The 55633-nt window shown below is 63.1% G+C and carries 55 protein-coding genes (2 of these 55 running past the window's edge); 20 read left to right on the top strand and 35 right to left on the bottom strand.

What is annotated here, in order from left to right:
* The 15 genes from atpA to rpmH all read right to left on the bottom strand — a co-directional run.
* Positions 1-1479, bottom strand: partial view of a F0F1 ATP synthase subunit alpha gene (gene atpA, locus ACZ0AV_RS14305; protein WP_465911686.1) — the 5' portion only. 66 nt of this gene lie to the left of the window's left edge; the window shows 1479 of its 1545 coding nt (coding positions 1-1479); its start codon is at positions 1477-1479; the stop codon falls past the left edge of the window.
* A 21-nt stretch (positions 1480-1500) separates the two neighbouring features.
* A complete protein-coding gene (locus tag ACZ0AV_RS14300) occupies positions 1501-2037 on the bottom strand; it encodes a F0F1 ATP synthase subunit delta (RefSeq protein ID WP_499151643.1) in 537 nt (178 codons plus the stop codon).
* Positions 2038-2051: 14 nt separating this feature from the next.
* A complete protein-coding gene (locus ACZ0AV_RS14295; protein ID WP_499151642.1) occupies positions 2052-2522 on the bottom strand; it encodes a F0F1 ATP synthase subunit B in 471 nt (156 codons plus the stop codon).
* 57 nt (positions 2523-2579) lie between these two features.
* Complete coding sequence (atpE, locus tag ACZ0AV_RS14290; RefSeq protein WP_003097235.1) at positions 2580-2837, bottom strand: F0F1 ATP synthase subunit C; 258 nt, start codon at positions 2835-2837, stop codon at positions 2580-2582.
* A 166-nt stretch (positions 2838-3003) separates the two neighbouring features.
* Complete coding sequence (gene atpB / locus ACZ0AV_RS14285) at positions 3004-3873, bottom strand: F0F1 ATP synthase subunit A (RefSeq protein ID WP_499151641.1); 870 nt, start codon at positions 3871-3873, stop codon at positions 3004-3006.
* Positions 3874-3904: 31 nt separating this feature from the next.
* Positions 3905-4297, bottom strand: a complete 393-nt coding sequence (locus ACZ0AV_RS14280; RefSeq protein ID WP_499151640.1) for a F0F1 ATP synthase subunit I — start codon at positions 4295-4297, stop codon at positions 3905-3907.
* Positions 4298-4454: 157 nt separating this feature from the next.
* Complete coding sequence (locus ACZ0AV_RS14275) at positions 4455-5327, bottom strand: ParB/RepB/Spo0J family partition protein (RefSeq protein ID WP_499151639.1); 873 nt, start codon at positions 5325-5327, stop codon at positions 4455-4457.
* Positions 5328-5338: 11 nt separating this feature from the next.
* Positions 5339-6127 carry a ParA family protein gene (locus tag ACZ0AV_RS14270; RefSeq protein ID WP_499151638.1) on the bottom strand — a complete coding sequence of 263 codons (789 nt, stop codon included), beginning with the start codon at positions 6125-6127 and terminating at the stop codon, positions 5339-5341.
* Positions 6128-6140: 13 nt separating this feature from the next.
* On the bottom strand, positions 6141-6788 hold the full coding sequence (gene rsmG / locus ACZ0AV_RS14265; protein WP_499151637.1) for a 16S rRNA (guanine(527)-N(7))-methyltransferase RsmG: 648 nt from the start codon (positions 6786-6788) through the stop codon (positions 6141-6143).
* On the bottom strand, positions 6788-8680 hold the full coding sequence (gene mnmG / locus ACZ0AV_RS14260) for a tRNA uridine-5-carboxymethylaminomethyl(34) synthesis enzyme MnmG (protein WP_499151636.1): 1893 nt from the start codon (positions 8678-8680) through the stop codon (positions 6788-6790). Before mnmG ends, rsmG begins: the two co-directional genes overlap by 1 nt.
* A gap of 912 nt (positions 8681-9592) precedes the next feature.
* Positions 9593-10960 carry a tRNA uridine-5-carboxymethylaminomethyl(34) synthesis GTPase MnmE gene (mnmE, locus tag ACZ0AV_RS14255; RefSeq protein ID WP_499151635.1) on the bottom strand — a complete coding sequence of 456 codons (1368 nt, stop codon included), beginning with the start codon at positions 10958-10960 and terminating at the stop codon, positions 9593-9595.
* A gap of 73 nt (positions 10961-11033) precedes the next feature.
* Entirely contained in the window at positions 11034-12776 is a 1743-nt protein-coding gene (gene yidC, locus ACZ0AV_RS14250) for a membrane protein insertase YidC (RefSeq protein ID WP_499151634.1), read from the bottom strand.
* A gap of 2 nt (positions 12777-12778) precedes the next feature.
* Positions 12779-13024, bottom strand: a complete 246-nt coding sequence (gene yidD / locus ACZ0AV_RS14245) for a membrane protein insertion efficiency factor YidD (RefSeq protein WP_083328700.1) — start codon at positions 13022-13024, stop codon at positions 12779-12781.
* Positions 13017-13418, bottom strand: coding sequence for a ribonuclease P protein component (gene rnpA / locus ACZ0AV_RS14240; RefSeq protein WP_499151633.1), 402 nt, complete (start codon positions 13416-13418; stop codon positions 13017-13019). Before rnpA ends, yidD begins: the two co-directional genes overlap by 8 nt.
* Positions 13419-13433: 15 nt before the next feature.
* Positions 13434-13568, bottom strand: a complete 135-nt coding sequence (gene rpmH, locus ACZ0AV_RS14235; protein ID WP_003213577.1) for a 50S ribosomal protein L34 — start codon at positions 13566-13568, stop codon at positions 13434-13436.
* 520 nt (positions 13569-14088) lie between these two features.
* Between rpmH and dnaA the strand changes: the two genes are divergently transcribed.
* The 4 genes from dnaA (at position 14089) to gyrB (ending at position 20378) form a co-directional block, all read left to right on the top strand.
* A complete protein-coding gene (dnaA, locus tag ACZ0AV_RS14230; RefSeq protein ID WP_499151632.1) occupies positions 14089-15576 on the top strand; it encodes a chromosomal replication initiator protein DnaA in 1488 nt (495 codons plus the stop codon).
* Between the two features lie 35 nt (positions 15577-15611).
* The gene (dnaN, locus tag ACZ0AV_RS14225) at positions 15612-16715 is read left to right on the top strand and encodes a DNA polymerase III subunit beta (RefSeq protein ID WP_499151631.1); all 1104 of its coding nucleotides are present in this window, start codon (positions 15612-15614) and stop codon (positions 16713-16715) included.
* A 139-nt stretch (positions 16716-16854) separates the two neighbouring features.
* Positions 16855-17964, top strand: a complete 1110-nt coding sequence (recF, locus tag ACZ0AV_RS14220) for a DNA replication/repair protein RecF (RefSeq protein WP_499151630.1) — start codon at positions 16855-16857, stop codon at positions 17962-17964.
* Complete coding sequence (gene gyrB, locus ACZ0AV_RS14215; protein ID WP_499151629.1) at positions 17961-20378, top strand: DNA topoisomerase (ATP-hydrolyzing) subunit B; 2418 nt, start codon at positions 17961-17963, stop codon at positions 20376-20378. Before recF ends, gyrB begins: the two co-directional genes overlap by 4 nt.
* A 74-nt stretch (positions 20379-20452) precedes the next feature.
* Here the strand turns inward: gyrB and ACZ0AV_RS14210 are convergent, their stop codons facing one another.
* The 10 genes from ACZ0AV_RS14210 to glyQ form a co-directional block, all read right to left on the bottom strand.
* Complete coding sequence (locus ACZ0AV_RS14210) at positions 20453-21385, bottom strand: phosphatidate cytidylyltransferase (protein ID WP_499151628.1); 933 nt, start codon at positions 21383-21385, stop codon at positions 20453-20455.
* Position 21386: 1 nt separating this feature from the next.
* Positions 21387-22007, bottom strand: coding sequence for a lysophospholipid acyltransferase family protein (locus tag ACZ0AV_RS14205; RefSeq protein ID WP_499151627.1), 621 nt, complete (start codon positions 22005-22007; stop codon positions 21387-21389).
* Between the two features lie 10 nt (positions 22008-22017).
* Positions 22018-22476, bottom strand: a complete 459-nt coding sequence (locus ACZ0AV_RS14200) for a hypothetical protein (protein ID WP_499151626.1) — start codon at positions 22474-22476, stop codon at positions 22018-22020.
* Entirely contained in the window at positions 22466-23815 is a 1350-nt protein-coding gene (locus tag ACZ0AV_RS14195) for a phosphatase PAP2/dual specificity phosphatase family protein (protein ID WP_499151625.1), read from the bottom strand. The genes ACZ0AV_RS14200 and ACZ0AV_RS14195 overlap by 11 nt, the downstream gene beginning before the upstream one ends.
* Positions 23815-25569: a bifunctional alpha/beta hydrolase/class I SAM-dependent methyltransferase gene (locus tag ACZ0AV_RS14190; RefSeq protein ID WP_499151624.1), complete on the bottom strand. Its 1755-nt coding sequence runs from the start codon at positions 25567-25569 to the stop codon at positions 23815-23817. The genes ACZ0AV_RS14195 and ACZ0AV_RS14190 overlap by 1 nt, the downstream gene beginning before the upstream one ends.
* Before the next feature lie 10 nt (positions 25570-25579).
* Positions 25580-26197, bottom strand: a complete 618-nt coding sequence (locus ACZ0AV_RS14185; protein ID WP_499151623.1) for a CDP-alcohol phosphatidyltransferase family protein — start codon at positions 26195-26197, stop codon at positions 25580-25582.
* 232 nt (positions 26198-26429) lie between these two features.
* Positions 26430-27206 carry a lysophospholipid acyltransferase family protein gene (locus ACZ0AV_RS14180; protein ID WP_499151622.1) on the bottom strand — a complete coding sequence of 259 codons (777 nt, stop codon included), beginning with the start codon at positions 27204-27206 and terminating at the stop codon, positions 26430-26432.
* A 35-nt stretch (positions 27207-27241) separates the two neighbouring features.
* On the bottom strand, positions 27242-27772 hold the full coding sequence (gene gmhB, locus ACZ0AV_RS14175) for a D-glycero-beta-D-manno-heptose 1,7-bisphosphate 7-phosphatase (RefSeq protein WP_499151621.1): 531 nt from the start codon (positions 27770-27772) through the stop codon (positions 27242-27244).
* A gap of 43 nt (positions 27773-27815) precedes the next feature.
* Positions 27816-29870: a glycine--tRNA ligase subunit beta gene (gene glyS / locus ACZ0AV_RS14170; protein ID WP_499151620.1), complete on the bottom strand. Its 2055-nt coding sequence runs from the start codon at positions 29868-29870 to the stop codon at positions 27816-27818.
* The gene (gene glyQ / locus ACZ0AV_RS14165) at positions 29867-30814 is read right to left on the bottom strand and encodes a glycine--tRNA ligase subunit alpha (protein ID WP_013789144.1); all 948 of its coding nucleotides are present in this window, start codon (positions 30812-30814) and stop codon (positions 29867-29869) included. The genes glyS and glyQ overlap by 4 nt, the downstream gene beginning before the upstream one ends.
* Positions 30815-31163: 349 nt before the next feature.
* Here glyQ and ACZ0AV_RS14160 point away from each other — a divergent pair, with 349 nt between their 5' ends.
* The 7 genes from ACZ0AV_RS14160 to ACZ0AV_RS14130 all read left to right on the top strand — a co-directional run bounded on the left by ACZ0AV_RS14160 (position 31164) and on the right by ACZ0AV_RS14130 (position 36644).
* On the top strand, positions 31164-32792 hold the full coding sequence (locus tag ACZ0AV_RS14160) for a PepSY-associated TM helix domain-containing protein (protein WP_499151619.1): 1629 nt from the start codon (positions 31164-31166) through the stop codon (positions 32790-32792).
* The gene (locus ACZ0AV_RS14155) at positions 32789-33085 is read left to right on the top strand and encodes a DUF3649 domain-containing protein (protein WP_499151618.1); all 297 of its coding nucleotides are present in this window, start codon (positions 32789-32791) and stop codon (positions 33083-33085) included. The genes ACZ0AV_RS14160 and ACZ0AV_RS14155 overlap by 4 nt, the downstream gene beginning before the upstream one ends.
* Complete coding sequence (locus ACZ0AV_RS14150; RefSeq protein WP_499151617.1) at positions 33082-33903, top strand: DUF3325 domain-containing protein; 822 nt, start codon at positions 33082-33084, stop codon at positions 33901-33903. The genes ACZ0AV_RS14155 and ACZ0AV_RS14150 overlap by 4 nt, the downstream gene beginning before the upstream one ends.
* A gap of 233 nt (positions 33904-34136) precedes the next feature.
* Positions 34137-34697 carry a DNA-3-methyladenine glycosylase I gene (locus tag ACZ0AV_RS14145; RefSeq protein ID WP_499151616.1) on the top strand — a complete coding sequence of 187 codons (561 nt, stop codon included), beginning with the start codon at positions 34137-34139 and terminating at the stop codon, positions 34695-34697.
* On the top strand, positions 34694-35308 hold the full coding sequence (locus ACZ0AV_RS14140; RefSeq protein ID WP_499151615.1) for a pyridoxamine 5'-phosphate oxidase family protein: 615 nt from the start codon (positions 34694-34696) through the stop codon (positions 35306-35308). The genes ACZ0AV_RS14145 and ACZ0AV_RS14140 overlap by 4 nt, the downstream gene beginning before the upstream one ends.
* Positions 35309-35395: 87 nt before the next feature.
* On the top strand, positions 35396-36283 hold the full coding sequence (locus ACZ0AV_RS14135; RefSeq protein WP_499151614.1) for a lysophospholipid acyltransferase: 888 nt from the start codon (positions 35396-35398) through the stop codon (positions 36281-36283).
* 94 nt (positions 36284-36377) lie between these two features.
* The gene (locus ACZ0AV_RS14130; RefSeq protein WP_499151613.1) at positions 36378-36644 is read left to right on the top strand and encodes a PilZ domain-containing protein; all 267 of its coding nucleotides are present in this window, start codon (positions 36378-36380) and stop codon (positions 36642-36644) included.
* Between the two features lie 45 nt (positions 36645-36689).
* On the opposite strand, the gene choX is transcribed toward ACZ0AV_RS14130, so the two are convergent.
* Positions 36690-37616 carry a choline ABC transporter substrate-binding protein gene (choX, locus tag ACZ0AV_RS14125; RefSeq protein WP_499151612.1) on the bottom strand — a complete coding sequence of 309 codons (927 nt, stop codon included), beginning with the start codon at positions 37614-37616 and terminating at the stop codon, positions 36690-36692.
* A 212-nt stretch (positions 37617-37828) separates the two neighbouring features.
* Here choX and ACZ0AV_RS14120 point away from each other — a divergent pair, with 212 nt between their 5' ends.
* Both ACZ0AV_RS14120 and ACZ0AV_RS14115 read left to right on the top strand, forming a co-directional pair.
* On the top strand, positions 37829-38395 hold the full coding sequence (locus ACZ0AV_RS14120; RefSeq protein ID WP_499151611.1) for a C40 family peptidase: 567 nt from the start codon (positions 37829-37831) through the stop codon (positions 38393-38395).
* Positions 38396-38745: 350 nt separating this feature from the next.
* Positions 38746-39396, top strand: a complete 651-nt coding sequence (locus ACZ0AV_RS14115; protein ID WP_499151610.1) for a 7-cyano-7-deazaguanine/7-aminomethyl-7-deazaguanine transporter — start codon at positions 38746-38748, stop codon at positions 39394-39396.
* Positions 39397-39466: 70 nt separating this feature from the next.
* Here the strand turns inward: ACZ0AV_RS14115 and ACZ0AV_RS14110 are convergent, their stop codons facing one another.
* Complete coding sequence (locus tag ACZ0AV_RS14110) at positions 39467-40735, bottom strand: MFS transporter (protein WP_499151609.1); 1269 nt, start codon at positions 40733-40735, stop codon at positions 39467-39469.
* A 175-nt stretch (positions 40736-40910) separates the two neighbouring features.
* Here ACZ0AV_RS14110 and ACZ0AV_RS14105 point away from each other — a divergent pair, with 175 nt between their 5' ends.
* Positions 40911-41810, top strand: a complete 900-nt coding sequence (locus ACZ0AV_RS14105) for a LysR family transcriptional regulator (RefSeq protein ID WP_499151608.1) — start codon at positions 40911-40913, stop codon at positions 41808-41810.
* Between the two features lie 139 nt (positions 41811-41949).
* On the opposite strand, the gene ACZ0AV_RS14100 is transcribed toward ACZ0AV_RS14105, so the two are convergent.
* The 5 genes from ACZ0AV_RS14100 to def all read right to left on the bottom strand — a co-directional run bounded on the left by ACZ0AV_RS14100 (position 41950) and on the right by def (position 46497).
* Positions 41950-42270, bottom strand: coding sequence for a tetratricopeptide repeat protein (locus tag ACZ0AV_RS14100; RefSeq protein ID WP_499151607.1), 321 nt, complete (start codon positions 42268-42270; stop codon positions 41950-41952).
* A gap of 12 nt (positions 42271-42282) precedes the next feature.
* Positions 42283-43656 (bottom strand): Trk system potassium transporter TrkA, encoded by a 1374-nt coding sequence (gene trkA / locus ACZ0AV_RS14095; protein WP_499151606.1) that lies wholly within the window; start codon positions 43654-43656, stop codon positions 42283-42285.
* On the bottom strand, positions 43653-44969 hold the full coding sequence (gene rsmB / locus ACZ0AV_RS14090; RefSeq protein ID WP_499151605.1) for a 16S rRNA (cytosine(967)-C(5))-methyltransferase RsmB: 1317 nt from the start codon (positions 44967-44969) through the stop codon (positions 43653-43655). The genes trkA and rsmB overlap by 4 nt, the downstream gene beginning before the upstream one ends.
* Positions 44966-45907, bottom strand: coding sequence for a methionyl-tRNA formyltransferase (gene fmt, locus ACZ0AV_RS14085; RefSeq protein WP_499151604.1), 942 nt, complete (start codon positions 45905-45907; stop codon positions 44966-44968). Before fmt ends, rsmB begins: the two co-directional genes overlap by 4 nt.
* An 83-nt stretch (positions 45908-45990) precedes the next feature.
* Positions 45991-46497 carry a peptide deformylase gene (gene def / locus ACZ0AV_RS14080; protein WP_499151603.1) on the bottom strand — a complete coding sequence of 169 codons (507 nt, stop codon included), beginning with the start codon at positions 46495-46497 and terminating at the stop codon, positions 45991-45993.
* Between the two features lie 151 nt (positions 46498-46648).
* Here def and ACZ0AV_RS14075 point away from each other — a divergent pair, with 151 nt between their 5' ends.
* From ACZ0AV_RS14075 to tsaC, 3 genes are all read left to right on the top strand, one after another.
* Entirely contained in the window at positions 46649-47689 is a 1041-nt protein-coding gene (locus ACZ0AV_RS14075; RefSeq protein WP_499151602.1) for a LysM peptidoglycan-binding domain-containing protein, read from the top strand.
* Positions 47690-47757: 68 nt separating this feature from the next.
* Positions 47758-48867: a DNA-processing protein DprA gene (gene dprA / locus ACZ0AV_RS14070; protein WP_499151601.1), complete on the top strand. Its 1110-nt coding sequence runs from the start codon at positions 47758-47760 to the stop codon at positions 48865-48867.
* Between the two features lie 41 nt (positions 48868-48908).
* Complete coding sequence (gene tsaC / locus ACZ0AV_RS14065; RefSeq protein WP_499151600.1) at positions 48909-49466, top strand: L-threonylcarbamoyladenylate synthase type 1 TsaC; 558 nt, start codon at positions 48909-48911, stop codon at positions 49464-49466.
* A 200-nt stretch (positions 49467-49666) separates the two neighbouring features.
* Here the strand turns inward: tsaC and ACZ0AV_RS14060 are convergent, their stop codons facing one another.
* A complete protein-coding gene (locus ACZ0AV_RS14060) occupies positions 49667-50644 on the bottom strand; it encodes an NADPH:quinone reductase (protein ID WP_499151599.1) in 978 nt (325 codons plus the stop codon).
* A 182-nt stretch (positions 50645-50826) separates the two neighbouring features.
* Between ACZ0AV_RS14060 and hemF the strand changes: the two genes are divergently transcribed.
* The 3 genes from hemF to ACZ0AV_RS14045 all read left to right on the top strand — a co-directional run bounded on the left by hemF (position 50827) and on the right by ACZ0AV_RS14045 (position 53784).
* Positions 50827-51750 (top strand): oxygen-dependent coproporphyrinogen oxidase, encoded by a 924-nt coding sequence (gene hemF, locus ACZ0AV_RS14055; protein WP_499151598.1) that lies wholly within the window; start codon positions 50827-50829, stop codon positions 51748-51750.
* Positions 51751-51807: 57 nt separating this feature from the next.
* Positions 51808-52629 (top strand): shikimate dehydrogenase, encoded by an 822-nt coding sequence (gene aroE, locus ACZ0AV_RS14050; protein WP_499151597.1) that lies wholly within the window; start codon positions 51808-51810, stop codon positions 52627-52629.
* 150 nt (positions 52630-52779) lie between these two features.
* Entirely contained in the window at positions 52780-53784 is a 1005-nt protein-coding gene (locus ACZ0AV_RS14045) for an Ldh family oxidoreductase (protein WP_499151596.1), read from the top strand.
* A gap of 18 nt (positions 53785-53802) precedes the next feature.
* On the opposite strand, the gene cobJ is transcribed toward ACZ0AV_RS14045, so the two are convergent.
* Both cobJ and ACZ0AV_RS14035 read right to left on the bottom strand, forming a co-directional pair.
* Positions 53803-55461, bottom strand: coding sequence for a precorrin-3B C(17)-methyltransferase (gene cobJ, locus ACZ0AV_RS14040; RefSeq protein ID WP_499151595.1), 1659 nt, complete (start codon positions 55459-55461; stop codon positions 53803-53805).
* Positions 55462-55498: 37 nt separating this feature from the next.
* Positions 55499-55633 carry the end of a precorrin-2 C(20)-methyltransferase gene (locus ACZ0AV_RS14035; protein ID WP_499153367.1) on the bottom strand. Its footprint extends 618 nt past the window's final position, so 135 of the gene's 753 nt are visible here — the last part of the coding sequence; the start codon falls outside the window, past its right edge; its stop codon occupies positions 55499-55501.

Below are 55633 nucleotides of genomic sequence, written 5' to 3'. Positions count from 1 at the left end.
GAAGTCACCCTTCTCGTTGATCTTCGCCATCAGATCGGCGTGATCACGGTTGAAGAAGGCGATCAGAGCCTGTTCGAAGCTGATGATCTTGGCGACTTCGATGTCGGTCAGGAAACCACGCTCAGCGGCATACAGCGACAGCGCCATGTCCGCGATGGACATCGGTGCGTACTGCTTCTGCTTCATCAGCTCGGTGACGCGCTGGCCGTGCTCAAGCTGCTTGCGGGTGGCTTCGTCCAGGTCAGAGGCGAACTGGGCGAATGCCGCCAGTTCACGGTACTGAGCCAGAGCGGTACGGATACCACCGGAGAGCTTCTTGATGATCTTGGTCTGCGCAGCACCACCCACACGGGATACCGAGATACCGGCGTTGACGGCCGGACGGATACCCGAGTTGAACATGGCCGATTCCAGGAAGATCTGACCATCGGTGATCGAAATCACGTTGGTCGGAACGAACGCGGAAACGTCGCCAGCCTGGGTTTCGATGATCGGCAGAGCGGTCAAAGAACCGGTCTTGCCCGTCACGGCGCCATTGGTGAACTTCTCGACGTACTCTTCGGAAACGCGCGATGCGCGCTCCAGCAGACGGCTGTGGAGATAGAACACGTCGCCCGGGTAGGCTTCACGGCCTGGCGGACGGCGCAGCAGCAGGGAAATCTGGCGGTAAGCCACTGCTTGCTTGGACAGATCGTCATAAACGATCAGCGCGTCTTCACCGCGGTCACGGAAGTATTCGCCCATGGTGCAGCCGGCGTAAGGAGCCAGGAACTGCAGCGCAGCGGATTCGGAAGCCGAGGCAGCCACCACGATGGTGTTGGCCAGGGCGCCGGACTCTTCCAGTTTGCGAACCACGTTGGCGATGGTCGACTGCTTTTGACCGATGGCAACGTAGACGCAGAAGATGCCGCTCTTCTTCTGGTTGATGATGGCGTCGACTGCCAGGGCAGTCTTACCGATCTGACGGTCACCGATGATCAGCTCACGCTGGCCACGGCCTACCGGGATCATGGCATCGACCGATTTGTAGCCGGTTTGCACCGGCTGGTCGACCGACTTACGCCAGATCACGCCCGGTGCGACTTTTTCCACTGCATCGGTAGCCTGAGCGTTGATCGGGCCTTTGCCATCGATCGGGTTGCCCAGTGCGTCGACGACGCGACCCAGCAGTTCCGGACCAACCGGGACTTCCAGGATGCGGCCGGTGCACTTGGCGCTCATGCCTTCGGCGAGGGTGGTATAGGCACCCAGCACAACGGCACCGACGGAGTCTTGCTCCAGGTTCAGTGCCATACCGTAGACGCCGCCCGGGAACTCGATCATTTCGCCGTACATGACGTCGGCGAGACCGTGAATGCGCACGATACCGTCAGACACGCTGACGACGGTGCCTTCGTTGCGGGCTTGGGAAGAGACGTCGAGTTTCTCGATACGTCCCTTGATGATTTCACTAATTTCGGAAGGATTGAGTTGCTGCATAGCTCTGCTGCCCCTTCAAACTCAAGATTTCAATGCTTCGGCCAGCTTCGCGATTTTGCCGCGAACTGAGCCATCGATAACCAGGTCGCCGGCGCGGATTACGACGCCACCAATCAAGGTGGAGTCCTCCGCAGCGTGCAGGCGCACTTCCCGGCCGAGCCGTGCACTGAGAACCTTGGCGAGTTTGTCTTGCTGTTCATCGCTCAATGCAAAGGCACTGGTAACGTCCACGTCGATCGACTTCTCCTGCTCGGCCTTGTACAGCTCGAACAGTTCGAAGATTTCCGGCAACAGGGCCAGACGATCATTCTCTGCGACTACGTGGATGAAATTGCGCACCTGGGCGTCGAACTTGTCACCACACACCTCGACGAAGGTGGTGGCCTTGTCTGTACTCGTCAAACGCGGGGCCTTGAACACGCGCTGCAGGGTGGCGTCCTGAGACACCGCCGCTGCCAGGCCGAGCATGGCTGACCAAGAGGCCAGCTGCTGGTGGGCCTGGGCGTATTCGAAAGCCGCCTTGGCATAAGGTCGGGCCAACGTGGTCAGTTCTGCCATGATCGCGCCCTCGCTTAAATTTCGGCGGCCAGTTTGGAAACCAGCTCCGCATGCGCGTTTTGGTCGATGGATGCGCCCAGGATCTTCTCGGCACCGCCGACGGCCAGAGCACCCACTTGGGCACGCAGGGCGTCTTTGACGCTGTTGATTTCCTGTTCGATCTCGGCCTGAGCCTGAGCCTTCACACGATCCGCTTCGACGCGAGCCTGATCTCGGGCTTCATCGACGATCTGGGTCGCGCGTTTCTTGGCTTGCTCAATGATCTCAGCAGCCTGTGTCTTGGCTTCGCGCAGTTGCTGACCCGCTTTCTCTTGGGCCAACTCCAAATCACGAGCCGCACGACTGGCAGCATCCAGACCTTCTGCAATCTTCTTCTGACGTTCCTGCAAAGCCGCAATGACCGGAGGCCACACGAACTTCATGCAGAACAGCACGAAGATGAAGAAGGCAACGGACTGGCCAATCAGGGTTGCATTAATGTTCACGCCAACACCTCGCTCGTTCGTTGTCCATCACACCAATCAACTCGACAATTCGAGTGATCAGCCAGCGATTTGACCAACGAAGGGGTTCGCGAAGGTGAAGAACAGTGCGATACCAACACCGATCATGGTCACGGCGTCGAGCAGGCCGGCGACGATGAACATTTTCACTTGCAGCATTGGGACCATTTCCGGCTGACGCGCAGCGCCTTCCAGGAACTTGCCGCCCAGCAGGCCGAAGCCAATGGCGGTACCCAGAGCGCCCAGGCCAATCAGCAGAGCAACAGCGATCGCGGTCAGACCAACTACAGTTTCCATCTTTCCTCCCGACTTTTTACGTCGTATTGGTTAAGGTTTTTCTAAGGGTAAAGCGGTAAAGCAAAACCGTTACTTCCAGTGCCCTTGCGGGCGTTCCAGCCGAGGCCGGAATCCACCGAAAACGCCGCGCATCCGACCAGCAAGGCAGAGGATGCGCGTCACGCCATCAGTGGCTGTCTTCGTGCGCCATCGACAGGTAGACGATGGTCAGCATCATGAAGATGAAGGCCTGCAGCGTGATGATGATCAGGTGGAACACTGCCCAGGCCCACTGCAGGACGCCTGCCAGTGCTGCCAACAGAATGCCGCCGCCGAACATGACCGCGATGAGGATGAAGATCAGCTCGCCGGCATACAGGTTGCCGAACAGACGCAGTGCCAGGGAAATCGGCTTGGCGATCAGGGTCACGAACTCCAGCAGGAGGTTGACCGGGATCAGCAGGATTTTCACGAAGATGTTCTTGGCGCTGAACGGGTGCAGGGTCAGCTCGCCCAGGAAGCCGCCGATGCCCTTGACCTTGATGCTGTAGAAAATGATCAGCGCGAACACCGACAGGGCCATACCCAGGGTCGCATTCGGGTCGGTGGTCGGCACGGCGCGGAAGAACAGGTGATCGTTGCCCGCAATCTTCGCGGCTGCGACCGGAATCCAGTCCACCGGCACCAGGTCCATCAGGTTCATCAGGAAGATCCAGACGAAGATGGTCAGGGCCAGCGGCGCAATCAGCGCGTTGCGGCCGTGGAAGGTGTCCTTGACGCTGCCGTCGACGAACTCGACCAGCACCTCGACGAAGTTCTGCAGGCCACCAGGCTGGCCCGAGGTAGCGCGGGTAGCGGCAGCCTTGAACAGCAGGATGAAGACCAGGCCCAGCACCACCGAGATACCCAGGGTATCGAGGTGGAACGCCCAGAAGCCCATTTCTTTGGCTTCTTCAGCGGAGTGAGCGAACCCCCAGCCATTCACCGGATGCTGACCATAGGTCAGGTTCTGCAAGTGATGCTGGATATAACCCGAAGCGGTTTCTGCAGCTGCCATAAATCCCTCAAACGCTCTAAGGCTTTAAAAGTTATCTCGTCATCAGCAAGGGTGCGAACCAGTTGACCAATTGGGTCAGCAGGAATACGCCAAACAACGCCAGCGCATCCAAAGGCTTCACACCTGCAAACACCAGCGCAAAAAGCACCGCTGTCAGAACCAGTTTCCCGGCTTCGCCGGCGTAGAACGACCGGACGATAGCCTGAGCCGCCCGCGCTCCGGAGAACCGGAATGCCTTGTGGGCGAAGTACACATTCGGCAGCCAGGCGATCAGCCCGCCATACAGACCCGAGTATCCGCCGACCGCTCCCCGCCAGTGCCAGCAGGCAGCGGCCAGTAGCAGTGCCACGGTCAGTTGCGCCACGAGAACGGGAAACACCGGCAGGCGATGGAACGGCAGGCGTTTTGGCGTGCGTAAATCCATCGTTTTTCCCGGTAAATCGTAACCAGACATCGTTACCAAGCTAATCAATAACTTGGCACATTTTGTGCCGCCGAAATGCGCGCAGAGTATAGGGGTGGTTCCCCCCCGTTCAACTGCCCCAAAGTCTTTTCGCACTAGTGCTGCGCGGGCAATTGTTTCAGCGGATGTGGGCGAGAACGCCCTGCAGTTCATCGAGGGAGTTGTAACGGATGACCAGTTGGCCTTTGCCCTTCTGACCATGCTTGATCTGTACCGGAGAGCCCAGACGCTCAGCCAGGCGCTGTTCGAGGCGACTGATGTCCGGATCGGTCTTCACCGGCATGACCGGCTTTTCCTGGGTGTTCAACCACTGCCGCACCAGGGCTTCGGTCTGACGGACGGTCAGGCCTCGTGCGACAACATGTCGCGCACCTTCGGTCTGCTGTTCGGCGGCCAGGCCCAGCAATGCGCGAGCGTGGCCCATCTCCAGGTCCCCATGGGAAAGCAGGGTTTTCACCTCTTCCGGCAGGGCAATCAGGCGTAGCAGGTTGGTGATGGTCACCCGCGACTTGCCAACGGCCTCGGCAACCTGTTGCTGGGTCAGCTGGAACTCCTGCTGCAGGCGCTGCAGGGCCATGGCTTCTTCGATCGGGTTGAGGTCTTCGCGCTGAATGTTCTCGATGAGCGCCATGGCAATGGCCGCTTCGTCCGGCAGTTCACGGACCAGCGCCGGAATACGTTCCAAACCGGCCTGCTGGGTCGCCCGCCAGCGACGCTCACCTGCGACGATTTCGAAGCGCCCTTCGCCTACCGGACGCACCACGATGGGCTGCATCACACCATGGGTCTTGATCGATTGGGCCAACTCTTCGAGGGCGGTGACATCCATGTCGCGGCGCGGCTGATACTTGCCCCGCTGGATCAGGTCCAGGGGCAGGTGCTGCAGCTCGCTGGTATCGGCCTTGACCGCTTCCTCTTCAAGGGCGTCGACACTCGAGCCTCCCAACAGGGCGTCCAGGCCTCGTCCCAGCCCACGTTTCTTGGCGGCCATGCACAGATTCCTTATACGGTTGCGGTGTGGGCGTTCGCACGCTGCCGGCGAACCAGTTCGCCAGCCAGCGCCAGGTAGGCGATCGCACCACGGGATTGCTTGTCGTAGACCAGCGCCGGCATGCCGAAACTCGGCGCTTCGGCCAGTCGCACGTTACGCGGAATCACGGTTTGATAGAGCGTGTCGGGGAAATGTTCCTTGAGCTGCGCCGATACATCGTTGGTCAGGCTGATGCGCGGGTCGTACATGGTGCGCAACAGCCCTTCGATCTTCAACGACGGATTGAGCAGCTTGCCGATGCGCTGGATGCTGTTGACCAGATCGCTCAGCCCCTCCAGCGCGTAGTACTCGCACTGCATGGGGATGATCACCCCATCGGCTGCGACCAAGGCGTTGACGGTGAGCATGGACAGCGCTGGCGGGCAGTCGATGAGGATGTAGTCGTAGTTCTCGCGGATCGGCGCCAGCGCGTACCGCAGGCGGCTTTCCTTCATCTTCATTTCCAGCAGCGACACTTCCGCGGCGGTCAGGTCGCGGTTGGCGGGCAGCAGCTGGTAGCCGCCGTGCTCGGAGAACTGCATGGCCTCGACCAGGTTGCACTCGCCGACCAGCACGTCGTAGATGGAGTGCTCCAGCGCCTGTTTGTCGACGCCGCTGCCGGTGGTGGCGTTGCCCTGCGGGTCGAGGTCGATGAGCAGCACACGGCGTTTGGTCGCAACCAGGGAAGCCGCCAGGTTGATGCAGGTCGTGGTCTTGCCCACGCCGCCTTTCTGGTTGGCGATTGCGAATACTTTAGCCATGTTGCCCTTCCCCCTAAACCGAGCGACGCAGTATCAACAGATGGCGTTGACCTTGGCAACCGGGAACCTTGAGCACGTGGGTGGCAGTGAGGCGGAAGTCCGCGGGCAACGCCTGCAGTTCGTCGTCCGGATGCACACCTTTCATCGCCAGCCACTGGGTCTGGGTATCGCCAAGGTGGCGCGTCCAGTTGGAAAAATCTTCGAGCGAGCTGAAAGCCCGAGAGCAGATACCGCTGAATGGCTGTTCAGGCGTGAAGGCTTCCACCCGACTGTGGATAACTTCCAGGTTGGCCAGCTTCAGCTCGAGTTTGACCTGCGTCAGAAAGCGGGTTTTCTTGCCGTTGGAATCGAGCAGCGTGAAGCGACGCTCCGGAAACAGAATGGCCAGCGGTATGCCAGGCATGCCACCGCCACTGCCAACGTCCAGCCAGTTATCCCCAGCCTCCTCGACATAGGGCACCACACTGAGGCTGTCGAGCAAGTGCCGCGAGACCATCTCGTCGGGGTCACGTACCGCCGTCAGGTTGTAGGCCTTGTTCCACTTGATCAGCAATGCCAGGTAGCCAAGCAGTTGCGCATGCTGCTGCTCGGTCACCCTGACGCCCAGTTCGCGGGCGCCCTGCTGCAGTTCTTCGCCGTGGCGAGTGGTCACGGCGGACATCAAGCGGTCTGCTCCAGCTGGCGACCGGCGCCGCGTTTCTTCAGGTGGATCAGCAACAGGGATATCGCTGCGGGTGTAACGCCCGGGATCCGCGAGGCCTGGCCGAGAGTCTGCGGCCTGGCGTTGCCGAGCTTGTGCTGGATCTCCTTGGACAGCCCGGAAATCGTCGCGTAGTCGATATCCACCGGCAGCGCGGTTTCCTCACTGGCACGCAGCCGAGCGATCTCGTCCTGCTGCCGCTCGATATAGCCGGCGTACTTGGTCTTGATTTCTACCTGCTCGGCAACCTGCGGGTCTTCGGCACCTGCACCGGTCACTTCGACCAGGCCGACGTAGTCGATCTCCGGTCGCGACAGCAGGTTGAGCAGATTGTATTCGTGGGTCAGCGGCGTGCCAAAACGTTCGACGATGGCATCGCCCTGCGGCGTGCTCGGGCGTACCCAGGTGCTTTTCAGGCGCTGCTCTTCCGTGGCGATGCTTTCGCGCTTGGCCTCGAATGCCGCCCAGCGAGCGTCGTCGACCAGGCCCAGCTCGCGGCCCTTCTCGGTCAGGCGCAGATCGGCGTTGTCTTCACGCAGGATCAGGCGGTACTCGGCCCGCGAGGTGAACATGCGGTACGGCTCCTGGGTACCCAGGGTGATCAGGTCGTCGACCAGCACGCCGATGTAGGCCTCGTCGCGCCGTGGGCACCAGCTGTCGCGGCCCTGGGCGCGCAATGCGGCATTTGCACCGGCCAGCAGGCCCTGGGCGCCGGCTTCTTCGTAACCGGTGGTGCCGTTGATCTGGCCGGCGAAGAACAGACCTGCGATGACCTTGGTTTCGAGGCTGTACTTCAGATCACGCGGATCGAAATAGTCGTACTCGATGGCGTAGCCGGGACGCACGATATGAGCGTTCTCCATGCCGCGGATGCTCTGCACGATCTGCAACTGCACGTCGAACGGCAGCGAGGTGGATATCCCGTTGGGGTACAGCTCATGAGTGGTCAGGCCTTCCGGCTCGATGAACACCTGGTGGCTGTCCTTGTCGGCGAAGCGGTGAATCTTGTCTTCGATCGACGGGCAGTAACGCGGCCCTACACCTTCGATGACCCCGGAATACATCGGCGAACGGTCGAGGTTGGCGGCGATGATTTCGTGGGTACGGGCGTTGGTGTGAGTGATCCAGCAGCTCACCTGACGTGGGTGCTGCTGCTTGTTGCCCATGAACGACATCACCGGAATGGGCGTATCGCCCGGCTGCTCGGTCATCACCGAGAAGTCCACCGAACGACCATCGATGCGTGGCGGCGTGCCGGTTTTCAAGCGTCCAACGCGCAGCGGCAATTCACGCATGCGTTTGGCGAGGGCATTCGAAGGTGGGTCGCCAGCACGGCCGCCGGAATAGTTTTGCAGGCCGATGTGGATAAGTCCGCCGAGGAAGGTGCCGGTGGTCAGCACCACCGAGTCGGCATGGAAACGCAGCCCCATTTGGGTGACCACGCCTTTGACTTCGTCCTGCTCGACGATCAGGTCGTCTGCAGCCTGCTGGAATATCCACAGGTTGGGCTGGTTTTCGAGAATTTCGCGTACCGCAGCTTTGTAGAGGATGCGATCAGCCTGGGCACGTGTCGCACGTACCGCTGGGCCCTTGCGGCTGTTGAGCACACGAAACTGGATGCCGCCCAGGTCGGTGGCAGTCGCCATGGCGCCACCGAGGGCATCGATTTCCTTGACCAGGTGGCTTTTGCCGATACCGCCGATGGCCGGGTTGCAGCTCATCTGCCCGAGGGTTTCCACGTTATGGGTCAGCAGCAGGGTTTTCACGCCCATGCGCGCCGCTGCAAGCGCGGCCTCGGTACCGGCATGGCCGCCGCCGATGACGATCACCTGAAAACGGGAAGGGAAATCCACCACGCACCTCGTGCCTGTTCAGAAAGGGAGCTTTTGATTGGAAAGCTTGAAAGGGCGGCAAGTATAGGGATTTAGGAGGGGTGAAAGAAGCCTTTTGCACAAAAAATAGCCAATCGCTCGTCAGTGCTTACCGGTCAGTCTTGCTGGGCAACTGCTCAGGTTCACGGCGCTCCTGACTGCTCAGCGAGACGGGAGATAAATAAAATAGAAAAGAATGATTTTTTTAAAAGGCTTGTTTTTATGTTTATAAATGGTCTCGGACATTTCTGTGGATACATTGCTACAGGCTAGTAAGGACGTGATCTACAGCGATGTATGAAAGCGCGATTATCCTGGGCGGAGGGTGTTAGATAGCGGTTGGCAGCCTGTGTGTAAAAGCACTTGTTATCCACAGGGTGGTTTATCCCTAGCTTTGTCACCGGGTTATGGGCATAGCTCAGAGGCGGTTGTCCACAGGCCTTATTTGGCTGTTGAAATCTCCGACCGGTAGGAAACAAGCCTGCGAGACGGGAGCGTGGTGGGCAAAAGACTGATCGCGTGCACACAGCATTGGCCGGGAATGACCGTTGGGAGTGAGCAACGCTGGAGAGTTGGGAGGGTTAAGGCCGATCTTTTTTACGGAAGATTGACTGGCCTGAATGGGCAAGCCACGACCTATGTAGGAACGTCACCCCAGCGTGATGCCAGTGTGGCCAGCGCGATGCGTCTCATGCCTATTCGCCGCGGGGTTGCGGCTTCTGCAGCTCAGCGAAGCCGCTGATACTTGCGAGCCAGGTGCTTGACTGAAAGGCATCAACACCGAGTCAGGCCGCTAGCTGGAACGCCTGTGTGTCCTGGGGATAACTGGAGGTCAGCCCGTGGCCAGGCGACCGAGCGGGAGCTTCGCGCCAGCTACAAAGCCCCCGAGAATGCTTATTTACCGATGCAGAAGCTCGAGAAGATGCGCCCCAGCAAGTCGTCGGAGCTGAAGGCACCGGTAATCTCGCCTAGCGCCTGCTGGGCCTGGCGCAGGTCTTCGGCTAGCAACTCGCCTGCGCCCGCCAGGGTCAACTGAGCGTGGCCATGGTCCAGATGACGCTGGGCCTGGTGCAGCGCATCCAGGTGGCGACGGCGAGCGCTGAAGCCGCTCTCCACAGTCTGTTGGAAGCCCATGCAGGCTTTCAGGTGTTCACGCAGCAGTTCCAGGCCTTCGCTGGACTTGGCCGACAGCACCAGCGTGGCATGGCCGTCATCGCTGATCTGTAGACCGACTGCTTCTGCCGACAGGTCTGCCTTGTTACGTATCAGCGTGACCCGGGCAGGGTCTGGCCGTTGCTCGAGAAACTCCGGCCACAGCGCAAACGGGTCGCTGGCCTCGGGTGCGGTGGAGTCGACCACCAACAGCACGCGGTCCGCTTCGCCAATTGCCTTCAACGCGCGCTCCACGCCAATCCGCTCGACCTGGTCGTCGGTATCGCGCAGCCCCGCGGTATCCACCACATGCAGCGGCATGCCGTCGATGTGGATATGTTCGCGCAGCACGTCCCGTGTGGTGCCGGCGACATCGGTGACGATGGCGGCCTCACGCCCGGCCAAGGCGTTGAGCAGGCTGGACTTGCCGGCATTCGGGCGACCAGCGATGACCACGTTCATTCCATCGCGTAGCAGCGCGCCTTGGCCAGCTTCGCGTAACACTGTGGATAACTTGTCACGTACGTAATCGAGCAGCCTCAGCACATGGCCATCGGCGAGAAAATCGATCTCTTCCTCGGGAAAGTCGATGGCGGCCTCCACGTAGATGCGCAGGCTGATCAACTGTTCGGTGAGCGTGTGCACACGCTTGGAGAATTCACCTTGCAGCGAGCGCACGGCGTTGCGCGCTGCCTGTGCGGAGCTCGCCTCGATCAGATCAGCGATCGCTTCTGCCTGTGCCAGGTCGAGTTTGTCGTTGAGGAATGCACGTTCGCTGAATTCGCCCGGCCGAGCCTGGCGGGCACCTAGCTCCAGACTGCGCTGCAACAGCATGTCCAGCACAACCGGACCGCCATGCCCCTGCAGCTCGAGCACGTCTTCACCGGTGAAGGAGTTGGGCCCGGGGAAGAACAGCAGCAGGCCTTCGTCGATCACCTCGCCGGAGTCGTCATGCCAGGCACCGTAGTGCGCATGCCGGGGCGTCGGCTCGATACCACTCAGGGTGATGGCGATCATCCGTGCGCGAGGCCCGGAGACCCGTACGATGCCCACGCCACCGCGACCCTGAGCGGTAGCGACGGCGGCGATGGTTTCACGGGGTATGGACATAAATCTCTCCAAACGCTGGATAGCAGAACGCCCCACGAGGGGGCGTTCTGTGTAGCTCGTAAAGCGTAGTGGATCAGGCTGCGGAAACCTTGGTCTGCGCTTCGATCTTGCGGGTAATGTACCACTGCTGGGCGATGGACAGGACGTTGTTGACCACCCAGTACAGCACCAGGCCCGCCGGGAACCACAGGAAGAAGAAGGTGAAAATGATCGGCATCATCTTCATCACGCGGGCCTGCATGGGGTCCGGCGGCGTCGGGTTCAGCTGCTGCTGGATGAACATGGTAGCGCCCATGATGATCGGCAGGATGAAGTACGGATCCTTGATCGACAGGTCGGTGATCCACAGGATCCACGGCGCCTGACGCATTTCGACGGATTCCAGCAGAGTCCAGTACAGGGCCAGGAACACGGGCATCTGCACCAGGATTGGCAGGCAGCCGCCGAGCGGATTGATCTTTTCCTTCTTGTACAGCTCCATCATCGCCTGGGACATCTTCTGGCGATCGTCACCGAATTGTTCTTTCAGCGCCTGCAGACGGGGCGAGACGGCACGCATGCGCGCCATGGAACGGTAGCTAGCAGCCGAAAGCGGGAAGAACGCCAGCTTGATGATCAGCGTCAGCACGATGATCGAGAAGCCCCAGTTACCGAGCAGGTTGTGGATATGTTCCAGCAACCAGAAGATCGGCTCGGCGAGGAACCACAGGATGCCGTAGTCGACGGTCTTGTCCAGGCCCGGCGACAGCGCGGCGAGGTCCTTCTGGATTTTCGGGCCGGCATACAGGGTGGTGCTGGCCTGAGCTTCGGCGCCGGCCGGGATGTTCAGGGCCGGGCCGGTATAGCCGATGATGTAGTTGCCCTGGCTGTCCTTGCGGGTCTGTACCAGGTTGGTGTCATCCTTCGAGGGAATCCAGGCAGTCACGAAGTAGTGCTGCAGCCAGGCGATCCAGCCGCCTTGCACGGTTTCCTTCAGGCCCTGCTTGTCGATGTCCTTCATCGACACTTTGGTGTACGGCTTCTCGGCGGTCCACAGTGCTGCACCCAGGTAGGTAGCAGTCCCGGTGGCGGTGCTGGAAGATGGGTCACCACTGTTGTCGCGCTTGAGCTGGGCGAACAGGTTACCGGTCCAGGCGTTCCCGCTCTGGTTGTCGATCAGGTAGGTCACACCGATCTGGTAGCCATTGCCGGTGATGCAACCGGCTTTCTTCTGCTCCACTTCTTTGGCCGAGCAACTGGTATCAAGACCACGGTTGAAGGTGAAACGCTTGATGTAGTTGACGCCGGCTTCGCTGAAGCTCAGGTCGACCACCAGTTGGTCCTGACCATCGGCCAGCTGGTAGACGCGCTGCTCACTGTTGTACAGCGGGCGGCCATTGGCGCGGGCATCCGGGCCGTTGGTGCCGGTCAGGCCACTCTGCGCCAGATACAGGTTCTCGCTGCCGTTGTCGAACAACTGGAAGGGAACATCAGGATGATCCTGGCGACGCGGGTAGTGCGGTAGCTTGAGGCTGACCACATCACCACCGCGCGGATCGATGGCCAGATCCAGAACGTCGGTTTTAACCTGGATCAGCGCATCGCTGACAGCGACGGCCTCCACCGGGCTTGGATCGGTGCCGTCGGCGTTGGCGGCCGTCGGGACATCGTCGTTGCTGGCAACGGAGGCGGTTTCCGGCAAGCCCGGTGCGGCTTTGCTGGTAGAAGCTGTCTGATTCGGCAGAGCGGCCTGGCCATAGTCCTGGTTCCATTGGAGAACCATCATGTAGGACACGACTGCCAGGGCGACGATCAGGATCGAGCGTTTGATATCCATGATTATTCGGCCATCGAAGAGGATCGGGAGTGTTTCGCGGGGGGCACCGGATCGTAGCCTCCGGGATGCCAGGGGTGACAGCGTCCCAGACGACGAACGGTCAGCCAGCCACCACGCAGGACGCCATGGCTTTCGATGGCTTCAAGCGCGTAGCAGGAACAAGTGGGGTAGAAACGACAATGACTGGCCATCATTGGACTGATGGCGTACTGGTAAAACCGGATTGGAGCTTGAACCAGTTTACGCATGGGGATTGTCGTTCACCCCGGTCTGGGCATCGGCCTGTTGGGCAGGTTTGCTGCGCGCCAGGCGCTTCCACAGCTTGCCGAACTGTTGCGACAGTTCGGCGTTCTGCAGGTCACCCAGGCCCTTGCGCGCGACCACCACGATGTCCCAGCCGACCAGGCTGTCCTGGTTGAGGCGGAACGATTCGCGGATCTGGCGCTTCAGGCGGTTGCGCTCAACGGAGAGCTTGACGCTCTTCTTGCCGATCACCAGACCTAGGCGTGAATGATCAAGCTCATTGTTGCGCGCAAGCAGCAGGACACTCTTGCCCGGCGCTTTGCCACTGGGAGAGTCGAAGACCGCCTTGAATTGCCGGGGAGTTAGCAGGCGCTTCTCCCGGCCGAAGCCTCGACTCACCACAAGACTGGAAAATCAGACTGCGAGGCGAGCACGGCCCTTGGCGCGACGACGCGACAGGACGGCACGGCCGTTCTTGGTGGCCATGCGAGCACGGAAACCGTGGGTACGAGCGCGTTTGATGGTGCTGGGTTGGAAAGTGCGTTTCATGATGCGGTTACCTGGTTGTCGACAACGGACCGGAATGGTCCCCGTTTTAAGAGACCGGCGATTCTAGAGAAAGCCGCAGGCCAGGTCAATTTCCAACCAGCTGTTTTGCGTATAGAGAAATATAAAGGAAAGAATCTTTTAAGAAAGGCTTGTTATGGTTTCTATAAATGCTGCACGCCTTTTCTGTTGATAAGTGCCTGAAGGCCTTGTGTGATTAGACCTGTAGCGGTTCGAAACCCTGTCAGAAAACGGTGTCGCGGTTGTGCGGAGGGTGGGCACAAGCTGGGGGCAACTGGGCTATTTACCCACAGGGTGGTTATCCACCGTGTTTTACCCTGGGTTGCGCACTGAGTTCAGTGGACTTTATCCACAGGGTTCAAAGTTGTTCAGCCGACGTATGGTGACCTGCATAACACATTGATTTGCCGTGGCCGTGGGGGTGATCCTATGTGGATAACTCGGGCCATCGAGGCTACAATAGCGGCTGTTTTTGCTCAGCGCTTTTGATCAGGGGATGTCCGTGTCCGTGGAACTTTGGCAGCAGTGCGTGGAACTTCTGCGCGACGAACTGCCTGCCCAGCAATTCAACACCTGGATCCGTCCGCTACAGGTAGAGGCCGAGGGCGATGAGCTGCGTGTCTACGCGCCCAATCGCTTCGTGCTCGACTGGGTCAATGAAAAGTACATGGGCCGTATGCTCGAGCTGCTCGGCGAACGTGCCAGCGGCCTGGTGCCTGCCATATCCCTGTTGATAGGCAGCCGCCGCAGCTCGGCGCCGCGCGCGGTGCTTACCCCCTCGCCATCCGTGTCCAGTTCCAGCTATAACAGCCCCGCCGCTGCTGCGCCGCCAGTCAGTGCGCCGCCGCCAAAACCACCGGTACAGGCCGAGCCCTCGCGGGCCAGTTTCGATTCGATGGCCGGTGCTGCAGCCAGCGTAGCGCCTTCGCGGGGTGAGCGTAACGTGCAGGTAGAAGGTGGCCTCAAGCACACCAGCTATCTCAACCGGACCTTCACTTTCGACAATTTCGTCGAGGGCAAATCGAACCAGTTGGCTCGCGCCGCAGCCTGGCAGGTCGCGGATAACCCCAAGCACGGGTACAACCCGCTCTTCCTTTATGGTGGAGTCGGCCTCGGCAAGACCCACCTCATGCACGCCGTCGGCAACCACCTGCTGGCCAAGAACCCGAATGCCAAGGTGGTTTACCTGCATTCGGAGCGGTTCGTGGCCGACATGGTCAAAGCATTGCAGCTCAATGCCATCAACGAATTCAAGCGCTTCTACCGTTCGGTGGATGCGCTGCTGATCGACGACATCCAGTTCTTCGCCAAGAAGGAACGCTCCCAGGAAGAGTTCTTCCACACCTTCAATGCCTTGCTCGAGGGCGGTCAGCAGGTGATCCTCACCAGCGACCGCTACCCCAAGGAGATCGAAGGCCTGGAAGAGCGTCTGAAGTCGCGCTTCGGCTGGGGCCTGACCGTAGCGGTCGAGCCGCCCGAGCTGGAAACCCGCGTGGCGATCCTGATGAAGAAGGCCGACCAGGCCAGGGTCGACTTGCCCCACGATGCCGCGTTCTTCATCGCCCAGCGCATTCGCTCCAACGTGCGTGAACTGGAAGGCGCATTGAAACGGGTGATCGCCCATTCGCACTTCATGGGCCGCGATATCACCATCGAGCTGATTCGCGAGTCGCTGAAGGATCTGCTGGCCCTGCAGGACAAGCTGGTCAGTATCGACAATATTCAGCGCACCACCGCCGAGTACTACAAGATCAAGATCTCCGATCTGTTGTCCAAACGTCGTTCGCGTTCAATCGCCAGGCCGCGTCAGGTGGCCATGGCGCTGTCCAAGGAATTGACCAACCACAGCCTGCCGGAAATCGGCGTGGCCTTCGGTGGGCGTGATCACACCACGGTGTTGCATGCCTGTCGTAAGATTGCTGAACTTAGGGAGTCCGACGCGGATATCCGCGAGGATTACAAGAACCTGCTGCGTACACTGACCACTTGATACGCAACTCCATGCACGAGGCAAGGGACTAGACCATGCACTTCACCATTCAACGCGAAGCCCTGTTGAAACCCCTGCAACTGGTCGCCGGCGTCGTGGAACGCCGCCAGACCTTGCCGGTTCTGTCCAACGTTCTGCTGGTCGTCGAAGGCCAGCAGCTGTCGCTGACCGGCACAGACCTCGAGGTCGAACTGGTGGGGCGCGTGGCACTGGAAGACGCTGCCGAACCGGGCGAGATCACCGTACCGGCGCGCAAGCTGATGGATATCTGCAAAAGCTTGCCCAGCGATGCGCTGATCGACATTCGCGTCGATGAGCAGAAGTTGCTGGTCAAGGCGGGTCGCAGCCGTTTCACCCTGTCCACGCTGCCTGCCAATGATTTCCCTACCGTCGAGGAAGGCCCCGGTTCGCTGACCTTCAGCCTGGTGCAGAGCAAGCTGCGCCGTCTGATCGAGCGTACCAGCTTCGCCATGGCCCAGCAGGACGTGCGTTACTACCTCAACGGCATGCTCCTGGAAGTGCAGACCGGCGTACTGCGCGCAGTCGCTACCGACGGCCATCGCCTGGCGATGTGCTCCATGGAAGCCAGCATCGAGCAGGTCGAACGTCATCAGGTGATCGTCCCCCGCAAGGGTATTCTGGAGCTGGCCCGCCTGCTCACCGAGCAGGACGGCAGCGTCAGCATCGTGCTGGGCCAACACCACATTCGCGCCACCACGGGTGAGTTCACCTTCACCTCGAAACTGGTGGATGGCAAGTTCCCGGATTACGAGCGCGTACTGCCCCGTGGCGGCGACAAGCTGGTGGTCGCCGACCGTCAGGGCCTGCGTGAGGCGTTCAGCCGCACCGCTATTCTCTCCAACGAGAAGTACCGCGGCATCCGCCTGCAACTGGCTGCCGGCCTGCTGAAAATTCAGGCCAACAACCCGGAACAGGAAGAAGCGGAAGAAGAGATCGCCGTCGACTACAACGGTGGTTCGCTGGAGATCGGTTTCAACGTCAGCTACCTGCTCGACGTGTTGGGCGTGATGACTACCGAGCAGGTTCGCCTGATTCTGTCCGACTCCAACAGCAGTGCGCTGGTGCAGGAAGCTGACAACGATGATTCCGCTTACGTGGTCATGCCGATGCGCCTGTAAGCTTCGCTGCCGTTAAGGCAAACCGGGCGTCATTGAAATCAGCTTTGGTATGTTCGGATCAGGTCCTGGTCCGCTACATCCAAAGCTGATTTCGTTTCTGCCGCTCTATTTTTTCGCCTCTCTTTCTACGGCCCGCTTCATGTCCCTGATTCGCATCAACCTGACTGCCGTGCGCAACCTAGAGCCAGCAACGCTGACACCCTCCCCGCGCATCAACATCCTGTATGGCGCCAATGGCAGTGGAAAGACCAGTGTGCTCGAAGGCATTCATCTGCTCGGTCTGGCGCGTTCGTTTCGCAGTGCAAGGCTGTTACCGGTGATTCAGTACGAGCAGCAGGTATGCACCCTGTTTGGTCAGGTCAGCCTGAGCGATGGTCGGCAAAGCAATCTGGGTGTTTCACGGGATCGCCAAGGCGATTTTCAGATTCGCATCGACGGGCAAAACGCGCGCAGCGCAGCGCAGCTTGCCGAGACGCTACCCCTGCAATTGATCAACCCGGACAGCTTTCGACTGCTCGAAGGCTCGCCGAAGATCCGCCGTCAGTTTCTCGATTGGGGAGTGTTCCACGTGGAACCTCGCTTTCTCCCCGCCTGGCAGCGCCTGCAGAAGGCCCTCAAGCAGCGGAACTCGTGGCTTCGCCGTGGTACACTTGATGCCGTTTCTCAAGCGGCCTGGGATCGCGAGTTGTGCCTGGCCAGCGATGAAATAGACGGTTATCGGCGATCCTACATACAGCAGTTGAAGCCCGTCTTCGAGCGCACCCTCAGTGAGTTGGTTGAATTGCAGGGGCTGACGCTGAGCTACTACCGGGGGTGGGATAAAGACCGTCCCTTGAATGAAGTGCTTACGTCATCCCTGCTGCGTGATCAGCAGATTGGGCATACCCAGTCCGGCCCACAAAGAGCAGATCTGAGGCTGCGGTTGGGCGCGCACAATGCAGCGGACATCTTGTCCCGCGGCCAGCAGAAACTGGTGGTGTGTGCCTTGAGGATCGCCCAGGGGCATTTGGTTGATCAGGCCAAGCGCGGCCAGTGCATCTATCTGGTGGATGACTTGCCGTCAGAACTGGATGAACAGCATCGTCGCGCCTTGTGCCGTTTATTGGAAGATTTGAACTGCCAGGTTTTCATCACCTGTGTAGACCATGAATTGTTGAGCGATGGCTGGCAAGCGGATACGCCGGTTTCCATGTTCCACGTGGAACATGGACGTATCACCCAGACTTCGACTACCGGGAGTGAAGCATGAGCGAAAACCAAACGTACGACTCCAATAACATTAAGGTCCTCAAGGGCCTGGATGCCGTACGCAAGCGGCCTGGTATGTACATCGGCGATACCGATGACGGCAGCGGTCTGCACCATATGGTCTTCGAGGTGGTCGATAACTCCATCGACGAAGCGTTGGCGGGGCATTGCAGCGAGATCACCATCACCATCCATCCGGATGAGTCGATCAGTGTGCGCGATAATGGCCGCGGCATTCCGGTTGATGTCCACAAGGAAGAAGGTGTCTCCGCGGCCGAGGTCATCATGACCGTGCTGCATGCCGGCGGTAAATTCGACGACAACAGCTACAAGGTTTCGGGTGGCCTGCACGGTGTAGGTGTTTCGGTCGTTAACGCCCTCTCCAAGGAGCTTGTGCTGACGATCCGCCGCAGCGGCAAGATCTGGGAACAGACCTACGTGCATGGCGTGCCGCAAGCGCCGATCGCAGCTGTTGGTGACAGCGATACCACAGGTACGCAGATCCATTTCAAACCGTCTGAAGACACCTTCGCCAACATTCATTTCAGCTGGGACATCCTGGCCAAGCGTCTGCGTGAGCTGTCGTTCCTGAACTCCGGCGTCGGCATCCTCCTGAAGGACGAGCGCACCGCCAAGGAAGAACTGTTCAAATACGAGGGCGGCCTGCGTGCATTCGTTGAATACCTGAACGTCAACAAGACGGCCGTGAACCAGGTGTTCCACTTCTCCGTACAGCGTGACGACGGCGTGGGTGTAGAGGTGGCGCTGCAGTGGAACGACAGCTTCAACGAGAACCTGCTGTGCTTCACCAACAACATTCCTCAGCGTGACGGTGGTACCCATTTGGCGGGTTTCCGTTCGGCGCTGACGCGTAACCTGAACAACTACATCGAGCAGGAAGGGCTGGCCAAGAAGCACAAGGTCGCGACCACCGGTGACGATGCTCGTGAAGGCTTGACCGCGATCATCTCGGTCAAGGTTCCAGACCCGAAATTCAGCTCGCAGACCAAGGACAAGCTGGTCTCCTCCGAGGTGAAAACCGCGGTCGAGCAGGAAATGGGCAAGTACTTCTCCGACTTCCTGCTGGAGAACCCCAACGAAGCGAAGGCTGTTGTCGGCAAGATGATCGACGCCGCCCGTGCCCGTGAAGCGGCGCGTAAAGCCCGTGAGATGACTCGCCGTAAAGGCGCACTGGATATCGCAGGCCTGCCGGGCAAACTGGCCGACTGCCAGGAGAAGGACCCTGCCCTCTCCGAACTGTACATCGTGGAGGGTGACTCCGCGGGCGGTTCTGCCAAGCAGGGCCGCAACCGCAAGACCCAGGCGATCCTGCCGCTCAAGGGCAAGATCCTCAACGTCGAGAAAGCGCGCTTCGACAAGATGATTTCCTCTCAGGAAGTCGGCACGCTGATCACCGCCCTGGGCTGTGGCATCGGCCGCGAGGAATACAACATCGACAAGCTGCGCTACCACAACATCATCATCATGACCGATGCCGACGTCGACGGTTCGCACATCCGTACCCTGCTACTGACCTTCTTCTTCCGTCAGCTGCCCGAGCTGGTCGAGCGTGGTTACATCTACATTGCCCAGCCGCCGCTGTACAAGGTCAAGAAAGGCAAGCAGGAGCAGTACATCAAGGACGACGAGGCCATGGAGGAATACATGACCCAGTCGGCCCTGGAAGACGCCAGCCTGCACGTCAACGAGAGTGCGCCGGGCCTCTCAGGCAGCTCTCTGGAGCGCCTGGTCAACGATTACCGCCTGGTGATGAAGACCCTCAAGCGTCTGTCGCGCCTGTACCCGATGGAGCTTACCGAGCATTTCGTCTACCTGCCGGGCGTGAGCAACGAGCAGATGGCCGACAAGGCCGCGATGGAAAGCTGGCTGGCCCTGTTCGACGCCCGCCTGAAAACCATGGAAAAGTCCGGCCTGGCCTACAAGACCAGCCTGCGTGAAGACCAGGAACGTCACCTGTGGCTGCCGGTGGTGGAGCTGATCTCCCATGGCAACTCCAGCTACATCACCTTCAACCGCGACTTTTTCACCAGCAACGATTACAAGACGGTCACCACCCTTGGCGATCAGTTGAACAGCCTGCTGGAAGAAGGTGCCTACGTGCAGCGCGGCGAGCGCAAGAAGCCGGTCAGCACCTTCAAGGAAGGCCTGACCTGGTTGATGACCGAAAGCACCAAGCGCCACAGTATCCAGCGATACAAGGGGCTGGGCGAAATGAACCCGGATCAGCTGTGGGAAACCACCATGGACCCTGAAGTACGCCGCATGCTCAAGGTGCGCATCGAAGATGCCATCGCCGCGGACCAAATCTTCAACACCCTGATGGGGGACGAAGTCGAGCCGCGCCGCGACTTCATCGAGACCAACGCCCTGGCGGTGTCCAACCTCGACGTTTGATAGCCTGTCGCAGTGCATGAAAAACCCGGCCAGGTGCCGGGTTTTTTATTGTCAATCAGATAGTTAGCGACCTATCAGGCCCACCAGTACCGCACCATGTGGAAGAACACCGGGGCGGCGAAGCACACCGAGTCGAGGCGGTCGAGCATGCCGCCGTGGCCTTCGATCATATGGCCCCAGTCCTTCACGCCGCGGTCGCGCTTGATGGCCGACATCACCAAGCCGCCGGCGAAGCCGAGCAAGCACACCAGCAAGGCGAACAGGCCGGCCTGCCAGAAGGCGAACGGGGTGATCCAGTACAGCGAGGCGCCGATCAGGGTGGCCAGGGCCACGCCACCAAAGAAGCCTTCGACGGTTTTCGAGGGCGACAGGTTGGGGGCGATCTTGTGCTTGCCGGCCAGCTTGCCGCACACGTACTGCAGCACGTCGGAGATCTGCACGACAATCACCAGCCAGGCGATCAGCAGCAGGTTGCGGCCCTCGTAGCCGGCGATATCCAGGGTCAGCAGTGCAGGCACCGTGGAGATGCAGTACACGGCGATCATCAGCCCCCACTGTACCTTTGACGTGCGCTCCAGGAAGCGTGTGGTATCGCCGCCCAGGGACGACAGGATCGGCAGCAGCAGGAACAGGTAAACCGGGATGAAAATCGCGAACAGGCCGTACCAGCCGATGCCGATCAGCAGGTACTGCATCGGCAGCGCGAAGTAGAACGCGGCGACCAGTGCCGGGTAGTCACTGCGCCGGGTTGGCGTAAGTGTCATGAATTCGCGCAGGGCGTAGAACGACACGCAGTAGAACAGCACCACCACGCCAATGTTGCCGAACAGGAAGGCGAAGCCGATCACCAGCACCATCACCCACCAGGCGTTGATGCGGGCGTTGAGGTTGTCGATGACCGAATGCTGGCCGGGGCCGGCGCGCAGTTTCAGCACCCAACCGATCAGGCTGGCGAGCAGCAGCAGGGCGCCAATGCCGGCGAATAACAGCAAGGTATTGCGATCCATCTCAAACCTCCTCGGGGGCCAGGGCCAGCAGGGCGTTGCGGGCGCGTTCGAGGAAGGCCTCTTTGCCCTCCTCCTCGCTCATGCCCAGGGGGGCGCCGAAATTCAGGGTGCACAGCAGCGGTAACGGCAGCGCTCGGCCCTTGGGCATCACCCGGTTGAGGTTGGCGATCCACACCGGGATCACCTCCACATCCGGGCGCGCCTTGGCCAGGTGATAGAGGCCTGCCTTGAACGGCAGCAGGCCGTCCTCGAGGTTGCGCGTGCCTTCCGGAAAGACGATCAGCGAGTCGCCCTCGCCCAGCGCATCGAGCATCGCCTGCAGCGGATTGGCGTTGGGGTCGCTGCGCTGGCGGTCGACCAGCACGCCGTTGAACACCCGCTGGATCAGAAAGCTGCGCAGCGTGCCCTTCATCCAGTAGTCAGAGCCGGCAACCGGGCGGGTTCGTTTGCGTAATTCGGCGGGCAGCGACGCCCACAGCAGCACGAAGTCGCCGTGGCTGCTGTGATTGGCGTAGTAGATGCGCTGCACCGGCTGTGCGGTGCTACCGAGCCACAGGGCTCGGGCGCCGGTGAGCAGGCGCGCACCGGAGGTGATGAGAAAGGCGACCAGTGATGCAAGCATGGACAACTCCTTATCCGAATCGAACTTGTGAAAGCCATGGCATCAGCACGATGGCTGCCAGGGCGCCGAGAAATTGCATGGCGAACCAGCACGCCTGGATGCGCAGCAGGCGCAGGGCGCCTCGGCTACGGTCGTGCCAGGAGCGCGGGCCCTTGGCGGTTTTACCCGCGATGGTGTGCAGCGCATCGTCGAGCTCGGCGGTGCGCCTGGCCAACTGATCGGGCGCGGCGGCCAGGCTGGCGAATAGCTCGGCATCCAGGGCCACGCGCAGGGCGTAATACTTTTGCAGCAGGCCGCACGTCAGCAAGGCGACGCACACCGCAGCGCCGGTGGTCAGCGCCATGAAACCGAGCAATGGGCCCAGGCCGATGACCAGCGTCAGCAGCGTCAACCCGCTGGACAGGCGATCCAGCGAGCGGCCGCGGCGCAGCAGCGCGGCGACCAGATGCAGCTGCATTTCAGTGGCCATGCTGAAGAAGTCCCGATGCGCGTGTGGAGTGGCTTAAAACGCCTTCCAGGGCCTGGAGATGAGCGTTTCCCAGCACGACCTGTGGGCGAGCCTGGCGCAGGCGGGAAATCGCCTCAGCGACGCTCGTGCAGCGGCCGCTGTGCAGCAGCCAGGCGGCGATGGCCGTGGCGCTGCGCGAATAGCCCAGTGCACAGCACACCAGCACCGGCCCGTGTTCGCGCAGGTCTTCGATGGCTATCGCTGCCTGCAGGCAATGCGCGGTGCTGGGAACGATCAGGTCGAGACAGGCCAGTTCGCGGTAGACCATGCCGTCTACCCGGCACGGTAGCTCGGCACTGAGGTCGGCAATTGCCGCAAAGCCCTGCCCTTCACCCTTGGCAGGAATGCGCCCGAGCCAGACACCGTCGGCCACTTCATCGGGCTGCGGGTTTTTGCGGGTCCAGGCCCGTGAATTGATCCAGGCAGCCAGCAGGTAGGGTGCCAACAGCCAACTGCTGGCGGCACTGAGGCGGCCGTCGGCACGTTTCTGGAAGCCTTTGGCATCGAACAATGCGTAATGCAGTGCCACCATCAACAACGACAGGCCTGGCCACAGCAACCACAGGGCGAAGCCGCCGAAATTGACGGCCAGCGCGCTGCACAATGCCGCACCGAGGCCATAGCGCAGGGCCAGCCGCCAGCGCTGCGGATCACGGGCCAGGCGCCAGCTCAGCAGCGGGCTGCGCCCCTCGCTGGGCCACAGCCACAGGCACAGAAACCCGGCGAGCATGCCGGTAGGCACGTCGATGAAATGATGCTGCCAGGTGGTCAGCACCGACAGGCCGATCAGGAAGAACCAGGCATGCACCACTACTCGCCACGCGCTGCTGGCGTGTTGGACGAAGCACGCCCAGAGCACCACCAGCAGGGTGATATGCAGCGACGGTGCCTGGTTGAAGGGTTTGTCGAAGCCCATCAGCACGTCGAACATCAGCCCGAACAGACCATCGAGTGGCGGGCGATCGAACGTGAAACGCAGCGGCCAGAGCAGAAAACAGCTGATGCAGATCACCTGGGCGGTCAGTAGCCGCAAGCCCAGCCTGTCCACCGCGCCACGCGTAGCCGGCAGCAGGAAGGCCAGGCCGTAGAGCAGGTCGATCGACCAGTAGGGAATGATCGTCCAGGGCCACAACGGGACATGCCGCTCCCAAGCGAACACCAGGGCGCCGACGTCATCGCGCTGGCCGGTGAACCAGTTGGCGAAGCCATAGGTGCCAAAGAACAGCGGCGCGAGCAGCAGCAGCCAGAGTACCCCGCGTTTCCATAAGCCGCTTTCACGGATGACCGCGGCAGGTGTCATCAGGACACCCGCTGGGCCAGGGATACGCTGAAGATGCCCCACTCGTCGATGCGCTGCGTCAGTTTGCGAAAGCCGGCCGCTTCCACCAACTGATCCATTTCCGCCTGGCTGCGCCGGCGCATCACCCAGGCCTCGCCGCCACGGTGGCTGGTCAAGGCACGGGCGATCAATTCCAGTTGCGGGTGCCACGGCTGGCCGGTGTAGATCAGATAACCGCCCTCTTCCACCGCCGCTGCCAGACCGGCCAGGGAGTCGCCGATCATCGCGTTGCTGCCGAACAACTCATAGAGCCCGGAGACCACGGCCAGGGTAGGCTTCGGTTCCAACGCGGCGAGATCGGCCTTGTCGAAGGCATCGCCCTTGACGAAACGGGCGATGCCGCCCAAGCCTTTCTGTTCGATCAGCGCCGCGCCATCGCGCACATTGATGTCGCTGTAATCGCGCAGCAGGATGGAATCCGGCCGCTCGCCGCCCTGCTCCAGCGCCTCGAGGATATAGCGGCCATGGCCAGCAGCGATATCGACGATGCGCACCGGGCGGGCCTGCTCACGCAGCTTGCCCATGGCCAGGCGCAGCAGTTCCTCGGCGTGTACCTTGCGCTGGCGAATGCCCCGCCAACCGATGGAGTTCAGGTAGTTGCGGTCGATCAGCCGGCCCACGGGCGAGCTGCCGGTGGGCGTGTTGCGATACACGTAATCGAGCGTGCTGCCTGAGTCGAAACCGGTATCGAAGCCCAGCTTGACACCGGCCGCCAGCCCGCTGCCGAGCTTCAAGCTGGCGCGGGTGGCGCGCCAGTAGAGATCACGCGGCGAGTTCTTCGGCAGTGGCGCGGCCAGCTGCTCGGCCTCCGCGCAGCTCCAGCCGAGCCGGTCGGCATTCAGCAGAGAGGGTCGCTGCAGCGGCTGTTCGAAGGCCTCAAGTACGAAACGGCGAATACGCATCAGCGCATGGGCGCGGTCACGCTCGCCCAGGGTGTCATGGAAGAACCCGGGCAGGACATGCATTTCCTTGTTCAGGCTGGCCAGGCGGTCGAAGAACTGCTGCTGGGGTTTGCGATGCACCACGAAGTCGCTGCCGGAGATCAGCAACTGGGTCGGAATCTGGATGGCCTGGGCATCGGCGACCACGCGCTCGGCTGCCTCGTACAAGCCCAGCAGCATGTTCACCGAAATGGCTCGGGTGATCAGTGGGTCGTTGTCGAACGAGGCGATGCGCTGCGGGTCGTGGCTGAGGAACTTGGCCTTGACGTAACTGTTGACGAAGAAATTGCCGCGCCAGGCGCGCATCAGTTTCAGGCCGGGCCTCGCAAGCGGCACGTACAGCTTGACCTTGAACGCCGGCGAGGCGAGCACCAGCGCGCGGATCTTCGGCGCGTAGTCATGGGCCCAGGTGGCGACGACCACCGCGCCGACGCTTTGTGCCAGTACCACCAGCTCTTCGGTCGCGATGCCGTGGGTAGCGACGATATGGTCGATGAAGGTTTGCACATCGCGCACGCTGGTGGCGAAACTGGGGCTGTCGCCCCGCTCGCCCGGCGACTCGCCATGGCCACGGGCGTCCCAGGCGAAGAAGTCGAAGCCTTGCAGGCCCAGTTCGTCGACCAGGTGGGCCATGCGCCCGCCGTGCTCATGGCCACGATGGAACATGACCACGGCGCGACGTGGCGCTCCAGGCTGCGCATCGGCAGCAGGCCAATGACGGTAGAACAGGTTGACGCCATCGTGGGTCGCGAACGTGGAGCGAACTTCAGTCATCAGGGCATTCCTATTGCGCAGAGGAAGACGCTTGCGCCAGACCCTGGCGTACGCGGTTGAACAACGTGTACAGCAGCAGCGCGGTGATCACTGCAAGAAGCGGGTTGATCCAGCTCAGCGGCAATAAAGCGGTGGCCACGCCGGCGCCCAGCACGCCAAAGCAGAAGGCGCGGTCGCTCTTGCCCATCGGGCCGTCATAGCGGCGCGCCGCCCCGACCATTGGCCCCATCACGCCGGCGTATTCGCTGATCAGCGCGAACAGCACCAGCACCACCACCAGTGTCGGCGAGACTCCGGGCAGCAGTGCAAAGGGCAGGAACAGCGCGGCGTCGGCGATCACATCGCAGAGTTCGTTGAGGTAGGCGCCGAGGGTCGATTGCTGGCCGAACTCGCGGGCGAGCATGCCATCCACGGCGTTGAGCGCCATGCGCAGCAGCATCCACAGGGGAATCAACGCGAACAGCCAGAGGCGTTCGGGAAAGACAGCCAGCAGCAGGCCGATGAGCACCGATACGATGGCGGCGCTCAGCGTCACCTGGTTGGCGGTCACGCCACCGTCGAAAAGGCGCTGCACCAGAGGGCGCAGGAGGTTCTGAAAGCGTGGTTTGAGCTGATAAATCGAAAGCATGTCACGAACTCCGTTTCGCCATGTTTCTATGTCTGGCAGACCGCCAGCTTAGCCGGTTGAACCCCTACTAAGCGATACGCCAACGTGAACATCTTCAAGTTGCCGCACGAAAACTTATGCCCAATTTATCGACAATTCAGGTACCGATAAAAATTCACTTATATCAGTGAGTTGCGAGCGTAAATTCAACTAAAAAAGAATTTACTCAACAGGTTATCCACAGAAGATGCGGTCACGCCAGGTCGTTGGCGGTTTCTACGGCGGTGGCCTGGGGGTTCAGTGCGCCAATTTCACATTGCGCCTGGCTGACCCATTCGAACGCCCGCTCGTTGAGGTTGGCTATCGCGCGCGGGCCCTCGCCTTCCGCGTACATGGCCGGGCCGAAGACGACCTGCACGGTGCCGGGCTTCTTGCCCCAGCCTTCCTTTGGCCAAAACTGGCCGGCATTGTGGGCGACCGGCAGCACGGGAAGCTTGCTGTTGACCGCCAGGGCGGTGCCGCCGCGGGAGAACTTGCCGATCTGGCCGTCGGGAATGCGCGTACCTTCGGGAAACACCAGCACCCAGGCACCCTGCTCCAGCCGTGCCCGGCCCTGCTGGGCCAGCTGTTTGAGTGCTGCCTTGGGGTTGCTGCGGTCGATGGCGATCGGCTTGAGCATGGCCATCGCCCAGCCGAAGAACGGCACGTACAGCAGCTCGCGCTTGACCACCTGGCTCAGCGGTTCGAAGTAGGCGCACAGGAAAAAGGTTTCCCAGGTGCTCTGGTGCTTGGCGAGAATCACGCAGGGCTGCTCGGGAATGTTTTCCGCTCCCTTGATCTCGTAGCGAATGCCGACCACCACCTTGGCCAGCCACACCGCGCAGCGGCACCAGGTCTGCACCACGAAGCGGTAGCGCGCGCGGAACGGCAGGAACGGCGCGACGAACACGCTGATGATGCACCAGACGAACGAGCTGGAAGACAGCAACAGATAAAAGAGGAAGGTTCTGAAGAACTGCACTGTCGACATGTGAGCAATTACCGTGGCAGGTCGGGCCTGCGCTATCAAGTGAGAAGCTGGGCAGCCACGGCCGCCAGATCATCGAATACCAGGGTGCCCGCCGGCAGTCCCTTGGCCAGCGTGCGCTGGCCCTTGCCGGTTTTCACCAGCACTGGCTGACAATCGACGGCGCGAGCGGTTTCCAGGTCACTGGCGCTGTCGCCCACGAACCAGATTCCGCTCAGCGGTACGCCGTAGTGCTCACCGACCTGCCGGAGCATACCGGGTTTGGGTTTGCGGCAATCGCAACCATCGTCCGGCCCGTGCGGGCACTGTACGATCAGGCCGACTTCACCGCCCTGCTCGCTCACCAGCGCGCGCAGGCGGGCGTGCATGGCTTCGAGCACGCTCAGCGGGTAGTAGCCGCGGGCGATCCCGGACTGGTTGGTGGCTACGGCGACCGTCCAGCCCGCCCTGCTCAGGGCCGCGATGGCCTCGATGGAGCCGGGAATCGGAATCCACTCGTCGAGGCTTTTGATATAGGCGTCGGAGTCTTGGTTGATGACCCCGTCGCGGTCGAGAATGATCAGTTTCACGCATGGCCCTCGGTGCCCTGTCCTCCCGGACAGGGCAAGGTGATCAGCCCAGCGCCGAGATATCGGCGACGCCCAGGAACAAGCCACGCAGGCGAGCCAGCAGCGCATAGCGGTTGGCGCGTACCTTGGGGTCTTCGGCGTTGACCAGCACCGCTTCGAAGAAGGCATCCACCGGCGTGCGCAGCGAAGCCAGCTGTGCCAGTGCCTCGCGGTACTGACGCGACTGCGCGAGCGGCTGTACGGCATTGTCGGCTTTCTGGATCGCGGCGTTGAGCGCGAACTCGGCCGGCGTATCGAAGTAATGCGCCTCGATGCTGCCCGCCACCTGCCCTTCGGCCTTGCCCAGCAGGTTGGAGACCCGCTTGTTGGCCGCAGCCAGGGCTTCGGCTTCGGGCAGCTTGCGGAAGGCCTGCACGGCCTGCACGCGCTGGTCGAAGTCCAGCGGCGACAGCGGGCTCACCGCACGCACCGCCTGGTACACGGACACCTCCACGCCTTCGTCTTCATAGCGCGCGCGCAGGCGGTCGAAGATGAACTCCAGCACCTGCGGGGCCAGCCCGATTGCCTTGACCTTGTTGCCGTACTGGCGCACCGCAAATTCGACGGTGGCGCCCAGATCCAGGTCCAGGCCCTTCTCGATGAGGATGCGCAGCACACCCAGCGCCGCACGACGCAGTGCGTAGGGGTCCTTGCTGCCGGTGGGCAGCATGCCGATACCGAAGATGCCGACCAGGGTGTCGAGCTTGTCGGCCAGTGCCACCGCGGCACCGGTGAGGGTGCTTGGCAGCTCGGCGCCGGCACCGCGCGGCATGTACTGCTCGTTCAGCGCCAGGGCGACGTCTTCGGGCTCGTCGTCGTTGAGGGCATAGTAATAACCGGCGATGCCCTGCATTTCCGGGAATTCGCCGACCATTTCACTGGCCAGGTCGCACTTGCTCAGCAGGCCGGCGCGGGAGCCACGCTTGGCGTCGCCGCCGATGCGCCCAGCGATGAAGCCGGCCAGGGCGGAAATGCGCTGGGCCTTGTCGTAGACGGTACCGAGCTGGGCCTGGAAGACCACATTGGCCAGGCGCTGGTTGAAGGCCTCCAGCGGCTGCTTCTTGTCCTGCTTGAAGAAGAACTCGGCGTCGGTGAGGCGCGGGCGCACCACCTTCTCGTTGCCGGAGATGATCTGCGCCGGGTCCTTGCTCTCGACGTTGGCCACGGTGATGAAGCGCGGTAGCAGCTTGCCGTTGGCATCGAGCAGGCAGAAATACTTCTGGTTGTCCTGCATGGTGGTGATCAGCGCTTCCTGCGGCACTTCCAGGAACCGTTCCTCGAAGGAGCAGACCAGCGGCACCGGCCATTCGACCAGAGCGCTGACTTCCTCGAGCAGCGCCGGCGGCACGATGGCGGTGCCCTGCTGCTCGGCGGCCAATTGGTCGACACGTTTGGCGATCAGCTCACGGCGCTCGCTGACATCGGCGATCACATAGGCGGCGCGCAACTCCTGAGCGTACATGGCCGGTGCGGAAATGCGCACGTCATGGTTGGCATGGAAGCGGTGGCCGCGCGACACGCGACCAGCCTTCTGGGCAAGGATTTCGCAGTCGACGATCTGGTCGCCGAACAGCATCACCAGCCACTGGCTCGGGCGAACGAATTCGGTCTTGCGGGCGCCCCAGCGCATGCGCTTGGGAATCGGCAGCTCGTTCAGCGAGTTTTCCACGATGCCGGGCAGCAGCGTGTAGGCGCGCTGGCCGGGAATGTGCTGGCTGAATTTCAGCTTTGGCCCGCTCTGGTCGATGGCCGACAGGTCCACGCCACACTTCTTGGCGAAGCCGAGGGCAGCCTGGGTCGGGTTGCCCTCGGCGTCGAAGGCGGCCTGCACGGGCGGGCCGTCGAGGTTGACGGTGCGGTCCGGCTGCTCGGTGGCCAGTTGCTCGACCAGCACCGCCAGGCGGCGCGGCGCGGCGTAGTAACGGGCGCTGCGATAGCTCAGGCCCGCGGCCTTGAGGCCTTTCTCAACGCCGGCGAGGAAGGATTCGCCGAGGGTTTTCAGGGCTTTGGGTGGCAGCTCTTCGGTGCCCAGTTCAACCAGAAAATCGAGCGCACTCATTCTGCAGCCTCCAGCTTGGCCAGTACTTCATCACGCAGATCGGGGGCGGCGAGCGGGAAGCCCAGGCGGCGTCGGGCCTGCAGATAACTCTGCGCCACGGCGCGGGCCAGGGTGCGCACGCGCAGGATGTACTGCTGGCGTGCGGTCACCGAAATGGCGCGGCGGGCGTCCAGCAGGTTGAAGGTGTGCGAGGCCTTGAGGACCATCTCGTAGGTGGGCAGCGGCAGCTCCAACTCGATCAGGCGGTTGGCTTCGCTCTCGTAGAAATCGAACAGCTCGAACAGCTTCTCGACGTTGGCGTGCTCGAAGTTGTAGGTCGATTGCTCCACTTCGTTCTGGTGGAACACGTCGCCATAGGTCACCTTGCCGAACTGGCCGTCGGTCCACACCAGGTCGTAGACCGAGTCGACGCCCTGCAGGTACATGGCCAGGCGCTCGAGGCCGTAGGTGATCTCACCGGTGACCGGGTAGCACTCGATGCCACCCACCTGCTGGAAGTAGGTGAACTGGGTGACTTCCATGCCGTTGAGCCAGATTTCCCAGCCCAGACCCCAGGCGCCGAGGGTCGGCGATTCCCAGTTGTCTTCGACGAAACGGATGTCATGCACCAGGGGGTCGATGCCGATTGCCTTCAGCGAGCCCAGGTACAACTCCTGGAAGTTCTCCGGATTCGGCTTGAGCACCACCTGGAACTGGTAATAGTGCTGCAGACGGTTGGGGTTCTCGCCATAGCGGCCGTCGGTCGGGCGACGCGATGGCTGCACGTAGGCGGCGTTCCAGGTTTCCGGGCCGATGGCGCGCAGGAACGTGGCGGTGTGGAAGGTACCGGCGCCCACTTCCATGTCATAGGGTTGCAGTACTACACAGCCTTGCTCGGCCCAGTACTGTTGCAGGGCGAGGATCAGGTCCTGGAAGGTGCGCACGGCAGGCGTTGTCTGGCTCACGAAAAATTCACCTGTTGGGGCTGCGACAGAAAGCCGGAGAGTATACCCGAAGCGAGGCTGAGCCCGCATGCTGCGCGTCTCTGCTGACCAACCTGGGTGCTCGGCGGTGGCACGGTGGCCACATCGGCGGCGACCGAATGAAATATCCTGCCAATAATAATCACTCGCGTTAAAATGAGGGTTTTCTGCGCTCGTCCGTCTTGTGGACATGGGATGAGGTTCGTCTTCGCCCATGCAGATGCGCGAGTCGTTCAGCAGATCGCATCATTTCCACGGACAGCGCCACGGCGGCAGGCCTCCCGTGCAGGCGCGTCCGGCCGCGTTCAGGACCATAAAACAGGGTGTGTCGATGAAAGAGGGATTTCGCCAGTCCATGGCATGGCTGCATACCTGGACGGGACTGGTCGTCGGTTGGGTGCTGTTTTTCGTCTTCGTGACCGGCACGGCGGGTTATGTGGACGATGAGATCACCCGTTGGATGGAGCCCGAGCGGCCACTGCAGGTACCTGTCGAAGGCGTGTCGCGCCCCGAGTTGATCGAGCGCGCCCTGAGCCGCCTGGAACAGGTGGCGAGCAACGCCAAAAGCTGGACCATCACCCTGCCCCACACCTCGTTGCGCCCGCGCGGCGAACAGGGCCTGGCGATTGCCTGGGAAGACATTCCCGAGCGTGGCCACGATTTCGGCCGTCGCGGCCGCGAGGAGCTGAACGCCGAAACCGGCCTGCCGCGCCAGGAAGTGGAGCCGCGCGCCACCGGTGGCGGGGCTGCGCTGTACGAGATGCACTACGTCCTGCATTACATGCCCTACAACGTCGGCATCACCCTCGTCGGCGTGTGCACCATGCTGATGTTGCTGGCGATCCTCACCGGGGTCATCACTCACAAGAAAATCTTCAAGGACTTCTTCACCTTCCGGCCGGGCAAGGGCCAGCGCTCCTGGCTGGATGCGCACAACGTGATCAGCGTGATGGCACTGCCGTTCTTTCTGATGATCACCTACAGCGGCCTAATTTTCTTCGTCTTCAACTACATGCCGGCCGGTGTCGCCGCGGTGTATGGCAGCGGCAACCAGCAGCAGCGCGCACTGTTCGACGATCTGTTTTCCCGCGACAAACGCGAGCACCTGCCGGCCAGTCGGCCCCAGGCATCGATCGAGCAAATGGTGCAGCAGGCCGAAGCGCAGTGGGCCGGGCGCGGTGTGTCGAGCCTGACCATCAGCCAGGTGAAAGGGGAGCCGGCGCGCGTCGACGTGCAGCGGATTATTGGCGACTCGGTAAACGTCTATGACCCGGTGATGCTGAGCTTCGCCGCCGCCGATGGCCTGCCAACGGTCTACCCGGACAAGACCCACGGTGCCGGCAAGACCCACCGCATGCTGATCGGCCTGCACGAGGGATTGTTCGCCGACTGGTGGCTGCGCTGGCTGTACCTGATCGCCGGCCTGCTTGGCTGCGCAATGATCGGCACCGGCCTGGTGCTGTGGACGGTCAAGCGGCGTAATCAGCACCTCAAACGCGACGACAGCGCCGCGCTGTTCGACGCTTACGGCCTGCGCCTGGTGGAAGTGCTCAACGCCGGTACGCTGGTCGGCCTGCCGGTTGCCGTGGCGGCGTACTTCTGGGCCAACCGCCTGCTACCGGTGGACATCGCCGACCGTGCGCAGTGGGAGATGCACTGCCTGTTCCTGACCTGGGGCTGGTTGTTCCTCTACGCCTCGCTGCGGCCACTGAAAAAGGCCTGGCTGGAAATGGCCTGGATGGCGGTGGCGGCGTTCGCGTTGCTTCCAGTGATCAACGCTCTGACCACCGACCGCCACCTCGGCGTGACTCTCGTCGAGGGCGACTGGGTGCTGGCCGGTTTCGACCTGAGCATGTTCGCCCTGGCGGCGCTGTTCGCCTATGGCGCCATGAAGATCCGCCAACGTTGGCTGAAAGCGGATGCGGCGGCTGCGCTGTCGGTCAAGGAGGCGCTGGCATGAAGAACGCTTCGATGGCGCGCTACCGCTGGCTCGTCGCCTCGCGGGTGCTGGCGGCGGCGCTGGGTGGTTATGCCCTGACCTCGGCGCTGACCGTGCTGTTGGCCCTGGTCTGGCCGCTGCCGAAAAGCCAGGCCGTGCTGGCCGCCACGATGCTCAGCTTTACCCTGTATGCCGTGGCGGTGATCTGGGTCTTCAGCGTACGCAGCGTGACCCGCGCCTGGCTGGGCATGTTGCTGCCGACCGCGGTGGTTGCACTGTTGTGCTGGGTACTGCAATCGGGAGGCGCGGCATGAGCCTGAATCTGTCGGTTTTGCTGACCAGCCTCGGCGGCTTCATCGCCCTCGCGCTGGCCATGGAAAAACACTGCAAGCACCTGCTGCGCCGCGTGCTGTCACCCCTGTGGATGCGGGTGCTGCGCGCCGCAGGCTGGGTGTTGCTGGCCCTGGCATTGGGCCTGAGTCTTAGTCACTGGGGCGTAAGCGTGGGCGCGGTGGCCTGGCTCGGCTGGCTGTCGGTGGCCGGTATCGGGCTGGCGTTCTACCTGCCCAGGTGGCCATGGCAGCCCACTCAGGGCAAGGTCGCAACGCACCGCGAGCGCAAGCCGGCGGGTGTCGAAAACGCCGCGGCGCAAGTGCTCGAGCGCCTGCACTGGCTGCGCCGCGGGGCGACCGGGGTGTTGCTGCTGGTGCCCGTTGGCGTGATCGGCTTGCTGTTGACCGCCTCGCCAAAACCGCTGCACAGCGATGAGGCCGTGCAGGGCCAGGTCGGCCCCTGGTCGTTCACCCTTGCCGAGGCGCAGCGCAAGGCGCCGCACCAGGTGCTGGGCACGCCATTCAAAGCGTTCGAAGTGCGTTTTTGCGAGGCCTGCGATGACCAGATCCGCGCTGCCTACCTGAAGATTCGCAAGCCGCGTTCGCTGCGCGCTGCAGGCCTGGTGTTCGCTGGTAATCGCTGGGACCGCTGGGTGGAAATCCAGATTCCCGCCAAGGCCAAGCTCAGCGACCAGCTGTGGCTGACCGTGGAAGGCAAGGACGGCAGCGTGCATCACGCCGCGGTGGATATCGACAAGGTATCGCCCTCGCTTGCCGAATTCATTGCCCGCGAGTCGTGAGAACGCCGCTAACCCACCCTACCCGGCCTACGGGCTGGCTTGTCGTAGGGTGGGTCACGCTCCTCCGACCCACCAAGCCATTCACCGCCGATTGCGCTGGGTCGATTGGCCGCCTGGTTCAGATCGCTCCCGGGTTTCGCTGCGCTCTACCCAGGCTACGAGAGTCGGCGCTGGCTCACTCGTAATCGATCCCCGGTTATAGTCTGCCTTCGCCCATCGTAGAGCCGACTGCCATGCCCCGCTGTTTCTGGTGTAACGACGATCCGCTGTATCAGGCCTATCACGATGAAGAATGGGGCGTGCCATCACGCGATCCGCAGCACCTGTTCGAGATGCTGCTGCTCGAAGGCGCCCAGGCCGGGCTGTCGTGGATCACCGTGCTGAAGAAGCGCGAGCGCTATCGACAGGTGCTGTTCGGATTCGATGCCGAGCGGCTGGCGGCGATGAGTGATGCGTACATCGAGACGCTGATGCAGGACCCCGGCATCATTCGCAATCGCCTCAAGCTGCAGGCGGCGCGCAAGAATGCCCAGGCCTGGCTGCGCCTCGACGATCCGGTGGCGCTGCTCTGGTCGTTCGTCGGTGGCGTCCCGAAGATCAACCATTTCGACGGCCGCGGCGACGTGCCGGCGGTAACGGCCGAAGCCGAAGCCATGAGCAAGGCGCTGAAGAAGGCTGGCTTCACCTTCGTTGGGCCGACCATCTGCTACGCCTTCATGCAGGCCACCGGCATGGTCATGGACCATACCCGCGGCTGTGATCGCTACGCGGCATTGCAGCAGGAGCTCCCATGAGCACCACCATCGATACCCTGGAGCAGTTGCAGGCGTTGTACGGCCAGGCCCATGAGCGCTCGCTGCGCAAGGAAATTACCTACCTCAGCCAGCCGTACCAGGCGCTGGTCGCCGCGTCGCCCTTCGTGGTGCTGGCCACTCACGGCCCGGACGGCCTGGACTGCTCGCCCCGTGGCGATGCGCCAGGCTTCGTGCGGGTGCTTGATGAACGCACCCTGCTGCTGCCGGATCGCCCGGGCAACAACCGTATCGACAGCCTGCGCAACATCATCAACGACCCGCACGTGGCACTGCTGTTCCTGATCCCTGGCGTTGGCGAGAGTTTTCGGGTCAACGGTCGTGCCAGCATTTCGCTGGAGCCGCAGCTGCTGGAGTTGTGCACGGCCCAGGGCAAGCTGCCGCGCAGCGTGCTGCGTATCAGCGTCGACACGTGCTATTTCCAATGCTCCAAGGCGGCCGTGCGCTCCGGGCTGTGGGATCCCGAGCGGCACGTCGAGCGCGCCAGCCTGCCGTCGCCAGGCGAGATCCTTCAGTCGGTCATGGACCCATCGTTCGATGTGCAGGCCTACGAGCGCGAGATGCAGGAACGCCTGAAAACCAGGCTTTATTGAACGTTTCGTCGTTTCTGCTCGTGCATGTAACAGCCAGTGCGGCCCCGGACGGTTACACTGTGCGCCCTTTTTCGATGGGAGCAGCTTGTGGAAAAGCTCAAAGGCGCGCTGGTGGTCGGTTCCCTGCGCTTGTTCGCCCTCCTGCCCTGGCGGGCAGTGCAGTCGCTCGGCGCGATGATCGGCTGGCTGATGTGGAAGTTGCCGAACGGCTCGCGGGACGTGGTGCGCATCAACCTGGCCAAATGCTTCCCTGAACTGAGCGCCGCCGAGCATGACAAGCTGGTCGGCCGCAGCCTGATGGACATCGGCCGCACGCTGACCGAAAGCGCCTGCGCCTGGGTCTGGCCGGCGCACAAGTCGCTGGCGCGGGTGCGTGAAGTCGAGGGCCTGGAAGTGCTCGAAGCCGCCCTCGCCTCCGGCAAGGGCGTGGTCGGTATCACCAGCCACCTGGGCAACTGGGAAGTGCTGAACCACTTCTACTGCTCGCAGTGCAAGCCGATCATTTTCTACCGCCCACCTAAGCTCAAGGCCGTGGACGACCTGTTGCGCGAACAGCGCGTACAGCTCGGCAACCGCGTGGCACCGTCGACCAAGGAAGGCATCCTCAGCGTCATCAAGGAAGTGCGCAAGGGTGGCGCCGTGGGCATTCCGGCCGACCCTGAGCCGAGCCTGTCGTCCGGCATGTTCGTGCCCTTCTGCGGCACCATGGCGCTGACCAGCAAATTCGTGCCCGGCATGCTCGCCGGTGGCAAGGCGGTTGGCGTGTTCCTGCATGCGCTGCGCCTGGAGGACGGCTCGGGTTACAAGGTGATCCTCGAGGCCGCGCCGCAAGGCATGTACAGCGAAGACACGCACACCGCCGTGGCCGCCATGAGCGCCGTGGTGGAAAAATACGTGCGCGCCTACCCCAGCCAGTACATGTGGAGCATGAAGCGCTTCAAGAAACGCCCCGAAGGTGAAGCGCGCTGGTACTGAAATCGGCGGCGCTTCGCAATGGAGCGCCGAGACGCTGGGCGTAAGCCGCAAATTGAGTTATTAACAGCGCATATTTTCTCGAGGCTGTCAGGACATGTCCGCCAATCAGCGCCAGCACCCGCGCACGCCGATCAAGTGCCGTATCAAGATCTGCCACCCGAGCTTCGGCGAGCTGGTTGCCCAGACCCAGGACCTGTCCGATGGCGGCGTGTACGTCAAGCACCAGGACCTGGCCGTGCTCGAACCGGGCACCCGCGTGACCGGCCAGGTTCAGGACCTGCCCATCGAGGCGCCGGTCCTGGAAATGGAAGTGATGCGCGTCACCACCGAAGGCGTGGGGCTGCGCTTCATCCGCGATTGAGCCTGGCCGGCGACCTACTCCGCCGGCCTTGCTGCGTGCGGTGGCTTACAGCTTGGCTTTGACCGCCGCCAGGCCGTCGCCGCCTTCGCGGGTGGTCACGCCTTCCAGCCACCCGTCCAGTACCTCGGGGTTGTCCTTGATCCAGGCCTTGATGGCCGCGGCGTTGGCCACCTTCTGGTTGAGCACCTGATCCATGATGGTGTTTTCCATGTCCTGGGTGAACTTCAGGTTGGTCAGCAGCTTGCCGACATTCGGGCACTCGGCTACATAGCCCTTGCGTGCCAGGGTGTTGACCGAGCCGGTGCTGCCGAAGAACTTCTCGCCGCCCTTGAGGTACTGCATGTCGTACTGGATGTTCATCGGGTGCGGTGTCCAGCCGAGGAACACCACGAACTGGCCGCGTTTCTCCGCCCGCCCGACCTGTACCAGCATGGCCTGCTCGCTGGACTCGACCAGCTGCCAGTCACCCAGCCCGAACTCGTCGTTGGCGATCATCTGGCGGATGTAGTCGTTGGCCGGCGAGCCGGAGCCGATACCGTAGATCTTGTGGCCGAAGCGCGCAGCGAATTTGTCGAGGTCCTTGAAGTCCTGTACGCCTTCTTCGTAGGCATAGGTCGGAACCGCCAGGGTGTATTCGGTACCGCCGAGGTTCTCGACCACCTTGTCGACCTGGCCGCTGGCGACATAACGGTCGTAGTCGTGCTGGCCAGCGGGCATCCAGTTGCCCAGGAACACATCGACCTGGCCCTTTTGCAAACCGGCAAAGATGATCGGCACCGCCAGGGTGCGGGTCTGCGGTTTGTAGCCAAGGCCGTCGAGCAGGAAGCTGGCGATGCCATTGGTGACCGCGATATCGCTCCAGCCGGGGTCGGCAAGGCTGACGGTGGCGCACTTGGCGTCTTGCGCCTGGGCATGGAAGCTGGCGCTCGCGGCCAGCAGCGCGACAGCGATCACGGTCTTCAAAGGCTTCATCGGCATCATCCTTTCGCTAGGGAGACCTTAACCCTAACAGAACCCGCTGCGGTTTCACCCACCTTCGAAACACCGGACGACATCGACCGTTCGTCGGCCGCAAGTGAACCGAAAGCCTATTATGGCGGTCCGTCCTCGGGACGCGCGGAGCGCTGTTTTATTCACTCTATCAACGGTGCAAGTGGCTGATCAGGTAAAGGATTCGCGGCGGCTTGAGTATTTTCAAGGTCATCGAATTGAATAAATTGATCCTTTCTCTGTTTCTTGGCGGCAGCTTGTTATGGGGCGCTGTTGGCACGGCATCCGCCAGTTTTCGTGTTCACCTGCAAGATGGCAGCAGCCGCGTGGTGGCGCCTGCCAACGTCGAGCGGACGCCCGCCCAGAAAGTCGTCAAACGAGCCCTTGGCGCCCTGGGCACGCCCTATCGCTGGGGCGGCACCAGCCTCGAGCACGGTTTCGACTGCAGTGGCCTGGTGAACTACGCGTTCAAGAAGGTCGACGACCTTGAGCTGCCGCGCACTTCACGCGCGCTGTCGCGTGTCGATGGCCCCAAGGTGGCCAAGAGCGATCTGGAGCCGGGCGACCTGCTGTTTTTCCGCATCCGCGGGCGCAGTGTCGACCACGTGGCCATCTACCTGGGCAACGATCGCTTCATTCATGCGCCGCGTCGCGGCACCACGGTGCGTATCGACAAACTCAGTGACGGCTACTGGCAAAAGCACTTCCAGCTGGCCCGCCGGGTGGTGCCGGAAGATACCCAACTGGCCAGCAACGGCTGACGGGAGCGGCGAAACGACTGTCGTGTGGCGAAAGCAGACGTAGGGTGGATGACGCTCTTTTCATCCACCATTGCGATCGGTTGACGGGTCGGGCCGCGTAGGTGAGGCGTCGTCCACCCTACGACTGTGGGAGCGGGCCGTGCCCGCGAATAATCACGGGCATCGCCCGTTCCCAGAATGAATCACCCTACGGCCGCTTCTGCCTTCGAAGCGTCGCCGAGCAAAGAGGCTGGTCATCCGCCGGGCGGGCTGTCGCGCGGCGTAGGCAGCGGGTACACTGCGCGCCGCTCGTGGCCATGTCGGCTGCGGCAATGGGTTCCCTAACCCCATTCCACGAAAAAGGACATGCCATGACCCTGCTTCCTGCGTCGGTCAGCCGCGTTGTATTGGCTGCGCTGATCGCCTTTCACATCCTCATCATCATTGCCAGCAACTACCTGGTACAGCTGCCGATGACGCTGTTCGGCTGGCACACCACCTGGGGCGCGTTCAGCTTTCCATTCATCTTCCTGGCCACCGACCTTACCGTGCGGCTGATCGGCAAGCATGCCGCGCGGGTGGTCATTGCCCGGGTGATGCTGCCGGCGCTGGTCGCATCCTACATCGTCTCCGTGCTGTTCCATGAGGGCGCGTTCGGCGGTCTGGCGGCGCTCGGCGAGTTCAACCTGTTCGTGTTCCGCATCGCCCTGGCCAGCTTCCTGGCCTACGTGCTGGGCCAGTTGCTGGATATTCAGGTATTCGATCGCCTGCGTCAGCTCCGGCAATGGTGGGTCGCGCCAACCGCCTCGACCATCTTCGGCAATCTGCTGGATACCTTCGCCTTCTTCTCGGTGGCTTTCTGGCGCAGCGACGACCCTTTCATGGCGGCCAACTGGGTGGAGATCGCCGCGGTGGACTACGTGATCAAACTGACCATCAGCCTGATTCTCTTCGTGCCCCTCTACGGCATGCTGCTCGGCGCCATCGTGCGACGCATGCCGCAACGCACCGTGCTGAACTGAAACGGCCGCAAACGAAAACGCCGGATCCCCTCACGGGTATCCGGCGTTTTTCATTGTGCGATTGGCTGGCTTAGCGCGACGCGGCAGCTATTGGCAGCGCCTGCAGGCGAGCCAGGTGCAGGGCCACGGCCAGAGAGATCAACAGCAGCGAGCCGATGAACAGGCCAACGCCGTCCCAGCCTGCGGCCTGCCAGAACACCCCACCCAGCGTACCGGCCACGCTGGAGCCCAGGTAGTAGCAGAACAGGTACAGCGAGGACGCCTGGCCCTTGGCCTGGGTGGCGCGGCGGCCGATCCAGCTGCTCGACACCGAGTGAGCGCCAAAGAAGCCGAAGGTGAACAACAACATGCCGACCAGGATCACCGGCAGCACGTCGAGCAGGGTCAGGGTGAGGCCGAACAGCATCAGGCCGATCACCGCCCAGAGCACCTTGCGACGACCCAGCTTGTCGGCCAGTGCACCAATCTGCGCGGAGCTGTAGATGCCCGACAGGTAGACCACCGAAAGCAGGCCGATGCTGGTCTGGTCGAGCTGGAATGGCGATTCGATCAGACGGTAGCCGATGTAGTTGAACAGCGTGACGAAGGCGCCCATCAACAGGAAACCCTGCAGGAACAGCCACGGCAGGCCGGCATCACGAAATTGCAGCGTGTAGCCTTGCAGGAGGCTGCGCGGGCGCAGCGAACGGGCGCGGAAGTTGCGCGATTCAGGCAGCAGGCGCCAGAACGCCAGGCCGGCCAGCATGCCAAGGCCACCGAGGGTGCCAAGCACGGCGTGCCAGGACATGAAGTCGACCAGTACGCCGCTGAGCAGGCGACCGCTCATGCCGCCGATGGCGTTGCCTCCGATATACACACCCATGGCCAGGCCCAGGTGCAGCGGGTCGATTTCCTCGCTCAGGTAGCTCATGGCCACGGCCGCCAGGCCGCTCAGCGCCAAGCCAACCAGGGCACGCATCACCAGTACGCCCTCCCAGGTGGGCATCAGTGCGCTGCCGATGGTGAACAGCGCGGCGGCGAGCAGCGAGATCACCATCACCGGCTTGCGGCCGTAAGCATCGGACAATGGGCCGGTGATCAGCAAGCCGAGGGCCAGGGTAATGGTCGACACGGAGAGGATCAGGCTGCTCTGCGCAGCGCTGAGCGCGAATTGCTGCGCGAGCATCGGCATCATCGGCTGCACGCAATAGAGCAGGGCAAAGGTGGCGAACCCCCCGCAGCACATGGCGAGGAGGGTGCGCAGGAACGCGTGGGTGCCTTTCTTAATGTAGATGGGCTCGGCGGGTACGCTGCGTGGGGCAGGCTCCTCGTCAAGGGCGTGTGATGCGTGATGACTCATTTTGCATGGACCTCTGTGCGATTTCCCGGACGAAACGTGGCCGCATGCGCGATGGGATATCGGCAAGGGCTGGGTTGTTGTTATTGGGAATGGTCACAAGGATAAGTAGGCCAGCAAGTTCTTTCCAATATAATATTCGACATGATCGATATGTTTTACGACCTATGGAGCCTGAATGGAATTACGTCACCTGCGCTATTTCGTGGCGGTTGCCGAGGAGCTGCATTTCGGCCGCGCCGCCGATCTGCTGGGCATTTCCCAGCCACCGCTGAGCCAGCAGATCCAGGCCCTGGAGCAGGAGCTGGGGGTGCGCCTGTTCGAGCGCAGCAACCGCCATGTCGCGCTGACCGACGCCGGTCGGCTGTTTCTGGAGGAAACCCGCCAGACCCTGGCCCAGGTTGGCAAGTCGGTAGACGTGGCACGGCGAGCGCAGCAGGGCGAGATAGGGGAGCTGCAGATCGGCTTCACCGCCTCGGCGCCGTTCGTGTCGATCATTCCACGCGCGGTGTTCGCCTTTCGCCAGGCCTTCCCGGCAGTACATCTCGATCTGCAGGAAATGACCAGTCGCCAGGTCGCCCAGGCGTTGGTGGAGAAAAAGCTGCAGATCGGCATGATTCGCCCGCTCGACCTGCCCGCCGAACTGGACGCCGTGGAGCTGCTGCGCGAACCGCTGGTGGCGCTGCTGCATGCCGGCCACCCGCTGGCCGGTGAACAGGACCGCGGCCTGGCGCTGGCCGAGCTGGCCGACCAGCCGTTCGTGTACTTTCCGCGCAGCTACGGTTCGGGCCTGTATGGCCAGTTTTTCAACCTGGCCCGGCAGGCAGGCTTCACCCCACGGGTCGCCCAGGAAGCCCAGGAAGCGTTGACCATCATCGGCCTGGTGGCGGCGGGCCTCGGCGTTTCGGTATTGCCGGCGTCGTTCCGGCGCATCCGCATCGATGGCGTGGTGTTCCGTACCTTGACCGATGCCGAGGCCACCACCGCGGTGTGGCTGGTCAAGCGGCGCCAGGAGCACTCGCCCCTGGCCCAGGCGTTCATCGACCTGCTGACCCGCGAGGTGCAGGCGCGCACGTGATGTGATGCCTGGACTGAAACCCGGGTGTCGCTGCGCGATCCAGGCCAAGGGGAAGGTGTCCACAGGCTGCCTGTCGCAGCCCGGGTTGAACGAAGCGATACCCGGGGCGATGGCGGATCGACCCGCTGGCAGTCGAGGCTTAGGCGTCGGCGCTCTTGTCCAGCTTGCGCAGGAACACGCTCATTTCCTTTTCGGCCTGCTTGTCGCCCTTGGCGTGGGCGGCCTGTACGCCGCTTTGCCAGGCGCTGCGGGCGGCGTCCGGGTTGCCGGCGGCCTGGTGGGCCTTGCCAAGCAGCTTCCAGGCGGCCGAGTACTGCGGATCGTGCTCTACGCAGCGCTGCAGGTGTTCGGCGGCCTTCAGGGCATCGCCGGTATCCAGGTAACCCTTGCCCAGGCCGAAACGCAGCAGTGAATTGTCCACACCCTTGGCGAGCATCTTTTCCAGTGCCTCGTTGCTCATCGTCAGGGCTCCTTAGAAGAAGGTCAGGCCGACCTGGAACAGCCGTTCCACGTCGCGGATGTGCTTCTTGTCCATCAGGAACAGGATCACGTGGTCGCCTGATTCGATCACGGTGATGTCGTGGGCGATCAAAACCTGTTCGTCACGGATGATCGCGCCAATGGTGGTACCGGACGGCAGGGAAATGTCCTTGATGGCCTTGCCGACCACCTTGCTCGAGCGAGCATCGCCGTGGGCGATAACTTCAAGGGCTTCGGCGACTCCACGGCGCAGCGAGTGCACGCTCTCGATATCGCCGCGGCGCACGTGGGTCAGCAGGCTGCCGATGGTGGCCAACTGAGGGCTGATGGCGATGTCGATCTCGCCGCCCTGAATCAGGTCGACGTAGGCGGGGTTGTTGATCAGCGTCATCACCTTGCGTGCGCCCAGGCGCTTGGCGAGGAGCGAGGACATGATATTGGCTTCATCGTCGTTGGTCAGGGCCAGGAAGATGTCGGCATCCTTGATGTTCTCTTCCACCAGCAGGTCGCGATCGGATGAGCTGCCGTGCAGGACGATGGTGCTTTCCAGTTGCTCCGAAAGATAGCGGCAGCGCGCCGGGTTCATCTCGATGATCTTGACTTGGTAGCGGCTCTCGATGGCCTCGGCCAGGCGTTCACCAATGTTGCCACCGCCAGCAATCACCACGCGCTTATAGCCTTCCTCAAGACGACGCATCTCGCCCATGACGGCCCGGATATCGGCCTTGGCAGCGATGAAGAACACTTCGTCATCGGCCTCGATGACGGTATCGCCCTGGGGCATGATCGCCCGATCACGGCGGAAGATCGCCGCCACACGGGTGTCGACGTTGGGCATGTGCTCGCGCAGCTGGCGCAGCTGTTGGCCGACCAGCGGCCCGCCATAGTAGGCGCGCACCGCCACCAGCTGTGCCTTGCCGTCGGCGAAATCGATGACCTGCAAGGCGCCGGGGTACTCGATCAGCCGCTTGATGTAGTTGGTGACCACCTGCTCGGGGCTGATCAACACGTCGATGGGGATGGCTTCGTTGTCGAACAGGCCGGTACGGGTCAGGTAGGCCGGCTCGCGCACGCGGGCGATCTTGGTCGGCGTATGGTAGAGGGTGTAGGCGACCTGGCAGGCGATCATGTTGACTTCGTCGCTGTTGGTTACCGCCACCAGCATGTCGGCATCGTCGGCGCCGGCCTGGCGCAGCACGGTGGGAAACGAGCCCTTGCCCTGCACGGTGCGGATGTCCAGCCGATCACTCAGGGCACGCAGGCGGTCGCCGTCGGTGTCGACCACGGTAATGTCGTTGGCTTCGCCGGCCAGGTGCTCGGCCAGGGTGCCGCCGACCTGGCCGGCGCCGAGGATGATGATCTTCATCGGGTTGCTCCTGAGGCGGCGATCTTGATCAGCTTGGCATAGTAGAAGCCGTCGTGGCCTTCTTGCTGGGCGAGCAGCTGTCGGCCATGGGGTTGCTTGAGGCCGAACGGGCCGGTGATGTCCAGCTCGCGGGCGCCCGAGGTGCGGGCCAGAAACGCCTCGATCACCTCGGTATTTTCCGTCGGCAGGGTCGAGCAGGTGGCATAGAGCAGGATGCCACCGACCTCAAGCGTCGGCCACAGCGCATCGAGCAGCTCGCCCTGCAGGCTGGCGAGGGCGGGAATGTCGTCGGCCTTGCGGGTCAGTTTGATGTCCGGGTGGCGGCGGATCACGCCGGTGGCCGAGCAGGGCGCATCGAGGAGGATGCGCTGGAAGGGCTTGCCGTCCCACCAGGCGGCTGTGTCGCGGCCATCGGCGGCGATCAGGGTGGCATCGAGGCCCAGGCGGTCGAGGTTGTCGCGTACGCGCAGCAGGCGCTTGGCTTCCAGGTCCACGGCGACCACTTCGCCCAAGCCTGGCTCGGCTTCGAGCAGGTGGCAGGTCTTGCCGCCTGGCGCGGCACATGCGTCCAGCACGCGCTGGCCGGGCGCCAGTTGCAGCAGCTCGGCGGCCAGTTGCGCGGCTTCGTCCTGCACACTGACGTGGCCGTCGGCGAAGCCTGGCAGCAGCGTCACGTCGCAGGCCAGCAACAAACGGATGCCGTCGTGGCTGAAGCTGCAGGGCTCGGCGTCGAAGCCAACCTGGCGCAGCCGGGCGAGGTAGTCGTCGCGGCTGCCGTGGCGGCGGTTGACCCGCAGGATCAGCGGCGGATGGGCATTGTTGGCGGCGCAGATGGCCTGCCAGTGCTCGGGCCAGAAGGCCTTGAGCTGCTTTTGCAGCCAGCGCGGATGGGCCGTGTGCAGCACCGGATCACGGTCCAGTTCTTCGAGCAGGCTGTCGCTGTCGCGTTGGGCGTTGCGCAGCACGGCGTTGAGCAGGCCCTTGGCCGACGTCTTCTTCAGCTTGTCGACGCAACCGACGGTCTCGCCGATGGCAGCGTGGGCCGGAATGCGTGTGTAGAACAGCTGATACAAGCCCACCAGCAGCAGCGCTTCGAGGTCGCGGTCGCCATCCTTGAAGGGCTTGCGCAGCAGCTTGTCGGCGATCAGCGCCAGGCGCGGTTGCCAGCGCGCGGCGCCAAAGGCCAGGTCCTGGGCGAGGCCACGGTCGCGGGCCTCGACCTTGTCCAGCAATGGTGGCAGGCTGCTGCCCAGCGAGGCCTTGCCTTCGAGCACCGCGGCCAGGGCGCGGGCCGCTGCCAGCCTGGGGTTCATGCCAGCACCGTGCCGACGGCGAACTGTTCGCGGCGGCTGTTGTACAGGTCACTGAAGCTCAGCGCCTTGCCGCCCGGCAATTGCAGACGGGTCAGCAGCAGAGCGCCAGTGCCGCAGGCGACCGTCAGGCCGTCCTTGCTGGCGGCGAGAATTTCTCCGGCCCGGCCCTGGCCCTCGCCGATGCGCGCCGCCAGTACCTTGAGCGGCGCGTCGCCCAGGGTGCCGTGGCAGATCGGCCAGGGGTTGAAAGCGCGGATCATCCGCTCCAGATCAATGGCCGGGCGGCTCCAGTCGAGGCGCGCCTCGTCCTTGTTGAGCTTGTGGGCGTAGTTGGCCTGGGCGTCGTCCTGCACTTCGCCCATCAGCGTGCCGCTGGCCAGGCCGGCGATGGCTTCGATCACCGCGGGCGGGCCGAGTTCGGCGAGGCGGTCGTGCAGGCTGCCGCCGGTGTCGTCGGCGCTGATCGGCGTGCGCACCTTGAGCAGCATCGGCCCGGTGTCCAGGCCCGCTTCCATCTGCATCACGGTGACGCCGCTCTCGGCGTCGCCCGCTTGTACGGCACGCTGGATCGGCGCTGCGCCGCGCCAGCGCGGCAGCAGGGAGGCATGGCTGTTGATGCAGCCGAAGCGCGGGATATCGAGCACTACCTGCGGCAGGATCAAACCGTAGGCGACCACCACCAGCAGGTCCGGGGCCAGCGCCGCGAGCTCGGCCTGGGCCGCAGCGTCGCGTAGGCTCGGAGGTTGCAGCACGGGAATGGCGTTTTCCAGAGCCAGCTGTTTGACCGGGCTGGGCATCAGCTTCTGCCCACGGCCGGCGGGGCGATCCGGCTGGGTATACACCGCGACGATCTGATGCGGCGTGTCGAGCAGCGCCTTGAGGTGGGCGGCGGCGAACTCCGGTGTGCCGGCGAATACGATACGCAGAGCTTCGGTCATGGGGTCTCGCTGTAGCTCGGAAGCGCTGGGCGCTTACCTGAAAAAGAAAAGGCCTGCGTAGCAAGCCTTTGCAGAGGACGGCATCACGCCTGCTGGCGGTGCTGCTTTTCCAGCTTCTTCTTGATGCGGTCGCGCTTGAGCGCGGACAGGTAGTCGACGAACAGCTTGCCGTTGAGGTGATCGCATTCGTGCTGGATGCACACGGCGAGCAGGCCTTCGGCGATCATCTCGAACGGTTGGCCGTCGCGGTCCAGCGCGTTGATCCTGACCTTTTGCGGGCGGTCGACGTTCTCGTAGAAGCCGGGCACCGACAGGCAGCCTTCCTGGTACTGGTCCATCTCCTCGGTGAGCGATTCGAACGCCGGGTTGATGAAGACCAGAGGCTCGCTCTTGTCTTCGGACAGGTCCATGACCACCACGCGCTTGTGCACATTCACCTGGGTGGCGGCGAGGCCAATACCGGGGGCGTCATACATGGTTTCGAACATGTCGTCGACCAACTGGCGCACGGCGTCATCGACCACGTCCACCGGTTTGGCGATGGTGCGCAGGCGTGGATCGGGAAATTCGAGGATGTTTAAAATCGCCATATGCGTTTGTGATGCACTTGTGGAATAAATTCAAAATCCGCTGCTAAGATGACGGCAGCATCGAAAAACGGCTTCACGCCGCGGTTTTACTGGGTTCTGTCGCGGCGCTAGGGCGCTTCACGCGAAGCCACATAATAAAGGGATTCACCGCATGAGGAAATCACTACTCGCCCTGTTGCTGGTCGCGGCGGGCGGCCTGGCGCAGACCGGTATGGCGCAGGCCGAGGTGCAGCTCAAGGAAGGCCACCCCGACCGTTACACGGTGGTGCGGGGCGATACCCTCTGGGACATCTCCGGCAAGTTCCTGCGCCAGCCCTGGAAGTGGCCGGAAATCTGGCACGCCAACCCCCAGGTCGAGAACCCGCACCTGATCTATCCCGGCGACGTGCTCAGCCTGGTCTACATCGACGGTCAACCGCGCCTGATGCTGGGCCGCGGCGAGTCGCGCGGCACCATCAAGCTGTCGCCGAAAGTGCGCAGCACACCGATGGCCGAAGCCATTCCGACCATTCCGCTGGAGGCGATCAACAGCTTCCTGCTGAAGAACCGCATAATCGACAAGCCCGAGGACTTCCAAAGCGCGCCTTATATTGTCGCCGGTAACGCCGAGCGCGTGGTCAGTGGCGCTGGTGATCGCGTCTATGCCCGTGGCAGCTTCGACCCGGCAGCACCGGTATACGGCATCTTCCGCCAGGGCAAGACCTACACCGATCCCGATACCAAGGAGTTCCTCGGCATCAACGCCGATGATATCGGCGGTGGCGAAGTCGTCGCCGAGGAGGAGGGCGTCGGCACTCTCAACCTGACCCGCACCACCCAGGAAGTGCGCAACGGTGACCGTCTGTTCCCCACCGAAGAGCGAGCGATCAACTCCTCCTTTATGCCCAGTGAGCCGAAGAGCGAGATCAAGGGCCTGATCCTCGATGTGCCGCGCGGCGTCAGCCAGATCGGCCAATTCGACGTGGTCACCCTCAACAAGGGCGCTCGCGACGGCCTGGAGATCGGCAACGTGCTGGCGGTCTACAAGACCGGCGAAACCGTACGTGACCGAGTCACCGGCGAGCTGGTGAAGATTCCGGACGAGCGCGCCGGCCTGCTGATGGTGTTCCGCACCTACGAGAAGCTCAGCTACGGCATGATCCTCAATGCTTCGCGACAGCTGGCGGTGATGGACAAGGTACGCAATCCGTAACACCTGCAAGCCCCGCCGATGCGGGGCTTGTGCTATTCGATAGGGCTCCCGATCAAGGATGATCCGCCATGTCGATCTCTCGCCGTGCCCTGTCTCCCGCGGAACTCGAAGCCCGTTTGCGCCTGCATTGCCTGCCGGAGCTGGGGCCCAAGCGGTTTCACAAATTGCTCAGCGCCTTTGACAGCGCCTCGGCTGCGCTGAGCGCGCCGGCGAGTGCCTGGCGTTCGCTCGGCTTGCCACTCGCCTGTGCTGAAGCGCGGCGCAGCAGCGAGGTTCGCGAGCGGGCGCGGCTGAGCCTGGCATGGTTGCAGGTACCCGGCCAGCAAGTGCTGATGTGGGACGATCCACAGTATCCGGCCCTGCTGGCAGAAATCGCCGATGCGCCGCCGCTGCTGTTCGTCGCTGGCGACCCGACGCTGCTGGAGCGGCCGCAACTGGCCATGGTCGGCAGCCGGCGCGCCTCCAGGCCGGGCCTGGATACCGCACACGGTTTCGCGCGCAGCCTGGCACGCGGCGGCTTCGTGATTACCAGCGGGCTGGCGCTGGGTATCGACGGCGCCGCGCACCAGGGCGCGCTGGATGCCGAGGGCCATACCGTGGCCGTACTCGGCACCGGCCTGCAATGCCTGTACCCGGCCCGCCACAAGCGCCTTGCGCAGGATATCGTCGAGCGGGGTGGGGCACTGGTTTCCGAGCTGCCGCTCGACAGCCCGCCCCAGGCCAGCAACTTTCCACGCAGAAATCGCATCATCAGCGGCCTGTCGCTGGGCGTGCTGGTGGTCGAGGCCAGCCCGTCGAGCGGCTCGCTGATCACCGCACGCCTGGCCGCCGAGCAGGGCCGCGAGGTGTATGCGATTCCCGGTTCCATTCATCACCCCGGCGCCAAAGGCTGCCACCAACTGATTCGTGACGGCGCCACGCTGGTGGAAAGCATCGAGCATATCCTGGAGGCGCTGCGTGGCTGGCAGGTTACCGGCGGGAGTGCGCTCACCGCTGCCGAAGCGCCGCCGCCGGCCCATCCGCTGCTGACCCTGCTGCATGCCGCACCGCATACCAGCGAGGCCCTGGCGCATTCCAGCGGCTGGCCGCTGCCCGAGGTGCTGGCCGCGCTCACCGAGCTGGAGCTCGATGGCCGCGTCGCCTGCGAAGCCGGGCTGTGGGTGGGCTGCAAGCCTTAGCTTGGCTACACTGCGCCCAGCGTTTTTTTGGGAGACAGTCGATGATCACCAGTTGGCAGGTTCAGCAGGCTGCGCGCGTGGTTCGCGCTGGCGGCGTTATCGCTTACCCGACCGAGGCCGTATGGGGGCTGGGGTGCGATCCCTGGGATGAAATGGCGGTCGATCGCCTGCTCGCGCTGAAGGAGCGCCCGATGCGCAAGGGGCTGATCCTGGTCGCCGACAACATCCGCCAGTTCGACTTTCTGCTCGATGACCTGCCGGACATCTGGCAGGACCGCCTGGCCAGCACCTGGCCGGGCCCCAACACCTGGCTGGTGCCCCACCAGGATCGCCTGCCACAGTGGATCACCGGTGAGCACGACAGCGTCGCCCTGCGCGTCAGCGACCACCCGCGGGTGCGTGAGCTCTGTGCGTTGACCGGCCCGCTGGTGTCGACCTCGGCCAATCCTGCCGGTCGGCCGGCGGCGCGGTCGCGGTTACGGGTCGAACAGTATTTTCCGCGGCAGCTGGATGCCGTGCTGGGCGGCGCCCTGGGTGGGCGCCGCAATCCCAGCGTGATACGTGATCTAGTTACCGGCGACGTACGCCGACCAGCCTGATCTTAGATCAGCGGTATATATCTGTGGGAATGGGCCATGCCCATGACGTTCGTGGGCATGGCCCATTCCCACATACGCGCACGGCTTTAGACGTAGGGTGGATCCCGCTTCACCGATCCACCATTGCAACGTATCGGCCCTAAAAATCCCGCCGCCTTTCGCGCTAGGTAAACATGAAAGGCAGCGGAAAGCGCCCCAGCCTACGGCAACAGAATTGTCGAGCCGGTGGTTTTGCGGTCGCTCAGCAGGGTCTGTGCGGTGGCCGCGTCACTCAGTGGATAGCGCTGGCCGATCTCTACCTCGAGCTTGCCCTTGGCGATCATGCCGAACAGCTCGTCGGCCATCTTCTGCAGGCTTTCCGGCGTGTTGGCGTAGCTGGCCAGGGTCGGGCGGGTGACGTACAGCGAGCCCTTCTGTGACAGCACGCCCAGGTTGACGCCGGTGACCGCGCCCGAGGCGTTGCCAAAGCTGACCAGCAGGCCGCGCGGCGCCACGCAGTCGAGCGAGGTTTCCCAGGTGTCCTTGCCGACGCCGTCGTAGACCACCGGGCATTTCTTGCCATCGGTCAGCTCCAGTACGCGCTGGGCGACGTCCTCATGGCTGTAGTCGATGGTTGCCCAGGCGCCCTGCTGCCTGGCGCGCTCGGCCTTCTTCGCCGAACTCACGGTGCCGATCAGCTTGACGCCCAGAGCCTTGGCCCACTGGCAGGCGAACGAGCCAACACCGCCCGCGGCCGCGTGAAAGAGAATGGTGTCGCCGCTTTTCAGTTCCGCGGTCTGGCGCAGCAGGTACTGCACGGTCAGGCCCTTGAGCATCACCGCCGCGGCCTGCTCGAAGCTGATCGCGTCGGGCAGCTTGACCAGCTTGTCGGCCGGCAGCACATGCAGCTCGCTATACCCGCCCAGCGGGCCGGTGGCGTAGGCCACGCGGTCGCCGACCTGCAAGCCCTTGACCTCGGAGCCGATGGCATCGACGAAGCCGGCACCTTCGGTGCCCAGGCTCGATGGCAGCGATGGCGGTGCATACAGGCCGCTGCGCAAATAGGTGTCGATGAAGTTGAGGCCGATGGCCTGGTTGTGCACCCGCACCTCGTGAGGGCCTGGCGCGGCTGGTTGGTAGTCGACGTAGTCGAGTACCTCGGGGCCGCCGTGGCGGCTGAACTGGATGCGCTTGGCCATCGTCTTTGCTCCTGCGTGAACGTGAATGCAATAGACCCCTAATCCTCGGGGGCGTTGAACCGCTTTTTCTCGAAAAGGTCGAACGTGGCATCTGTCGTTGACCCGCGTCAACTGCGGAGCATCGGGCGCCGGTGCTATGCTGGCCGCCGATTTTATCGACGCTCGTGACCCAAGGTGCCCCCGTGAGTGACCAGACCGAGGCCGTGAAAGCCTACCTGCTCGACCTGCAAGACCGTATCTGCGCCGCCCTGCAAGCCGAGGATGGCCAGGGCACATTTGTCGAAGATGCCTGGCAGCGCCCAGGCGGAGGCGGTGGCCGCACGCGGGTGATCGGCGACGGTGCGCTGATCGAGAAGGGTGGCGTGAACTTCTCCCACGTGTTTGGCGACAACCTGCCACCCTCCGCCAGTGCCCACCGCCCGGAGCTGGCCGGGCGCGGCTTCCAGGCCCTCGGCGTGTCGCTGGTGATCCACCCGCACAACCCTCATGTACCGACGTCCCACGCCAACGTGCGTTTCTTCAGCGCCGAGAAGGAAGGCGAAGAGCCGGTCTGGTGGTTCGGCGGCGGCTTCGACCTGACGCCCTATTACGGCAACGAAGAAGACTGCGTGCACTGGCATCGCGTTGCCGAGCAGGCCTGTGCGCCCTTCGGCGCCGATGTGTACCCGCGCTACAAGGCCTGGTGCGACCGCTACTTCCACCTCAAGCACCGTGGCGAGCCACGGGGCATTGGCGGGTTGTTCTTCGACGACGTCAACGAATGGGGCTTCGACACCTGCTTCGCCTTCATCCGCGCCATCGGCGACGCCTTCATCGACGCCTACCTGCCCATCGTGCAGCGCCGCAAGGCCACGCCCTATACCCCTGCGCAACGTGAATTCCAGGAGTACCGCCGCGGCCGTTACGTGGAGTTCAACCTGGTGTTCGACCGTGGCACGCTGTTCGGCCTGCAGTCGGGCGGGCGTACCGAGTCGATCCTCATGTCGCTGCCGCCCCAGGTGCGGTGGGGTTACGACTGGAAGCCGGTGCCGGGCAGCGAGGAAGCACGCCTCACCGAGTACTTCCTCACTGACAGAGACTGGCTCGGCTTGCAGCCCGAAGCTTGAAGCGCGCGGGTAAAAGCTTCAGGCTTGCCGCCTTTGGCTTTCACTCGCGGAAACTTTATGGATCGCTACGGTGTATTCGGCAACCCCATCGGCCACAGCAAGTCGCCGCTGATCCACCGGCTGTTCGCCGCACAGACCGGCCAGCAGCTGGCCTACGAGACGCTGCTGGCGCCGCTGGACGACTTCGAAGGTTACGCCCGGGCCTTTTTCGCCGAGGGCTGCGGCGCCAACGTGACCGTGCCGTTCAAGGAACAGGCCTGTGCGCTGGCCGACAGCCTGACCGAGCGCGCCCGCCGTGCCGGCGCGGTGAACACCCTGAAGAAGCTCGAAGACGGCAGCCTGCTCGGTGACAACACCGACGGCGCTGGCCTGGTGCGCGACCTGACCGTGAATGCCGGCATCGACCTGCGCGGCAAGCGCATCCTGCTGCTTGGCGCTGGCGGCGCGGTGCGCGGCATCCTCGAACCCTTCCTGGCCCAGCAGCCGCAGACCCTGGTGATCGCCAATCGCACGGTAGACAAGGCCGAACAACTGGCGCGCCAGTTCGCCGACCTCGGCCCGGTGGTCGCCAGCGGCTTCGACTGGATCGACGCGCCAGTGGACCTGATCATCAATGGCACCTCGGCGAGCCTTGCCGGCGAGCTGCCGCCTATCGCCGCCAGTCTGATCCAGCCCGGCCACACCTGCTGCTACGACATGATGTACAGCGCAGGCCCCACGGCGTTCAATCGCTGGGCCGCCGAGCAGGGCGCCGCGCGTACCCTCGACGGCCTCGGCATGCTGGTCGAGCAGGCCGTCGAGGCCTTCCACTTGTGGCGCGGCGTGCGCCCGGACAGCGTGCCGGTGCTGGCCGAACTGCGCCGCCAACTGGCGGCGTAGCGCCGTCAGGCTACTGCCTGTGCCGAAATCGTCATCTGCGTGAGCCAAACGGATCAAGCCGTGCGGCGCTGCTGGCGCCAGTCTTGCAGACTTACCGTGCACATGTGAGCACGCAACGGCCCGTGCCGGGCCTAGCCAAAGGAGTTGACGATGATTCGGCTGTCCCTGGAAGAAGCCCGTGAGCTGTCGCTGTCGATCATGCGCCGGGCTGGCTTCAGCGAGGCGCAGACCCAGGCCGTTACCACCACGGTAGTTGCGGGTGAGCGCGATGGCTGCGCTTCCCATGGGCTGTACCGAGTGTTGGGCTGCGTCAGTTCGCTGAAGGCCGGCAAGGTGGTCGCCGATGCCGAGCCCGAGGTGATCGACCAGGCGCCTTCGATCGTGCGCGTCGATGCGCGCGGCGGCTTCTCCCAGCTGGCCTTCCAGGCGGGCTTACCGGTGCTGGCCGAGAAGGCGAGGGCCAACGGCATCGCAGCGCTGGCGATCAACCGCTGCGTGCATTTCTCTGCATTGTGGGTGGAAATCGAGCAGCTTACGGAGCTCGGCCTGGTGGCCCTGGCTTGTAACCCCAGCCATGCCTGGGTCGCGCCAGCGGGCGGCAGCAAGCCGATCTTCGGCACCAACCCGATCGCCTTCGGCTGGCCGCGTGCTGGTAAACATCCGTTCATCTTCGACTTCGCCACCAGCGCTATTGCCCGCGGTGATATCGAGCTGCATCGGCGCGCTGGCAAACTCATTCCCGAGGGCTGGGGCATCGATGCCAGCGGCCAGCCCAGCACCGACGCCGAAGCGGTGATGAATGGCGCCATGCTGACCTTTGGTGGGCACAAGGGCTCGGCGCTGGCGGCGATGGTGGAGCTGATCGCCGGGCCGCTGATCGGCGACCTGACCAGCGCCGAGTCGCTGGCCTATGACGCTGGCAGCAAGTCGTCGCCGTACCACGGCGAGCTGATCATCGCCCTCGACCCGCAACGCTTTCTCGGCGCCGCAGCCGCCCAGCATCTGGCCAGGGCCGAGGCGCTGTTCGACGGCATCGAGGGGCAGGGCGCGCGGCTGCCCTCGCAGCGGCGGTATGAGGCGCGCGCCCGTAGCCTCGTCGAGGGTGTGCAGATTCCTCGGGCGCTTTACGACGACCTCAACGCACTGCTCGGTTGACGCTGTAACCGCGCCCGCTCAGGGCTGTGGATAACTGCGCGGTGTGTACACCCACTCGCCGCCATCGTCACGGGGGAAGCGGCGGGTCTGGCTGGAGCCGATGATTACCAGGGTGCGCATGTCGACCATCTCCGCTGTCAATTCGCCAAGGCTGAGTACGCGCAGGGCCTCGGCTGGGCGACCGATGTCGCGGCCCAGCACGACCACGGCATCCGGCGTGCGGTGCTGGCGGACGATCTCCAGGGCTCGGCCGAGTTGCCAGGGGCGCGCCCTGGATATCGGGTTGTAGAAGGCCATCGCCAGATCAGCCGCGCCGGCGTGGTCCAGACGGCGTTCGATCACCGCCCAGGGCTTGAGGTTGTCTGACAGGGAGATCAGGCAGAAATCGTGGCCCAACGGTGCACCGGCCTTGGCAGCGGTGGCCAGGGCCGCGGAGACGCCGGGCAGCACTTCCAGCTCGACGGCGTGCCAGTCGGCGGGTGCAGCGGGTTCTTCCAGGGCTTCCAGCACCGCGGCGGCCATGGCGAACACGCCGGGGTCGCCGGAGGAAATAACCACCACGCGGCGGCCGCTGGCGGCCAGCTCGAAGGCATGGCGGGCGCGTTGCAGCTCTTCGCGGTTGTCGCTGCAGTGGCGCACCTGGTCGTCGCGCAGCGGCTCGGCCATCTTCACATAAGTTTCATAGCCGAGCAGGTCCTGAGCCTCATCCAGCGCGCGACGCACCGCTGGGGTCAGGTGTTCGGCAGCGCCGGGGCCCAGGCCGATCACGCTCAGGCGGCCGCGCGGGCGGCCAATGGCTCGAGCGGCGTCGGGCGAGTCGGCCTGCAGCAGGTGCAGACCGTCGTGCTGTTCGATGGAGGCAGGTAGCGCGGCGTCAGGGGTGACGAAACGCAGCGGTATTTTCAACTCATGAGCCGCCTGGGCCAGCGCCTTGTCGGTCATCTGGGCAACGGGCGCGAGCAGGGCGGCCAGGGCTTTCGGCGCCAGGCCGCAGCGCTCGAACAGCCTGCCGATACGCGCGGCGAGATCCTCGGCACGGTCAACCCGCACCAGCAGGCTGCGCGGGTGAATCAGCAATTCATCGGGCTGGGCGACACGTTGCGCAGTGGTGACGCGCAGGACGCGGCTGCCGTCCTCGGCCAGCGGCAGTTTGCTTTGGTCGAGCCAGGGCGCGTCACCGTCAATACGCAGGCTTTCACCGCCAAGCAGGTCTGAGACGAAGCGCTTGCCCTGTTCGATATTGGCCAGTGCGTAGCCGCTCGGCGGGTCGAGCAGGCAGGTGCCAAAGCGCAGCTCGCCGCTGGTGGTGATCGCCGCCCGGGTGTCCAGGGCCGTGGCGATCTGCCGGGCCATGCGGTTGACGCCACCCAGGCCGCCGAGCAGTGGCACCACGGCGCTTCCATCTTCGGCCACGGCCAGCACCGGCGGCTCGGCGCCCTTGCTGGCGAGCAACGGTGCCAGGCTGCGGATGACGATACCAGCGGCGCACAGGGCGATGAGCGGCGTGCCGCTGCGGTACAGGCTGCGCAAGGTATCGCCGAAGTCGTCGTAGGCCTGGTCGGCCTCTACCCGGCCGCGCAGGCCGTGGACGGCGGCCTGTGGATAAAGCGCCTGGATGCGCCGGGCGGTGGCCAGGGCGGAGGGGCCGAGGATGACGATGACAGGGGAAGCGGTCATGGGAATTCCAGGTTCAAGGTACAGGCGAAGACACGGCTCAACCGCGCCATTTCTCGCCCGGCACTACGATCATCGAAAAATACGGCGAGGCCATCGGCTCGACTTCGTCCAGCGGCACGATGCGCTGGTTGGCCATGGTCGCCCGTTCCACGTAGTGGGCCCGTTCGTGCAA

The organism is Pseudomonas sp. AC532, assembly GCF_979258965.1.
The sequence above is the reverse complement of the archived record's forward strand: the minus strand, read 5'-3'. Positions and strand labels throughout refer to the sequence as shown.

Excerpts from the sequence above, each read along its gene's own strand:
- ACZ0AV_RS14045 (WP_499151596.1), top strand. The coding sequence starts at position 52,780 with ATGATTCGGCTGTCCCTGGAAGAAGCCCGTGAGCTGTCGCTGTCGATC.
- ACZ0AV_RS14130 (WP_499151613.1), top strand. The coding sequence starts at position 36,378 with ATGTCCGCCAATCAGCGCCAGCACCCGCGCACGCCGATCAAGTGCCGT.
- trkA (WP_499151606.1), bottom strand. The coding sequence starts at position 43,656 with ATGAAGATCATCATCCTCGGCGCCGGCCAGGTCGGCGGCACCCTGGCC.
- def (WP_499151603.1), bottom strand. The coding sequence starts at position 46,497 with ATGGCGATTTTAAACATCCTCGAATTTCCCGATCCACGCCTGCGCACC.
- tsaC (WP_499151600.1), top strand. The coding sequence starts at position 48,909 with ATGATCACCAGTTGGCAGGTTCAGCAGGCTGCGCGCGTGGTTCGCGCT.
- atpE (WP_003097235.1), bottom strand. The coding sequence starts at position 2,837 with ATGGAAACTGTAGTTGGTCTGACCGCGATCGCTGTTGCTCTGCTGATT.
- yidD (WP_083328700.1), bottom strand. The coding sequence starts at position 13,024 with ATGCGTAAACTGGTTCAAGCTCCAATCCGGTTTTACCAGTACGCCATC.
- mnmE (WP_499151635.1), bottom strand. The coding sequence starts at position 10,960 with ATGTCCATACCCCGTGAAACCATCGCCGCCGTCGCTACCGCTCAGGGT.
- glyS (WP_499151620.1), bottom strand. The coding sequence starts at position 29,870 with ATGAGTGCGCTCGATTTTCTGGTTGAACTGGGCACCGAAGAGCTGCCA.
- ACZ0AV_RS14200 (WP_499151626.1), bottom strand. The coding sequence starts at position 22,476 with ATGGCCACTGAAATGCAGCTGCATCTGGTCGCCGCGCTGCTGCGCCGC.
- dnaN (WP_499151631.1), top strand. The coding sequence starts at position 15,612 with ATGCACTTCACCATTCAACGCGAAGCCCTGTTGAAACCCCTGCAACTG.
- fmt (WP_499151604.1), bottom strand. The coding sequence starts at position 45,907 with ATGACCGAAGCTCTGCGTATCGTATTCGCCGGCACACCGGAGTTCGCC.
- ACZ0AV_RS14140 (WP_499151615.1), top strand. The coding sequence starts at position 34,694 with ATGAGCACCACCATCGATACCCTGGAGCAGTTGCAGGCGTTGTACGGC.
- ACZ0AV_RS14300 (WP_499151643.1), bottom strand. The coding sequence starts at position 2,037 with ATGGCAGAACTGACCACGTTGGCCCGACCTTATGCCAAGGCGGCTTTC.
- ACZ0AV_RS14155 (WP_499151618.1), top strand. The coding sequence starts at position 32,789 with ATGAAGAACGCTTCGATGGCGCGCTACCGCTGGCTCGTCGCCTCGCGG.
- choX (WP_499151612.1), bottom strand. The coding sequence starts at position 37,616 with ATGAAGCCTTTGAAGACCGTGATCGCTGTCGCGCTGCTGGCCGCGAGC.
- ACZ0AV_RS14110 (WP_499151609.1), bottom strand. The coding sequence starts at position 40,735 with ATGAGTCATCACGCATCACACGCCCTTGACGAGGAGCCTGCCCCACGC.
- dprA (WP_499151601.1), top strand. The coding sequence starts at position 47,758 with ATGTCGATCTCTCGCCGTGCCCTGTCTCCCGCGGAACTCGAAGCCCGT.
- ACZ0AV_RS14190 (WP_499151624.1), bottom strand. The coding sequence starts at position 25,569 with ATGACTGAAGTTCGCTCCACGTTCGCGACCCACGATGGCGTCAACCTG.
- yidC (WP_499151634.1), bottom strand. The coding sequence starts at position 12,776 with ATGGATATCAAACGCTCGATCCTGATCGTCGCCCTGGCAGTCGTGTCC.
- rpmH (WP_003213577.1), bottom strand. The coding sequence starts at position 13,568 with ATGAAACGCACTTTCCAACCCAGCACCATCAAACGCGCTCGTACCCAC.
- recF (WP_499151630.1), top strand. The coding sequence starts at position 16,855 with ATGTCCCTGATTCGCATCAACCTGACTGCCGTGCGCAACCTAGAGCCA.
- ACZ0AV_RS14105 (WP_499151608.1), top strand. The coding sequence starts at position 40,911 with ATGGAATTACGTCACCTGCGCTATTTCGTGGCGGTTGCCGAGGAGCTG.
- rsmB (WP_499151605.1), bottom strand. The coding sequence starts at position 44,969 with ATGAACCCCAGGCTGGCAGCGGCCCGCGCCCTGGCCGCGGTGCTCGAA.
- gyrB (WP_499151629.1), top strand. The coding sequence starts at position 17,961 with ATGAGCGAAAACCAAACGTACGACTCCAATAACATTAAGGTCCTCAAG.
- ACZ0AV_RS14145 (WP_499151616.1), top strand. The coding sequence starts at position 34,137 with ATGCCCCGCTGTTTCTGGTGTAACGACGATCCGCTGTATCAGGCCTAT.
- ACZ0AV_RS14160 (WP_499151619.1), top strand. The coding sequence starts at position 31,164 with ATGAAAGAGGGATTTCGCCAGTCCATGGCATGGCTGCATACCTGGACG.
- ACZ0AV_RS14280 (WP_499151640.1), bottom strand. The coding sequence starts at position 4,297 with ATGGATTTACGCACGCCAAAACGCCTGCCGTTCCATCGCCTGCCGGTG.
- ACZ0AV_RS14205 (WP_499151627.1), bottom strand. The coding sequence starts at position 22,007 with ATGCTTGCATCACTGGTCGCCTTTCTCATCACCTCCGGTGCGCGCCTG.
- ACZ0AV_RS14275 (WP_499151639.1), bottom strand. The coding sequence starts at position 5,327 with ATGGCCGCCAAGAAACGTGGGCTGGGACGAGGCCTGGACGCCCTGTTG.
- ACZ0AV_RS14195 (WP_499151625.1), bottom strand. The coding sequence starts at position 23,815 with ATGACACCTGCCGCGGTCATCCGTGAAAGCGGCTTATGGAAACGCGGG.
- cobJ (WP_499151595.1), bottom strand. The coding sequence starts at position 55,461 with ATGACCGCTTCCCCTGTCATCGTCATCCTCGGCCCCTCCGCCCTGGCC.
- rsmG (WP_499151637.1), bottom strand. The coding sequence starts at position 6,788 with ATGTCCGCCGTGACCACTCGCCACGGCGAAGAACTGCAGCAGGGCGCC.
- ACZ0AV_RS14185 (WP_499151623.1), bottom strand. The coding sequence starts at position 26,197 with ATGCTTTCGATTTATCAGCTCAAACCACGCTTTCAGAACCTCCTGCGC.
- ACZ0AV_RS14210 (WP_499151628.1), bottom strand. The coding sequence starts at position 21,385 with ATGGATCGCAATACCTTGCTGTTATTCGCCGGCATTGGCGCCCTGCTG.
- ACZ0AV_RS14150 (WP_499151617.1), top strand. The coding sequence starts at position 33,082 with ATGAGCCTGAATCTGTCGGTTTTGCTGACCAGCCTCGGCGGCTTCATC.
- ACZ0AV_RS14100 (WP_499151607.1), bottom strand. The coding sequence starts at position 42,270 with ATGAGCAACGAGGCACTGGAAAAGATGCTCGCCAAGGGTGTGGACAAT.
- ACZ0AV_RS14060 (WP_499151599.1), bottom strand. The coding sequence starts at position 50,644 with ATGGCCAAGCGCATCCAGTTCAGCCGCCACGGCGGCCCCGAGGTACTC.
- ACZ0AV_RS14075 (WP_499151602.1), top strand. The coding sequence starts at position 46,649 with ATGAGGAAATCACTACTCGCCCTGTTGCTGGTCGCGGCGGGCGGCCTG.
- atpB (WP_499151641.1), bottom strand. The coding sequence starts at position 3,873 with ATGGCAGCTGCAGAAACCGCTTCGGGTTATATCCAGCATCACTTGCAG.
- aroE (WP_499151597.1), top strand. The coding sequence starts at position 51,808 with ATGGATCGCTACGGTGTATTCGGCAACCCCATCGGCCACAGCAAGTCG.
- ACZ0AV_RS14115 (WP_499151610.1), top strand. The coding sequence starts at position 38,746 with ATGACCCTGCTTCCTGCGTCGGTCAGCCGCGTTGTATTGGCTGCGCTG.
- ACZ0AV_RS14180 (WP_499151622.1), bottom strand. The coding sequence starts at position 27,206 with ATGTCGACAGTGCAGTTCTTCAGAACCTTCCTCTTTTATCTGTTGCTG.
- ACZ0AV_RS14270 (WP_499151638.1), bottom strand. The coding sequence starts at position 6,127 with ATGGCTAAAGTATTCGCAATCGCCAACCAGAAAGGCGGCGTGGGCAAG.